This window comes from Microvirga sp. GN3, assembly GCF_055792825.1.
In genome coordinates this window covers 1-57,671 of record NZ_JBVVAK010000012.1, presented here as the reverse complement: position 1 = coordinate 57,671, position 57,671 = coordinate 1, and the positions used below count along the sequence as shown (strand labels likewise).

General features: G+C 59.6%; 47 protein-coding genes and 3 pseudogenes (1 of these 50 running past the window's edge). 21 read left to right on the top strand and 29 right to left on the bottom strand.

Annotated features, from left to right (window positions below; genetic code table 11):
* Both ACS5Q1_RS08585 and ACS5Q1_RS08580 read left to right on the top strand, forming a co-directional pair.
* Window positions 1-518 carry the 3' portion of an ABC transporter ATP-binding protein gene (locus tag ACS5Q1_RS08585; RefSeq protein WP_473097753.1) on the top strand. 253 nt of this gene lie to the left of the window's left edge, so the window shows 518 of its 771 coding nt (coding positions 254-771); the start codon falls outside the window, past its left edge; the stop codon is at window positions 516-518.
* The gene (locus tag ACS5Q1_RS08580; protein ID WP_473097752.1) at window positions 484-1,338 is read left to right on the top strand and encodes an ABC transporter permease; all 855 of its coding nucleotides are present in this window, start codon (window positions 484-486) and stop codon (window positions 1,336-1,338) included. The genes ACS5Q1_RS08585 and ACS5Q1_RS08580 overlap by 35 nt, the downstream gene beginning before the upstream one ends.
* A gap of 181 nt (window positions 1,339-1,519) precedes the next feature.
* On the opposite strand, the gene ACS5Q1_RS08575 is transcribed toward ACS5Q1_RS08580, so the two are convergent.
* Window positions 1,520-3,010: a class I adenylate-forming enzyme family protein gene (locus ACS5Q1_RS08575; RefSeq protein WP_473097751.1), complete on the bottom strand. Its 1,491-nt coding sequence runs from the start codon at window positions 3,008-3,010 to the stop codon at window positions 1,520-1,522.
* 689 nt (window positions 3,011-3,699) lie between these two features.
* Here ACS5Q1_RS08575 and ACS5Q1_RS08570 point away from each other — a divergent pair.
* Window positions 3,700-5,739, top strand: a complete 2,040-nt coding sequence (locus ACS5Q1_RS08570) for an Ig-like domain-containing protein (RefSeq protein WP_473097750.1) — start codon at window positions 3,700-3,702, stop codon at window positions 5,737-5,739.
* A 309-nt stretch (window positions 5,740-6,048) separates the two neighbouring features.
* Here ACS5Q1_RS08570 and arfA read toward each other — a convergent pair whose 3' ends face one another.
* The 6 genes from arfA to ACS5Q1_RS08540 all read right to left on the bottom strand — a co-directional run bounded on the left by arfA (window position 6,049) and on the right by ACS5Q1_RS08540 (window position 13,350).
* Entirely contained in the window at window positions 6,049-7,593 is a 1,545-nt protein-coding gene (gene arfA / locus ACS5Q1_RS08565) for an arabinosylfuranosidase ArfA (protein ID WP_473097749.1), read from the bottom strand.
* Window positions 7,594-7,659: 66 nt separating this feature from the next.
* Window positions 7,660-8,481: an ABC transporter ATP-binding protein gene (locus tag ACS5Q1_RS08560; RefSeq protein WP_473097748.1), complete on the bottom strand. Its 822-nt coding sequence runs from the start codon at window positions 8,479-8,481 to the stop codon at window positions 7,660-7,662.
* Window positions 8,478-9,452, bottom strand: coding sequence for an ABC transporter ATP-binding protein (locus ACS5Q1_RS08555; protein WP_473097808.1), 975 nt, complete (start codon window positions 9,450-9,452; stop codon window positions 8,478-8,480). The genes ACS5Q1_RS08560 and ACS5Q1_RS08555 overlap by 4 nt, the downstream gene beginning before the upstream one ends.
* Before the next feature lie 68 nt (window positions 9,453-9,520).
* The gene (locus ACS5Q1_RS08550; RefSeq protein ID WP_473097747.1) at window positions 9,521-10,387 is read right to left on the bottom strand and encodes an ABC transporter permease; all 867 of its coding nucleotides are present in this window, start codon (window positions 10,385-10,387) and stop codon (window positions 9,521-9,523) included.
* A gap of 5 nt (window positions 10,388-10,392) precedes the next feature.
* Complete coding sequence (locus tag ACS5Q1_RS08545) at window positions 10,393-11,397, bottom strand: ABC transporter permease (protein ID WP_473097746.1); 1,005 nt, start codon at window positions 11,395-11,397, stop codon at window positions 10,393-10,395.
* A gap of 66 nt (window positions 11,398-11,463) precedes the next feature.
* On the bottom strand, window positions 11,464-13,350 hold the full coding sequence (locus ACS5Q1_RS08540; protein WP_473097745.1) for an ABC transporter substrate-binding protein: 1,887 nt from the start codon (window positions 13,348-13,350) through the stop codon (window positions 11,464-11,466).
* A gap of 100 nt (window positions 13,351-13,450) precedes the next feature.
* Here ACS5Q1_RS08540 and ACS5Q1_RS08535 point away from each other — a divergent pair, with 100 nt between their 5' ends.
* Window positions 13,451-14,215, top strand: a complete 765-nt coding sequence (locus ACS5Q1_RS08535; RefSeq protein WP_473097744.1) for a FadR/GntR family transcriptional regulator — start codon at window positions 13,451-13,453, stop codon at window positions 14,213-14,215.
* 517 nt (window positions 14,216-14,732) lie between these two features.
* Here ACS5Q1_RS08535 and ACS5Q1_RS08530 read toward each other — a convergent pair.
* A complete protein-coding gene (locus ACS5Q1_RS08530) occupies window positions 14,733-14,975 on the bottom strand; it encodes a hypothetical protein (protein ID WP_473097743.1) in 243 nt (80 codons plus the stop codon).
* 326 nt (window positions 14,976-15,301) lie between these two features.
* Window positions 15,302-15,787: a L,D-transpeptidase gene (locus ACS5Q1_RS08525; protein ID WP_473097807.1), complete on the bottom strand. Its 486-nt coding sequence runs from the start codon at window positions 15,785-15,787 to the stop codon at window positions 15,302-15,304.
* A 285-nt stretch (window positions 15,788-16,072) separates the two neighbouring features.
* Here ACS5Q1_RS08525 and ACS5Q1_RS08520 point away from each other — a divergent pair, with 285 nt between their 5' ends.
* Entirely contained in the window at window positions 16,073-17,932 is a 1,860-nt protein-coding gene (locus ACS5Q1_RS08520; protein WP_473097742.1) for a S1C family serine protease, read from the top strand.
* 186 nt (window positions 17,933-18,118) lie between these two features.
* On the opposite strand, the gene ACS5Q1_RS08515 is transcribed toward ACS5Q1_RS08520, so the two are convergent.
* The 8 genes from ACS5Q1_RS08515 to ACS5Q1_RS08480 form a co-directional block, all read right to left on the bottom strand.
* Window positions 18,119-18,529, bottom strand: a complete 411-nt coding sequence (locus ACS5Q1_RS08515; RefSeq protein WP_473097741.1) for an IS66 family transposase — start codon at window positions 18,527-18,529, stop codon at window positions 18,119-18,121.
* Window positions 18,530-18,593: 64 nt separating this feature from the next.
* Window positions 18,594-19,922: an IS5 family transposase gene (locus ACS5Q1_RS08510; RefSeq protein ID WP_473097740.1), complete on the bottom strand. Its 1,329-nt coding sequence runs from the start codon at window positions 19,920-19,922 to the stop codon at window positions 18,594-18,596.
* A 187-nt stretch (window positions 19,923-20,109) separates the two neighbouring features.
* Window positions 20,110-20,829: a lysophospholipid acyltransferase family protein gene (locus ACS5Q1_RS08505; RefSeq protein ID WP_203440752.1), complete on the bottom strand. Its 720-nt coding sequence runs from the start codon at window positions 20,827-20,829 to the stop codon at window positions 20,110-20,112.
* A gap of 294 nt (window positions 20,830-21,123) precedes the next feature.
* Window positions 21,124-21,426, bottom strand: coding sequence for a 30S ribosomal protein S21 (rpsU, locus tag ACS5Q1_RS08500; RefSeq protein WP_473097739.1), 303 nt, complete (start codon window positions 21,424-21,426; stop codon window positions 21,124-21,126).
* A gap of 81 nt (window positions 21,427-21,507) precedes the next feature.
* Window positions 21,508-21,702, bottom strand: coding sequence for a hypothetical protein (locus ACS5Q1_RS08495; protein WP_203440754.1), 195 nt, complete (start codon window positions 21,700-21,702; stop codon window positions 21,508-21,510).
* Between the two features lie 33 nt (window positions 21,703-21,735).
* On the bottom strand, window positions 21,736-22,083 hold the full coding sequence (locus ACS5Q1_RS08490; RefSeq protein ID WP_203440755.1) for a DUF6481 family protein: 348 nt from the start codon (window positions 22,081-22,083) through the stop codon (window positions 21,736-21,738).
* Between the two features lie 35 nt (window positions 22,084-22,118).
* Window positions 22,119-22,316, bottom strand: coding sequence for a hypothetical protein (locus tag ACS5Q1_RS08485; RefSeq protein WP_203440756.1), 198 nt, complete (start codon window positions 22,314-22,316; stop codon window positions 22,119-22,121).
* Window positions 22,317-22,424: 108 nt separating this feature from the next.
* Entirely contained in the window at window positions 22,425-22,634 is a 210-nt protein-coding gene (locus tag ACS5Q1_RS08480) for a cold-shock protein (protein WP_473097738.1), read from the bottom strand.
* 1,294 nt (window positions 22,635-23,928) lie between these two features.
* On the opposite strand from ACS5Q1_RS08480, the gene ACS5Q1_RS08475 reads away from it, so the two are divergent.
* Entirely contained in the window at window positions 23,929-24,138 is a 210-nt protein-coding gene (locus ACS5Q1_RS08475; RefSeq protein ID WP_473097737.1) for a hypothetical protein, read from the top strand.
* Between the two features lie 219 nt (window positions 24,139-24,357).
* Here ACS5Q1_RS08475 and ACS5Q1_RS08470 read toward each other — a convergent pair whose 3' ends face one another.
* The gene (locus ACS5Q1_RS08470) at window positions 24,358-25,563 is read right to left on the bottom strand and encodes a M24 family metallopeptidase (protein ID WP_473097736.1); all 1,206 of its coding nucleotides are present in this window, start codon (window positions 25,561-25,563) and stop codon (window positions 24,358-24,360) included.
* 550 nt (window positions 25,564-26,113) lie between these two features.
* Between ACS5Q1_RS08470 and ACS5Q1_RS08465 the strand changes: the two genes are divergently transcribed.
* The 3 genes from ACS5Q1_RS08465 (at window position 26,114) to ACS5Q1_RS08455 (ending at window position 28,760) form a co-directional block, all read left to right on the top strand.
* Window positions 26,114-26,371, top strand: coding sequence for a hypothetical protein (locus ACS5Q1_RS08465; protein WP_473097735.1), 258 nt, complete (start codon window positions 26,114-26,116; stop codon window positions 26,369-26,371).
* Between the two features lie 222 nt (window positions 26,372-26,593).
* A complete protein-coding gene (locus ACS5Q1_RS08460) occupies window positions 26,594-27,673 on the top strand; it encodes a calcium:cation antiporter (RefSeq protein ID WP_473097806.1) in 1,080 nt (359 codons plus the stop codon).
* A 379-nt stretch (window positions 27,674-28,052) separates the two neighbouring features.
* Window positions 28,053-28,760 carry a carbonic anhydrase family protein gene (locus tag ACS5Q1_RS08455; protein WP_473097734.1) on the top strand — a complete coding sequence of 236 codons (708 nt, stop codon included), beginning with the start codon at window positions 28,053-28,055 and terminating at the stop codon, window positions 28,758-28,760.
* Window positions 28,761-28,880: 120 nt separating this feature from the next.
* Here the strand turns inward: ACS5Q1_RS08455 and ACS5Q1_RS08450 are convergent, their stop codons facing one another.
* Window positions 28,881-29,678, bottom strand: a complete 798-nt coding sequence (locus ACS5Q1_RS08450; protein ID WP_473097733.1) for an AraC family transcriptional regulator — start codon at window positions 29,676-29,678, stop codon at window positions 28,881-28,883.
* Between the two features lie 129 nt (window positions 29,679-29,807).
* Here ACS5Q1_RS08450 and ACS5Q1_RS08445 point away from each other — a divergent pair, with 129 nt between their 5' ends.
* Both ACS5Q1_RS08445 and ACS5Q1_RS08440 read left to right on the top strand, forming a co-directional pair.
* Entirely contained in the window at window positions 29,808-31,127 is a 1,320-nt protein-coding gene (locus ACS5Q1_RS08445) for a tetratricopeptide repeat protein (RefSeq protein WP_473097732.1), read from the top strand.
* Between the two features lie 8 nt (window positions 31,128-31,135).
* The gene (locus ACS5Q1_RS08440; RefSeq protein ID WP_473097731.1) at window positions 31,136-32,359 is read left to right on the top strand and encodes an MFS transporter; all 1,224 of its coding nucleotides are present in this window, start codon (window positions 31,136-31,138) and stop codon (window positions 32,357-32,359) included.
* Window positions 32,360-32,576: 217 nt separating this feature from the next.
* Here the strand turns inward: ACS5Q1_RS08440 and ACS5Q1_RS08435 are convergent, their stop codons facing one another.
* Together ACS5Q1_RS08435 and ACS5Q1_RS08430 are read right to left on the bottom strand one after the other, a co-directional pair.
* A complete protein-coding gene (locus ACS5Q1_RS08435; protein ID WP_473097730.1) occupies window positions 32,577-33,020 on the bottom strand; it encodes a response regulator in 444 nt (147 codons plus the stop codon).
* Between the two features lie 126 nt (window positions 33,021-33,146).
* A complete protein-coding gene (locus tag ACS5Q1_RS08430; protein ID WP_473097729.1) occupies window positions 33,147-33,953 on the bottom strand; it encodes a hypothetical protein in 807 nt (268 codons plus the stop codon).
* Window positions 33,954-34,077: 124 nt separating this feature from the next.
* Between ACS5Q1_RS08430 and ACS5Q1_RS08425 the strand changes: the two genes are divergently transcribed.
* From ACS5Q1_RS08425 to ACS5Q1_RS08415, 3 genes are all read left to right on the top strand, one after another.
* A complete protein-coding gene (locus ACS5Q1_RS08425; protein WP_473097805.1) occupies window positions 34,078-34,941 on the top strand; it encodes a DUF6502 family protein in 864 nt (287 codons plus the stop codon).
* A 3-nt stretch (window positions 34,942-34,944) separates the two neighbouring features.
* Window positions 34,945-36,297 (top strand): DUF5666 domain-containing protein, encoded by a 1,353-nt coding sequence (locus ACS5Q1_RS08420; protein WP_473097728.1) that lies wholly within the window; start codon window positions 34,945-34,947, stop codon window positions 36,295-36,297.
* A 132-nt stretch (window positions 36,298-36,429) separates the two neighbouring features.
* Window positions 36,430-37,181 (top strand): IS5 family transposase gene (locus tag ACS5Q1_RS08415; protein ID WP_473097727.1). Its coding sequence is split into 2 segments (ribosomal slippage): window positions 36,430-36,760 and window positions 36,760-37,181, totalling 753 coding nucleotides; the frame shifts between segments, so codons are not numbered across the junction.
* Window positions 37,182-37,471: 290 nt separating this feature from the next.
* Here ACS5Q1_RS08415 and ACS5Q1_RS08410 read toward each other — a convergent pair.
* Window positions 37,472-37,963 (bottom strand): hypothetical protein, encoded by a 492-nt coding sequence (locus ACS5Q1_RS08410; RefSeq protein WP_473097726.1) that lies wholly within the window; start codon window positions 37,961-37,963, stop codon window positions 37,472-37,474.
* Between the two features lie 208 nt (window positions 37,964-38,171).
* Between ACS5Q1_RS08410 and ACS5Q1_RS08405 the strand changes: the two genes are divergently transcribed.
* Complete coding sequence (locus tag ACS5Q1_RS08405) at window positions 38,172-39,092, top strand: phosphatidylglycerol lysyltransferase domain-containing protein (protein ID WP_473097725.1); 921 nt, start codon at window positions 38,172-38,174, stop codon at window positions 39,090-39,092.
* On the opposite strand, the gene ACS5Q1_RS08400 is transcribed toward ACS5Q1_RS08405, so the two are convergent.
* Window positions 39,046-39,273: a hypothetical protein gene (locus tag ACS5Q1_RS08400; protein ID WP_473097724.1), complete on the bottom strand. Its 228-nt coding sequence runs from the start codon at window positions 39,271-39,273 to the stop codon at window positions 39,046-39,048. The two genes, ACS5Q1_RS08405 and ACS5Q1_RS08400, sit on opposite strands and share 47 nt — an antisense overlap.
* Window positions 39,274-39,533: 260 nt before the next feature.
* On the opposite strand from ACS5Q1_RS08400, the pseudogene ACS5Q1_RS08395 reads away from it, so the two are divergent.
* From ACS5Q1_RS08395 to ACS5Q1_RS08375, 5 genes and pseudogenes are all read left to right on the top strand, one after another.
* Window positions 39,534-40,489: pseudogene (locus tag ACS5Q1_RS08395) on the top strand (IS5 family transposase).
* 266 nt (window positions 40,490-40,755) lie between these two features.
* Complete coding sequence (locus ACS5Q1_RS08390; RefSeq protein WP_473097723.1) at window positions 40,756-41,676, top strand: phosphatidylglycerol lysyltransferase domain-containing protein; 921 nt, start codon at window positions 40,756-40,758, stop codon at window positions 41,674-41,676.
* Between the two features lie 82 nt (window positions 41,677-41,758).
* Window positions 41,759-42,778, top strand: coding sequence for a phosphatidylglycerol lysyltransferase domain-containing protein (locus tag ACS5Q1_RS08385; protein ID WP_473097722.1), 1,020 nt, complete (start codon window positions 41,759-41,761; stop codon window positions 42,776-42,778).
* Window positions 42,779-43,204: 426 nt separating this feature from the next.
* Entirely contained in the window at window positions 43,205-44,851 is a 1,647-nt protein-coding gene (locus ACS5Q1_RS08380; RefSeq protein WP_473097721.1) for a type I secretion system permease/ATPase, read from the top strand.
* On the top strand, window positions 44,848-46,215 hold the full coding sequence (locus tag ACS5Q1_RS08375) for an HlyD family type I secretion periplasmic adaptor subunit (protein ID WP_473097720.1): 1,368 nt from the start codon (window positions 44,848-44,850) through the stop codon (window positions 46,213-46,215). Before ACS5Q1_RS08380 ends, ACS5Q1_RS08375 begins: the two co-directional genes overlap by 4 nt.
* Before the next feature lie 196 nt (window positions 46,216-46,411).
* Here the strand turns inward: ACS5Q1_RS08375 and ACS5Q1_RS08370 are convergent, their stop codons facing one another.
* A complete protein-coding gene (locus ACS5Q1_RS08370; protein WP_473097719.1) occupies window positions 46,412-46,714 on the bottom strand; it encodes a hypothetical protein in 303 nt (100 codons plus the stop codon).
* Window positions 46,715-47,880: 1,166 nt separating this feature from the next.
* Here ACS5Q1_RS08370 and ACS5Q1_RS08365 point away from each other — a divergent pair.
* Entirely contained in the window at window positions 47,881-49,209 is a 1,329-nt protein-coding gene (locus ACS5Q1_RS08365; protein WP_473097718.1) for an alpha/beta hydrolase, read from the top strand.
* A gap of 78 nt (window positions 49,210-49,287) precedes the next feature.
* On the opposite strand, the gene ACS5Q1_RS08360 is transcribed toward ACS5Q1_RS08365, so the two are convergent.
* From ACS5Q1_RS08360 to ACS5Q1_RS08340, 5 genes and pseudogenes are all read right to left on the bottom strand, one after another.
* Window positions 49,288-52,407 (bottom strand): CapA family protein, encoded by a 3,120-nt coding sequence (locus ACS5Q1_RS08360; RefSeq protein WP_473097717.1) that lies wholly within the window; start codon window positions 52,405-52,407, stop codon window positions 49,288-49,290.
* 272 nt (window positions 52,408-52,679) lie between these two features.
* Window positions 52,680-53,612, bottom strand: coding sequence for an alpha/beta hydrolase (locus tag ACS5Q1_RS08355; protein WP_473097716.1), 933 nt, complete (start codon window positions 53,610-53,612; stop codon window positions 52,680-52,682).
* Between the two features lie 188 nt (window positions 53,613-53,800).
* Window positions 53,801-55,561, bottom strand: coding sequence for a transposase (locus ACS5Q1_RS08350; protein ID WP_473097715.1), 1,761 nt, complete (start codon window positions 55,559-55,561; stop codon window positions 53,801-53,803).
* A 543-nt stretch (window positions 55,562-56,104) separates the two neighbouring features.
* Window positions 56,105-57,199 (bottom strand): annotated as a pseudogene (locus ACS5Q1_RS08345) (IS701 family transposase); the annotation flags it as partial.
* Window positions 57,200-57,548: 349 nt separating this feature from the next.
* Window positions 57,549-57,671: pseudogene (locus ACS5Q1_RS08340) on the bottom strand (IS481 family transposase); the annotation flags it as partial.

Genomic DNA, 57,671 nt, shown 5'->3' with positions numbered 1-57,671 from the left:
GGCGGTCGGTTGCTAGAAACGTTGAACTCCCGCTCGAGCACCATGCCTTGTCGAAGCAGGAACGGCGGCAACGGGTTTCGTCCGCGCTCCACCGAGTCAAACTGACTGAGTTCGCACAGACCTACCCGAACCGCCTATCGGGTGGAATGCGTCAGCGGACCGGACTTGCCCGTGCGCTTGTCGTAAATCCTGCCGTCCTGCTGCTGGATGAGCCTTTCTCTGCGGTTGATCTCGGAACACGTGAGCTCCTCCAACGCGATCTACTTCGGCTTTGGGAGGAGGTTCATTTTACTGCTATCTACGTGACGCACGACGTCTTCGAGGCGACACAGATGGCTCACAAGGTGATCGTTCTGTCCCGTCGACCCGCCCACGTTCAAAAGATCATCGAGATCGGCCTTCCCCATGCTGACCGTAGCGAGGAGCATCCGACGCTTGTTGCAATGCGGGAAACGATACGGGAGACTATACGAGGGGAGATCGATGCAGCTGACTGGGAGCTTGTCGGTGCACCTTAGAACCAAGACAGATGCGGTCAATCAGATAGCAGCGTTTCCGGATGCGGGGGCGCCGGTCGGTCGTCTTGGCGAGTTCAATGCAAGACCAATACCCCGACTCTCCCTTGCGACCTTCGCTATCGTTTTTGTTCTTTGGTGGACGGCAACGTTGTCCGGCAACAGCTCGATAGGCCTCCCCACCCCGAATGATGTCATGGCTGCGTTAGGGGATCTTGCTCGAAGTGGTGAACTGCTGAAGCATCTGGGCGCTTCCTTGCAGCGGTTGGTCTTGGGATGGGTCCTGGGCGCCTGCTGCGGGGTAGGTGTCGGCTTCGCGATCGGACTCTTCTCATGGGGGCGCTCCATCGCATTGCCATTAGTATCAGCGATTTTCCCCATCCCGAAGGTCGCGCTGCTCCCCCTCTTCATTCTGTGGTTTGGTATCGGAGAAGGCTCGAAGGTGGCGACGATTGCTGCTGGTGTCTTCTCGCCAATGGTTTTTGCAGCCTATTCAGGAGTTGGTAGTGTCGACCGCAACGTGATTCGGATGGCGCAAACCTTTGGGGTTCCGAGGCGCAGCATCGTCTGGAAGATCATGCTGCCGGGAACAGTTCCGGCTCTCCTCTCCGGTTCTCGGATCTCGTGTTCGATCGCCCTCATTCTGCTCACTGCGGCGGAAATGATCGGGGCGCAGCATGGACTAGGCGCCTTGGTCCTTGCGTCAGGGAATCTCATGCGAGCTGACCAGTTGTTTGTCGGCATCCTCGTGCTATCGACATTAGGCGTGTCGGTCTCGGCCCTTCTTTCGTTTCTGGAGCGCGTCCTCGTATATTGGCGTTAGAAGACACGGACGGCATATCGATCCATCATTCGCGCTAATGCGGCCTCTTCACGTCCTCGACTTCGGCTCAAGGATATCGTAGCGGGCCTTACTGCACGAGCACTGAATAGTGCCGTGTGAGGCGCACCGGCTCGGACGGAGCAGGGGAACACTGATAGATCGTGCCTCCTGGCGAACCTCATCAACCCTCGATGATTGAAATCCCTTTTGCTTCTGCCGTCTCCGGATTCTGCAACAATCCGATGATCTCCTGCGCAAACTCCTCCCTGTTGATTTTGCCCATGGAATTGCGGGGGATACCGGAAACTGGCACTAGGCTGAATGGAGGCAAGCCGGGCAGCATCGACCGAAGTCGCGGAGGAAGATCTCGGATCGCCTCTGGATGAGCGGCCACGACGATCGCCAGCCGAGCGCCCCCACCTCTGTCTGGAATAACAATTGCACAGGCATCCTCAATACCTGCCTGAGAGCGGGCGGCATCATCAATTTCGCTGGCCGAAAGCTTTACGCCGCCGACATTCAAAGTTTCCGCCTCTCTTCCGAGCAGGATTAGCAATCCCCCACTTGAAATCTGAGCGATGTCGCCTGGATAGAACCAGCCATCCGAGAAATGCCGAGCAGTCGCAACCGGGTCGTTCAGGTAAGCCGAAACTGAGCTATTTGTCTTGATCCGGATCCGGCCGGGCGCTCCAGCGGGCAGGATCGCGCGATTATCATCGCCAATCTGAACTTGGACGTCGGGGAATATTGAGCCGACGGCTCCAGGATGTTGATCGAGCACCCGCGCGTCGGCTAGCGTGACTCCGCCAGTTTCCGACGATCCGTAGGCGATCAGAACTTCCGAGCAAAGATTGGCCAGCAGAAGGTCCCGCAGTCTGATGGAAAGGCGCCCCCCCGCAACGATGACCGGACCGTTCACACGCGCTTGGGAACCCGCCGGACGACTTTGGAGAACAGCATTCAGGGCAACGGGCGAGGCAATGATCACGTTGACCTTGCTCTGAATCAGATCCTCAAAGGCACGATCAGGTGTCCTTACGAAGGCGACCGATCCACCGGCCAACCAGGCTGCGAGAGTTGCTGTAAATCCATAGGCGGAATCAGGACCTAGGCCACACCAGAGAACAGATTGCGCCTGGAGACGGCTTCGACCGGCCGTTCCAGAGAGGCGACGCTTGAGTGCTGCCGAGTCGAGATGGATCGCCTTCGGCTTCCCCGACGTACCGGAGGTGAAGCAGATTCTGCCAAGGTGGCGTTCCGTTTCTTCAGATGGCGGTAAGGAAACGCTGCAATCCGATGGCGTACTAAGCCAGTCCGCTCTGATCTTAATCAGCTGAACTGCGTCACGGCAAATTGGTGGATTTCCTTCCGCGCAGATAATGATGGAAAGATCGGGCAGAGCTTCGATTTCCGCCTGGAAGCGGCTAGTCAGCGATACCGAGACCGCACCAAGCCTCATAAGCGCCAGGACCACACACCAATGAGCGGCTGATTGCAAAATGTAAATACCAATGCTTTGGCCTGCGATAACCCCAGATGCCGAAAGTCGTCGGGCAACGGTCTCAACGTTACGGTGAAGTCGCTCGTAAGAGATGAGGGCGTCCCCGGAGTGAAGGGCGATCTTCGATCCAGAGGTGGCGGAGCTATAAGCCAACAGATTAGAAATGTGCATGGGTGTCCCCATTCGCCTTCCCCCGGTTTTATGATGTGGTCGGCACTTCGCTTGTGGCTTGAACGGCGATGATCGTTTCTCACCAAGAACTTGTGCTCTAGAATGTAGGCTGCCTTCTCGCAGGTGGAAGGAGCCCCAACTTACTCGCCGGCCCTGGGTATTATCAGTCGGCCTAGCATTTTTAGGGAGGGATGGAGCCTCACAGACGGTATGGTTTAATGAGATCAAAAGCCAACTGTCATATTCTCGTCCTACAGGATAATCATAAGGACGAACCCCGCTCTAAACACTCGCTGCTGCCTTTTCGTCTCGATCAGTTGCCTTCAATGCAGCTGACCGCAATCACGATTTACAAGCAAGAATTTAATTGAACAAGGAATACGGTCTTTACTTGAGATTTTAAACAATCACGAAGTATTCTCTTAGGTAATACCCCTTAAGTATAAGCATATTCCTCCCGGCAACTTCAGGAAATCCGCTTTACATCGGAACGTTTACTCGTCTTCCAAATTATGGGAGTTTGAGAGATCTATCGCCGACGGGCGGCAGCCGTATCTTCGCTGCTCAACCTCCCGCGGCTATTACGGACTTATAATTCTAGAATTCACAACCAGCGGTTCATGGTCGTATTAAAAGCTACTTAAGCGTTATTCCTTGGCAGCCAAGGCCGGCTAGAGGAGGAAAGCACGATGGCCCAGTTTATCGGCGACGAAAACGCAAACGACAAAACAGTCAACATTCCCGCTATGTCACCCCTCCCGCCGTTTATGGGATATCCAGTTGCCGACCATAGTGCCATTGAAACTCTCGGACCGTCGCAGGCCATGGGAAACGACTCCCTGTATGGTGGCGACCCTGCGTTACACGACTTTGTAACCGACCCTACTGGTAACGATAACGATCCTGTGTGGGGCGCAGGAAATGATTTGCTCCAAGGCTATGGTGGTTCGGACGTGTTGTACGGTGGTGCGGAGGACGACATTCTGTTCGGACACGCCAGACCAGGCCAAGAGAGCAATGGCGGCGCCGATGCGTCCGATACGCTCTATGGCGGCGCCGGAAACGATTGGCTCTCCGCCGACTGGACATTGGGAAATGATGGCGATGATACCTTGGACGGCGGCGATGGCGACAACGATACGGCCGTGTTGGTAGGAGCTCAGTTGGACTATACCTTCTCTGGAACAGCAACGGACTTCACCGCCACCAGAATGGGAGCGAGCGAGACGGAGACGCTCCGAAACATTGAGTGGGTTACGTTTAGTAATGCCTTCAGCAATAGCGCGAGGGTTGCGGTTGCGACCCTGCTACCCGACACTGCGGGGCCGGGTGTGATGGTTGTGATTGCGGATACCGCTCTCAACGATCTCGACAACAGCTCGCAGGTAACATTTAACTTCACGGAGGCGATTGCACCGGCGAGCTTCACGCAAGAGGATGTGAGTGTCGCAAACGGTGTGCTGTCCGGGTTCAGCGTCGCTCCCGATGGCTTGACGGCAACAGCGACATTCACGGCGACCGACAACATCAACGCCACCGGTTCGGTCTCGGTGGCGGCCGGCAGTCTCACGGATGTCGCCGGCAACCTGAACACCGCCTCGAATACCGCCACGGTGGCGATTAACACCATAGACGTCGACACTGCGGGGCCGGGTGTGATGGTTGTGATTGCGGATACCGCTCTCAACGATCTCGACAACAGCTCGCAGGTAACATTTAACTTCACGGAGGCGATTGCACCGGCGAGCTTCACGCAAGAGGATGTGAGTGTCGCAAACGGTGTGCTGTCCGGGTTCAGCGTCGCTCCCGATGGCTTGACGGCAACAGCGACATTCACGGCGACCGACAACATCAACGCCACCGGTTCGGTCTCGGTGGCGGCCGGCAGTCTCACGGATGTCGCCGGCAACCTGAACACCGCCTCGAATACCGATACGGTGGCGATTAACACCAGGACCGAGACCAGAATCGAAGGCGACCCAGGCCCTGACACACTGCGCGGCACCTCCGCCAGCGACATTATGGATGGCAAGGGAGGCAACGACACCTTGTTTGGCAGCGCTGGTGCCGATCAGATGATCGGCGGCTCGGGTAGAGATACCGTGCGTTACACGCGCACCGTCACGTTGGACCTCGAGAATGGAGACCGGGGCACCGGTCAGGCGCGTGGCGATGCCTTCGATTCGATTGAGCGCTTCCAGTTTTCAAACGGCAGCGACAAGGGGTTCGGAGACGCTGGGGCGAACCAGTTCTTCGGCGGCCGTGGCAATGATCGCCTCCACGGCGCTGGCGGCAACGATGTGCTGAGAGGCGAGAACGGTAATGATCGGCTGTTTGGGGAGGATGGCAACGACCGGCTGTTTGGCGGGAACGGAAGGGACCTGCTGGTTGGAGGTTTGGGTCGAGACAGAATGAACGGCGATGCCGGCGCGGACCGGTACGACTTTAACTCAGTGCATGAGTCGAGTGTCGGCTCGCGACGGGATGTCGTCTACTTATCCGCAGGGGACAGGATCGATCTCCGGACCATTGATGCAGACGAGGACACACTCGGCAATCAGGCATTCAGATGGGTTAACAGGAATGACCTGGATGCCGGCTTTACGGGCAGGGACGGACAGCTTCGCTTCTCCAACGGAGTTCTTCGCGGTGACACGGATGGTGACAAGGTGGCCGACTTCGAGATCAGGGTTGTTGGCTTTTTCAACTCGGGAGATGTCATCCTGTAGGGCACCAGTGCGTGGAGAGAGGTGCCGCATGCCATCAGAGCGCTCGGCATACTCTCGATCGGGAGATGTCACATTAACGGGGAATACTGCCCTATACTCGCCAAGGAAAAAACGCGCTAAGGGAAATCAACGACTTGGTCTGACCCAAGGCGGACTTACAGCCTGGCAACCCCGGCCTGTTTTCCAGTTCTCCTGCGGACAGCGTAAGCGTTGAGGTAGCGACATCCTCATGCCCGACCTGGCAGGCATCGACTTCGAAGCAGTCGAACCTCATCGAAGTTATTCGCAGCTGCCGGATGATTCCGGCACTTAAGCTAAAGCAAGGTTGATTAGATTCCATGAGGCCGGCTGGACTGTCACGCGTATCTTGCCGCCTTCCAGCCTGACCTCATCGAGTTTCGACGGCCTGACTCGATCCGGATTGTCCTTCGTGTTTACTGCAAAGAGATCAACATCGGCGAGCTGCAGGGCGGCGACAATTGCCATCTCGCCGAAGCTCCGGGTTTCAACGTCCACCGTCATGGCCTCTCTAAGGTGCCGGTTCAGAAGGAACAGTGATAGACCCCCACGATCGTCGTTCACGGCCGCCACCTTAAGATATGGCACATCGGGAATGGGAAAAGTCAGGTCCAGCTCACCGCGCGGATCATAGTAGTTCGCCGAATAGGCCTCACTCTCGATCTGTGTTCGTAGCACCCTGCCACGTCCGTAGCGGCTCATCTGGGCGAACGGGTAGAATATGGTTTGCCTCCATGCGGGTCCGCCGGTCTCAGTCATGATCGGCGCGATAGCGTTGACGAGTTGGGCGAGACAAGCGACCTTGATGCGATCGGCATGGTTCAGCAATGAGATGCACAGCCCGCCAAATGCCAGAGCATCTTTCATGTTGTATTCCTCCTCCAGGATTGGAGGAGCAATCGGCCACCCCTCCTTTACCCGGGCGCGACGGTTGCGGCGCGTGCGATACCAGACATTCCACTCGTCAAAGCACAGCATCATCCGCTTCGGAGAGCGCCGGCGGGCCGCCACGGCATCAGCAACAGCAACAACTTCGTCGATGAAGCTGTCCATCAGATCGGGCGATGCGAGGAAGGCCGCGGTGTCATCGGCGTAATCATTGAGATAGGTGTGCAGCGAGATGTAGTCGACGTGCTCGAACGTATGCTCAAGCACCTCATCCTCCCAGCGACCGAAGCTTGGCATGTTTCGGGACGACGACCCGCACGCTGTTAGTTCGATGCTAGGATCGATCCACCGCATCATCTTAGCCGCTTCCTTGGCGACGAGGCCGTACTGCGTTGCGGTCTTGTACTCCATTTGCCAAGGACCATCCATCTCGTTCCCTAGGCACCAGAACTTGATCCCGTGCGGCTTCTCGTACCCATGCTGGCGGCGCAGGTCGGAGTAGTGTGTTCCACCCGGATGGTTGCAGTACTCGACAAGGTTTCTTGCAGCATCACCGGCGCGGGTGCCAAGATTTACAGCGAACATAGGCTCGACCTCGGCAGCTTTGCACCAATCCACGAATTCGTTTGTTCCGAAGGCATTCGGTTCGGTCGAGAACCACGCCAAGTCAAGTCTTTTCGGTCGAGCCTCGACTGGACCGATGCCATCCTCCCAATCGTATCCGGAGACGAAATTGCCGCCAGGGTAGCGAATGATGGTGGGACCAAGTTCGCGAACGAGGTCGATGACATCGCGACGAAAACCCTTCTCGTTCGCAGTCGGGTGATCGGGCTCGAAGAGACCGCCATAGACGCACCTTCCAAGATGCTCCACGAACGCTCCGAACAGACGGCGATCCGTCTTGCCGATTGCAAAATCTCGGTCCAACAGCACCGTGGCACGTTGCATGAGAATCTCCGTCAGTTTCGTCTATAAGGACCAAGGGCGCAATCTCCACCTCTCATGTGAAGCTGCTCACCCGGTTAAGTCGCTCTTGAGCGCGGCGTCGGGAGAGAGCACCGACGACTTAAGAAGGATGGAGTAGGGATGTTGCGGGTTGTTGAGGACTGTGCGTGCGTCTCCGCTCTCCACCACCTTGCCCTTCCGCATGATGATGATCCGGTCGCTGATGTAGTAAGCAGTCGCAAGGTCATGAGTGATATAAATGATTGAGACGCCGAGATCATCGCGGAGCGTCTTGAACAGATTCACGATGGCCATTCGAAGCGAAGCATCGACCATCGAGACCGGCTCATCTGCAACGATCAACGCTGGGCCAGGAATGAGCGCCCGTGCTATGGCGACCCGCTGTAACTGGCCGCCCGAAAGCTCGTGAGGGAAGCGCTGGTTGATCTCCATGAATGAAAGTCCCACTTGGCGAAGCGCCTCGTCCGCGATCTGCTCGGCGTCCGCGCGCTTCCTTGCTCCGCGGAAGTAACGGGCGGTCGTGACGAGGTATCGGTCGACCCGGTTCAGCGGGTTAAAGGCCTCGAAAGGGTTCTGGAAGATCGGCTGAACATTCGCCATAAAGCGCATGCGCGCGCTTCTTCCGCCAGCACGCGTCAGGTCGGATCCGCGGAACAGAATGGCACCCGCTGTCGGCGGGATAAGGTTCAGAATCATGCGGGAAAGGGTCGTCTTGCCACTTCCCGACTCACCGACAATCGTGAAGATCTCCGCCCGGTCTCCAGGGAGTGAGAAGCTGACTTCGTCAACCGCGCGAAAGATGCCGTCACCGAACAAGCCGCCTCGCGAATAGGTTTTGGTCACAGTCTCGACAGACAGAAGCGCGCTCATCGCGCAGCCTCCGTAGGTTCCTCGATCTTCGCGGGCTCAACGGCGGGACTCACGGCAAAGCAGGCGACGCGGTGGCCCGGCGAGAGAACTGTCAATGCGGGGACCTCTCGGCGGCAGATCTCCATGGCAAGAGGACAACGGGGATGAAACCGGCACCCGGGCGGCGGCGTCGAGAGGTTGGGCGGGCTGCCGCCAAGCGCCTTCTTCACGCCGGAATCGCCAATCCTCGGCAAGCTGCCGATCAGGTGGGCGGTGTAGGGGTGGAGCGGAGTTGCAAAGATAACGCTGGTCGGCGCCTCCTCGACGAGTCGGCCGGCATACATGATGCCGAGCCTGTCCGCCATGTTGGCGTGCACTGCCATGTCGTGGGTGACGAACAGGATCGACGACCGCATTTCGCGCTGCACGTCGCGGATCATCCGGAGCACACCCTTCTGGACCACGACGTCGAGCGCGGTCGTCGGCTCATCCGCGATGATAAACTCGGGGCGGCAGATAGTAGCCAGTGCAATCGTCACGCGCTGACGCATGCCGCCGGAAAGCTCGTGCGGATACGCGTCAAGGATCGATGGATCGAGGTGGAGCCGTTGCAGGTGCTCCGCGACTAATCCCAGGAATTCTACGCGGGGGCGACCAATATGCACGAAGGCGAAGTCAAAAAATGATCGCTTGATCCGGCGAACCGGGTTGAGCACGTTCATCGAACCCTGCATGATGTACGAGAAGCGCTTCCAGCGCACCGCCGCGAGCGCCTCCCGATCGAGCTGATGGATGTCGCGATCGAGAAAGCTGAACTTCACTGAGCCGCCGACGACGTTGAGCGGAGGACGGTTCGCCGCCGCGATCGTCTTGATGAACGAGGTCTTCCCGGAACTCGACTCGCCTGCAAGCCCGTAGATCTCGTCCCGGTCTATGTGGAGCGTTATGTCATCGACCGCGCGCACCTCGCGGTCGATTCCAAAGTACTTCATCTGATAGTAGGCGCGCAGCCGCTCCACGGAGAGAACCGGACCGGGATCGGATGTGGGCAGCGGTACCGTCACGTGGCGCCTCCGCCCATTCGACTGAGACGGCTGCGCGGATCGATATACTCGTTCATCGATACTGCGAGCAGGAAGAGGCCGATGAAGGTGATTGTGACGAACAGGGTCGGGAACGCGATCCACCACCACACGCCCGAGACCATCGCGCTGTGCTGGTTCGCCCAGAAGATCATGGTTCCGACCGTCGGCGTATCGAGATCCGTAAAGCCAAGAACAGAAAGCGTGACTTCGAGGCCGATCGACCAGTTGATGTTATTGAGGGTGGTTGAGAACACAATCGGCAGCACGTACGGAAGATGTTCTCGCAGCACGATCTCACGCACGCTCATGCCGGAAAAGATGCTCGTGCGCGTGAACTCGCGTTCTTTCAGACTCATCATGATGGAGCGGATCAGACGCGCGTCGTAGGCCCATCCGAGGCAAGCCATGACCAGCGCCAACAACGCCCACGACATGTAGTCGCGCATGACGAAGTAGAAGAGGACGAGAAGCGGAAAGAGCGGAACAACGATGAAGGTGTCGTTGATCGACATAAGAACGCGGTCTGTGAAGCCGCCGACGTAGCCGGAGACGAGACCCACGAGAAGCGAGAGAACGCGGCTCAGGAGCGCGACGGCGAAGCCGAACAGGAGGGTGTTCCGCATCGCGAAGGTGAGCGTCCAAAACGTGTCCTGCCCGCGCGAGGTCGTGCCGAACGGATAGGCCCACGACGGCGGCACGTCCGGAGGCAGGACGTAAGTGTCGAGCGGATTGTAGGGAGACAAGACGGAGAGCGCCGCCACAACGACGACGAGGCCGGTCAGAATTGCGCCGAGAGAGAACTCGAGATTATAGCGGAAGAGGTCGCGAATGATCCTGAACATCGCCTTCACGCAAGCTGCACGCGTGGATCGAAGATCGGGTACAGGATGTCGATTAGGAACACCGACGCGGATACCGCTATGATAGAAATTGCGGTCACGCCGAGGACTAGGCTGTAGTCCGCGGAATAGACAGCGCCGATGAGAAGCCGGCCGAGGCCGGGATAGCTGAATACCTGTTCGACGATGATCGCCCCATTGAAGATCGCGCCGAGCGACATGGCGAGGCCGGTGATTTGGGGCATCAGGGCGTTGCGCATGACGTAGAACGACAGGATTCGCTTCCGCGGGACGCCGCCGAGTTCGGCGTAAACGACATAGTCCTCCGTGACGATGTTGGAGACGAGCGCCCGCATGCCCATGAACCAGCCACCGATGCTGACCAGGATGATTGAGAGCGCTGGCAGGATCGCGTGGCGGAGAACGCTGCCTATATACTCGACGGAAATGGCCTGGGGAACGTTCTGTGCGGCGCCGCCGCTGATGGGGAGCACCGGCCAGATATAGCCGAAGACGATGAGCAGAACGAAAGCCATGATGTAGTAGGGGATCGGGTGAAAGCCCATGGCCACAACGCCCAAAAGCTTGAGCGTTCGGCTCTTGCGGTAATAGCCGGCGAGACCACCGAGGACATTGCCCAGGAGCCAGGCCAGCATCGTGCAGGTGAAGAGGAGCCCAATCGTCCACGGAAGGGCGCGGGCAATGAGCGTCGCTACCGGCGTGGGAAAGGCGGAGAGGGACGGGCCGAAATCGAGCGTGAGGATCCGACCCCAATAGGTGAAGTACTGATCGATGAGGCTGCCCTCCACCCCGTAGAGAGCGCGCAGGGCCTCACGCATCCTCAGTACGGCCTCCGGGCTCGTGTCGCCGAAAGCGGTCATCGAAGCGATCATCTGCTCGACAGGATCGATGGGAGTGAGATGCGTGATGAAGAACGTCAGCGATATGCCGATGAAGACGACAAGCGCGAATTGCAACAGCCGCTTGGCAATGTACAGCGCATAGGTTCGCATGTTTCGGACCAGCGTTCTTGGATATGGCGGGGCCGCGGCGGCCCCGCCGGTTGCGCCGCTCTTCGGCTACTTCGCAGCGGGCTTCAGCCTGACCATCATGTAGCGCGAGTTGCTCCAGTTTGGGACTGGGTTCGTGTAGGGATCTTCCGCCGTCGGATAGCCCGTCCAGTACTTCTTATCCATCATTGTGAACACGTTGTACGACATGAGTGGGATGATGGGCATTTCCCGGACCGTGAGTTTGACGTACTCCTTGCCGAGCTCAATGCCCTTCGGGTCATCGAAGGCGATCGCGCGGATCTGCTCGATGATCTTGTCGAGTTCCTGGTTCGACCAGCGTGACCAGTTGCGCGGCGTCTGCACTTTGCCGGCCGGCTGCACGAACTGGGAATGCCAGCTGTCCAGGAAGAAGCTGAGATCGGGATGGCCGCCCCAGGTCTCGACACTCCAGGAGATTATCGCCTCGTAGTCACCCCCGTTGCGCCTCGTCAGGAACGCCGCTTGCGCAGACTCGGTGGTGGCATCGATTCCGAAGCGCCGCCACTGTTCAGCGATCATCGACCCGCCACGGGTCATCACGGGCCTTGCCTCGCCCTCCACGACGAGCTTGATGGAGAAGCGCTCGCCGTTCGGCATGTACCAATTGTTGCCGCGCCGGGTGAAGCCGGCCCGCTCGAGGAGCTGAGCAGCGGCCTCGAGGTCCTGTTTCCACCAGCCTTGACCAAAGGCGGCGGAGATCTTCTCGGGATCGGTCGGGATCTGGTTGCCCATTGAGGGCCGCAGCATGTCGGCGATCTCCCGGCCCTTCGTCGGATCGTAAGGCTTGATCACTTTCTTGCCCGTATCGATCTCGAACTTGGAGAGCCACTCCTCCATTGGCTTGTGATAGAAGTCCGGGTGAGTGCCGGTCGGCGGAATCGCGATCGCGGAGATCGTCGCGGCGCCACGATAGGAAGCCATGACGATCGCTTTAATATCGAGCGCTAAGGCTAGCGCCCATCGGACGTCTCGGTTCTGGAACTTCGGATTCTGGTGGTTGAAGATCACTTGCGGAAGCGTCGGATCGGGGTGTCCATACGGGAACCCCTCGAACCAGCCAATAGAGGTCGGCGACTCCTTGACCAGGGTGAACACGCCTTCGGGCGAGGTGTCGTGAATGATGTCGAGCTCGTGGTTGCGCTGCGCGATGACGCGTTTGTCGGGTGGACCGGGATCGACATAGGTCACATAGCGTGGGCCCGGCTCGCCAAATCGGGCAAGTGAGGTACGTTGCCAGTCGTCGCGCTTCTTCCAGGTGAACCACTGGCCGTTCGGATCGTAGCCGTGCAGCACATATGGCCCGATCGAGACCGGCGGGTTGTTGTCGAACTTGAGGGGATCCTTACCTTCGAAGACGTGCTTCGGCATGATCCACATTGCATTCCAGCGAACTGTGAATAACGAGTGAAATCGCGAGTTCGGCTTCTTTAGCTTGAAGATCACCGTCGATTTGTCGGGAGCAGAGATGCTTTCGACATTCAACTGAACCTGGGCGCTCCGTATGAGCTCGTTAGTCTTCAGGTGGGTGTTGATGGTGAAGATCACATCGTCGGCGGTGAACTCGACACCGTCGCTCCAGTAGATGCCAGGCCGCAGCTTAACCGTCATCTCACTAAAATCGGAGTTGTAGATCGGGGGCTCGGAGGCGAGCGAATTGTCCCAAACGCCGTTCAGGCCATGATCTGGGTCGATGAACCAGAACGTGTCCATTGCGAGCTGGTGGAGGCCAGTCGACTGGCCGCCCGCGTTCACCGCCCAGATGTTGAACCAGCCCGCGTTCTTAATCGTCCCTTCCGGATTCTCGACGATCAGCGTCTCGTTGCGGGGAACGGCGGATGTGGAACCTTGTGCAAGTGCAGAGACACTGAGCAGGAGCGCGCCGGTGGCGAGCGCTATTGATCGCAACAGCCGCATATCTTCCCTCCCTGAGTCGTTCTCGAGGTGGATGCCCAAGAGCCATTCTTTGCGAAGGGTAGCTTGCAGCTTTCTAGATCATATGTAAAGGGATATCGCTATGGCCTATCCCGATGCGCGAACACCGATGGCTTTCACGACCTCCCTTCCGACCGGTGTTGCCCGCCGCACGGTCGACTTGATCGGCCGTTGGATCGCGGACGACACGTTCTCGCCGGACCGCCCCATCCCGACCGAGCCGGAACTCGCGGCATCTCTCGGGGTGAGCCGTGCGACGGTGCGGGACGCGATCAAGGTGCTATCGGGAAAGGGGCTGGTGAGGACCGCACGCCGCTACGGCACACGAGTGCTTCCGGTCGAGGATTGGAACCTCCTCGACGGAGACGTGGTCCGCTGGCACCGCCGCGACCACCCCAGGATGCGCCGGATCTTCGCCGAGACGACGGAATTCCGTTGCATCATGGAACCTGCCGCGGCCGCACTCGCGGCAGAGCGGGCGACCGAGGCACAGGTCGGAACTATCCTTGATGCCGCCTACGCCATTCATCCTGAAGCGGACGATGTGCAGACACTCTTCGAAGCCGACTGCCGCTTCCACGTCACCATTCTCGACGCGACCCAGAATCAGGTGATGCGGCAGCTCCGCCAAATTATCGTAACAATGCTACACGTATCCTACGACTTCGGTGTGAGGCGCCAGTATAACGACCCAGTGACTCGCCAGGGGCACATTCTTGTCGCCGAGGCGATCGCATGTCGCGATGGTGAAGCGGCTCGCAAGAGCATGGCGACGATGCTCGAGAGGAACAGAAGTCTCGCCAGAGTCGAATGCTGTGCGAGACGAGGTCGTTCAAATCAGGACTAGTGAACAGGAAAGCCGGCCCAAGGCTCGATTTCAGAGCGCTGCTTTTGATGAAGCTTGAACCTGACGCGGCTCGGCGACAAGGTCGGCTTGTGGCACGTTCCGGAAGTACGCCGAACTTCTGCATTGGTGGCGTGAGCGGACTCTGCTTTCGCGTGCTCTACCTCCTTATTCTCCTACGGGCCGACATCCAGGGGAGCTAGGCTCACCCTTGCCTTGCTGCCTCGCCCTGCCAGTTTCATGCAGGGAATGGACGAACCGCACGAGGAGGGCCTCACCGTGATCTCCGGAAAAGCTGTGGCGGCCGTTTCCTGTACGCTCTTTCTGGCCGCCTGTGCCACTACGACACCAGCGGAGCGTCGCCTTGGAGATGGCGCGCCGGCCGCAGGGACTCCAGGAGCCTGTCGGCGATTGCCGGAGTCATGAGACGCCTGGACTTTCTCGAATGACCGTGTCGCATAGGCTCGCCTCGAGGTTTCTCATTTGCTTCAGCCGATGGCGGTACCAAGCCACGCGATCATCATGATCCGGTGATTCCACGATGGCTGGAGCGACCCCGGATCGGCGTCACCCCGGTCCGCCCACGGACGTACCCGAACGACAGGGCTGCGGCGAGACGTTCGATACGTTGCTCTTGGATGTGCTGCTCGACGAGAAGGGCCTTGATGGCTGTTCGTGGATCCCCACCGCAGGCTTCGATTACGGCTGTGACATCAGCTTCCATCTGATCCGTGTCCCACGCGGTCTCAACCTGATCGGTCATCGTCACCTCCTTCGGAGATCCCGAAACTACTGATTCCGAGTTCTGGCCGCCATCGGAAAGTTCACTGTTTGTTCTAATCTGTGGAATGCGGGGAAATCCCGCCCTCCTGACACTCACACCCTTCGGATCAGCTTGCAGAGAATTTTGCTGGAGACGGCCACCTCTGGAGTGGGCATGCGCGGTGACATTCAGGAGCCGCGGCCGCATGCCTTTTCACCAAGTGACTTGAGCTCGCCATGGACATTGCAACGGCTGAGCCTTCCATCAATGTCAATGATCTCGGGGCAGTCTTGGGCTTCGGCCTCACAACCGGGCCGACGATACAGTCATGGCTGCCTAGGGATCTCAGGCCGCCGGGCCGAGCCGTCCCCAGCTATGATCCCCTGGGTGAGCGGATTAAAGTTGGTCAGCCGGCGGTAGTCGATCCGAGTTCCGTCCTCGCTGACGATGGCCGTTCCGATTGGGTCGAAGCCAGTGACTTCGATCTTGGTATTGGCGGATCCTTCGGCCTGTACGAGATTGAAAAGAATGCGGGCATTCGCCGGCGACAGCCGAATGCAGCCGTGTGAGGCTGGCGATCCCAGACGGCCCGTCGCGCGGCTGCCATGGATGGCGTGCCCGGCATCCGTGAAAAAGATCGAGTGCGGCATGGGCGCGTTGTCCCACTCTCGGGAATAGTGTTCTCGGGCCAGGCGCGAGGGCGCGAATGCTCCTGTGGGCGTGGAGTAGTCGCTCGCTCCCGTCGAGACAGACCACGAGTAGCGTTCGACACCATCGACGGAAACAGTCATGCGCTGGGTTGTCTTGTTCACCAAGATGGATACCTCCGCGCTCGCAGCGCGAACGGGCAGGATAAGGGCTCCGAGGAGGCAAGCGCAGGTGATCCATTCTCGCATTGGCGGTCTCCCCGGGCCGGCCGCGTCCCTTATCAAGCACATCCCTAAGATGACGGCCGGAAACGGCTAAGGTTCCCAATGCTGCTCATTTCTGGCGGGACAGCAACTCGTCGTACTAGAGCAGGCAAGGTCGTCTCCGTAGTTGTTCTGAGTTGACACGTTGGCAGTGGGTTGGCTGAGTGGCGGCTGTCGGGGGGTGTCATGCGTCTTGTTTCCATTGCCGCTAGCGTTGCAATTTGTGCGTTCGGTTCATCAGCTTTGGCGAATTCCTTCACGCTCTCGGGTGATGCTCGCTGGGTTGCTTTGGCGAGCCGGCAGAGCCTTGATGAAGCCATCGGTGTCGCCCACGCCTACCGCTGGCGCTTTCCGACCGTGAGGGTCATGCAGGCGACGAACGGGTGGTACGCCATCGTCGCTGGACCTGAGCGGATCCCGAACCCGCGGGCTTACAAGGAGGCTTTGGTCCGGGCGGGCGAGATCCCAGGCGATACGGTCATCACCAAGGGCCAGGGATACGTTGCCGAGGTCTGGAAGCCCTCGACCTTCAAGCCTCTTATCCAGGCAAAGTACGATGGCTCGAAACAGGTCAGTCTGCGCTCCGGCGAACTGGTTCTCAACGTCTCGAGCCTTGCAAGCGGGAAGGAGAGCGGGCGCTTCCCGGTCCTCTCCGGCTACGCGAACGGCCGTCTTGCCTTCACGGCGCGCCTTGAGGAAAGCTCGAACGAGGTGCCGAACGCCGAGGTCGCCGTCGTACGCCTCGACCCCGCCAGCCCAGAGCCGCAGGTGGTCTTCTCGTCCTTCTGGGGCGGCGCGCATTGCTGCACCGTGACCATGATCGCCACGAAGATTGGCACCGAGTGGCGCGTTGTCCAAGGCAAGACCATCGACGGGGATGGTGGCTACACCTTCGATGACATCGATGGCGATGGGGCAGCCGAACTGCTCAGCGTCGACCAGAGCTTCCTCTACAATTTCGCTCCGTATGCCGGATCCTGGGCGCCGGAGAGCATCTCAAAGCTCACGGGCGATCGTCTCGTCGACGTGACGGCGCATCCAAGCTTCCGGACCTACATGCGCCAGGAGCTCTACCGGATCGAGTATCTCGCCAGCCGGGAGCCGAGCCTGTGGCGATCCAACGGGTTTCTCGCTGCCTGGGTGGCGACAAAAGCCGTCGTGGGCGAGTTCGACGATGCCTGGAACCGCATGCTGCCCCTATACGACCGAGGCACCGATTGGCCCCTGACCGAATGCACGGTGGCGAAGGTGGGCGGGTCCTGTCCGGACGGGATGGAGCGCACCATCGAGTTTCCGGTGGCCTTGCGCAAGCACCTCGAGGAGGAGGGATATATCCCGAGGAGTGCCCCGGCCCCTCGGCCGGAAAGTGTCGCGGTCGCGCGGCCCACGCCTGTCGCGCCAAGCCCGGCTCCCAAAGAGGAAAAACGTGCGTCCTCGGGGACAGGCTTTTTCGTCACCCGGGAGGGACATGTCGTCACGAACAACCACGTGATTGAAGGTTGCGCTTCTGTCCAGATCAAGCCTTCCAACGGCTCGCCCCTTCCGGCAAGGATCCTGGCCCGTGACACGACCAACGACTTGGCACTGCTGAAGGCCGACCAATCGACGGACAAGTTCGCGACTGTCCGAGCAGGCGTTCGTCTCGGGGAAGCAGTCGCTGCCTTTGGTTTCCCGCTCAACAGCGTCCTGGCGAGTTCCGGCAACTTTACCCTCGGCAACGTGACCGCACTGGCAGGTATCGGGGACGATACCCGCTTTCTCCAGATCTCGACGCCCGTTCAGCCGGGGAACAGCGGTGGGCCGCTGCTGGATGAGAATGGCAATGTCGTCGGCGTGGTGACATCCAAGCTCAACGCCCTCAAGACGGTGGTTGCCATTGGAGATGTGCCCCAGAATGTGAACTTCGCCATCAAGGCAGGGGCGCTGACCACGTTCCTGGAGAGCACCCGGGTCGAGCTTCCGGCTGCCTCTAATGCGTCACGCCTCTCGCCGCCCGATCTGGCTGATGTAGCCAGCAGCATCAGCGTGTTCGTCCGATGTGACTGAGATGCTAGCCCCACGATCGTTGGTAGTTATCGGGAGTGAGAGATCATTGTTATCGTGATCATCAGTAGCAGAAGTGATGAGCAAAATGACTTCTCTTTCCCAACATGAAGACAGATTTCTCAGATAGTTAACCACAGTTAACTCTTTCGGTCTGGGGGTAAGCGGGGCAAATTAGGGGGCCAAGCCTCAAGCTGACCGGATGACAAGGTCAGAGAGCGGCGTGATCTTCGGCTGACCTATGTTCAGTCCGAGACGATCCCCGAGATAGGTGAAGAACGACAGGCCGAGCTTGCGGCAGGTCTTCGAAAGCCCCAGCATCACATCCCGTGCCAGGCGCCCATAGGCGCTCATCGTGCCGCCGGAGATCTTGCGCTTGATCACGCACGCCCGCAGGTAGTTCTCGGACGCATTGGTATGCAGCGGGATCTCGGGATGCTCGAGCACCTGCAGCAGTTCGCCCTTGCGCCGCGCCAGGCGTGCCAGCACCTCATCGAGTTCCTTGTCGCCCATGCGCTGGCCAAAGATCCGGTTGAACTGCCGCCGGAAGGCCCTCTCCCCGCCCGGGGCAGGGCTTTCTGACTTAGCCGAGCACGCCACCAACCCTGCCGCTGCAATCTAGTCGCCCCTGAATAATGCGGCTGCACGAGGCTGGCGCTGGATTTCAGGCGACCTGAGAAGTATCCGATTGCGCAGATGAACTGATCAGGGCTGCCAGGAGCCAGGCGACAAAAAGCCTGAGCCAGTTCAGGATCAGTCTGAGATTGTGCCCGGCCGCCACGAGCAGTGCATTCATGGCGTCGCCCGCAACTCCGAGCAGGTGATTGCGTCCCAGTCGCCCGTCAGCCTTCATGTGCCCGATCATCGGCTCGATCGCCGATCGGCGTCGCAGTTCGCGCTTGATCGTCGGCGTCAGCCCCCGCCGCTGTCGCGTGATAAAGACCCGATCCGTCTTGGCGTAGTCATGCCCGCGATAGCCCTGGTCGACATAAGTCCGCTCCGGCTCGATGCCGGTCATGGCGATCACTTGGTTGATGGTGGCATCCAACGTATGGCCGTCATACGGATTGCCCTCGAGCGATTTGGAGGCGAGCACGAAGCCTTCGCGGTTGGTCACCGCCAGTGCGACCTTCGAGCCGAACTCGTACGGCCGATGTGCCTTGCCTTTGGCGATGCACACCACCTCGGGCGCATGCAGGCTGTAGAGCTTGTTCTTGCTCGTGCGCTCCTGCACCAGCAGGCGCTCTATGAGGCCGAGCAGAGGAGCAAACCGGCGTGAGAGAACCTCATCCCCGGCGACTTTCCTGGCGACATCGCGGTAGACACGGCCCAAATAGGTCTTCAGCCGCTTCAGTTCGCGGCGCATGCGCCGCATCTGACGGGCATGGGCATAGCGACCGACCTGTACGGCGGCGCGTTTGGCCAGGCGCGTGTGGGCCTGCCGCAGCTCGAGGCCGTGCCGCTTGGCCTGTCGTACCAAAGCCTGCAACGCCTTGAGATAGAGCTTGGCGTCGGTCGGATGAGTGATCGCCTTGGGCTGTACCGTGGTGTCGACGCTGATCCGCTCCAGGCTCGACGACCGCACCGCGCCGCTCTCCAGCCCGGCCTGGATGGTGGCCGCCAGCAGCTTCTCCAGTCCGTCGGGTCCGAGCCGCTTGCGCCAGCGGGTGAGCGAGCTGGGATCACAGGGCAGCTCATGCTGAAAATACTCGCAGCCACAGAACCACTGGTAATACGGGTTCTCGATCCAGCGCTGCACCACCGCCTCATCGGAGAGGTTGAAGGTGTGCTGGAGATACGACAGCCCGACCATCAGGCGCGTCGGCTTCGCGGGTCGTCCGAGCGGACGATAGAAGCGGCCGAACTCCTCATCGAAGCGGTGCCAGTCGATGAGAGCGGCGAGCCGATACAGCTCGTGACGGTGGTCGAGGATCTGATCGAGGCGGCTGCGGTAGAGATCGCCGGAACTCGGCAGCGTCGGCTTGGGTCCCATAGCAAAACACCGGCTTTGAGCGGGTCAGCACCCAGGAGCCGGCATTTTACAATGCTTCGCGAAGACGAAGAATCCTTCTGTCCCAATAAGTTGTGGGTTATTCAGGGCCGACGAAGTAGAGTAGATCAACGGTTTTAAGCGAGAGCCCCAGCGTACCTTTTCGAGGCATCAATTCACCGCTGTTTACTCAGGCTGCCAGTGACCACGACTGCTTCCTCTCGATCTCGAGGAGGTGTTCCGCCTTGCGGATGAACTCGCGTCCGGAAAGCCCTGGCTCGATTGGATCGAGATAAGAGATCGAGATCGTACCAGCACGCTTGTAGTCACGGTCAGGCCCCCAGAACAGGCCTGAGTTCAAAGCCACCGGAAGGACCTTTCGGTCGAGCCTCGTGTAAAGCAACTCCACGCCGCGCTTGAATTCGACCGGCTGGCTCACCGACTTTCGGGTTCCCTCCGGAAAGATCAGCACGGAGCGGCCCTCGGCGAGAGCGGCCCGGCTTTCGTCGATCATCTTCCGGATCGCTTTCGAACCGCCTTCCCGGTCGATCAGGATCATCGGCGACTTGCGCAGGAACCACGACACGACGGGGATCGTCAGCAGCTCCTGCTTCGCGACGATGGCCACGTTCGGAACCAGGATCAGGAACGCCAGCGTCTCCCATGTGGACTGGTGATTGGCGATGATCAGGCATGGCTCGTCGGGAATATTGCTCCGCCCGCGTTCGGCATAGGTCAGGCCGACAAGCCATTTCAGGCTGACGAGAATGCCGCGCGCCCATAACCGGGACGTCATCCGGACCCCGCGTTCAGGAGAGCCGAGCAGCCACAGGACCGCCAAAGCGGGGGCGAAAAGCCCGGTCCAGACGGTCAGAAGAATATCGAACAGAATTGAGCGGGCGCGCTGCACGGCAAATGGCTTCTTTAAAATTGCGTGTGGTGTAATCGAGAAATGAAAAGGCTCGGTGCTCTTAGCGCATCGTGCGGAAAAGTGGCCCCGGTTTTCCGCGTAGACGATGCGCCACTTAAGGGATTGAGCATCGGATCAATCCCAAAAGTGGAGTCCACTTTTGGGTCCGATGCTCTAGGCCGCTGCTGCCGGACATCGATGAGCGCGGGCAAGGACCATGCAGCGCCGCCACAGGAAAGCGGCGGCGCTTGCCGAGTTGGAAAAAGAATCGTCGGCTTTGCTACTTTGGCCTCGTCAGACCTTCGCGTCCGTCGTCTCTGTGGGCGGGGCAACACTCGGAACCGCCGCCGGCCTGCGCGCTCCGGCAAAGCGCGGCTTGGGCTTGGGAGCTGCAATCAGCCCTTCCCGAATGGCCTGCTTGCGGGCGAGCTTGCGATTGCGGCGCACAGCTTCCGCCTTCTCGCGCGTCTTGCGCTCGGACGGCTTCTCGTAAGCCTTCCGCGCTTTCATTTCGCGAAAGATTCCTTCGCGCTGCATCTTCTTCTTGAGAACTCTGAGAGCCTGATCGACATTGTTGTCGCGTACGAGAACCTGCAAGGGATGTCCTTTCTCTAATCGTTGGCTTTACTCCACCACGGCACATGCGGGTGGATCGGCAAAGGATGTGCTCAGAAGGGCTTACGTGCTTCGAATTTCGCTCTCGCGCACAGCCCGCTCGACCGCTCCGGACTTGATCCGGTACGAGACCTCTCCGCTCGGATCGGCCGGCATGAGCCGCACGACCTCGTAGATGCCGGCAGCGCTCAGTCGGGCGTCGGAGAATCCCGGATGCGCCAGGCGGACCATCTGCCGGAGTTTGAATTTATGAGACATCAGTCACTCTCCCTGCTGCTGAAGAGGCGCAGCTTACTTTCGTGCCTTGCGGGCGGCATAGCGAGCATCGCGGGCAGCCTTGCGCTCCGCTTCGAGTCTGGCATCGTTTGCCTCCTGCTCCGCCTTTGCGCGCTGCTCCTGCACCGCTTGATCCGCCGCGTGGGCTTCCCGCATGGCGGCGAGGCGCGCTTCTTCTTCAACGCGCTTTGCTGCGCGTTCAGCGAGACGAACATCGCGCGCTGCGCTCAAAGCGGCTCGGGCCAGACGCCGTTCGGCCACAGCCGGATCGTCTGCGTCGGGCCGCTGACGGAACTTTGCCAACATGGCCTGCTTCGCACTCTGAGACGCCTGAATTCGCTCGCCGAAATCTTTTTGCTTCATGTCACCTGTCAATCTTATGGAACTTGGAGTGCCGGTTATCGGACACGCCGGATGCTGGTGATATTGCCTTCAGGAAGAGTGCCCTGCTCCTGCTGTGCCCGGGCCGTCATTTCGACAGCGCGCGCATCGGAGGCCTTTTCCGGATTGTCGATCCAGAGATAGGCGCGGCGAGCGTCGTCGTAATCGACCACGAACATCACCGATTTGGCGGGGTTCTTCCGAAACGTATACATGGTTCTCTCACCAGTCTGGCCAGTGGGACATTGGCCTGTCGAAAAGAAAAAAGCCGCTCCACCCGGGAGCGGCTCGCAGTGGCACTTAATTGAAGTGCCCTGGCATTCTTATTCCGCCTGAAGGTTATTGACGGCAACCTTGCCGGAGCGGCGATCCTCAGCGGTGTCGAAGGAAACCTTCTGGCCTTCACGCAGACCGCGGATGCCGGCGCGCTCAAGAGCGGTGGCGTGAACGAACACGTCCTTGCTGCCATCGTCCGGCTGGATGAAGCCGAAGCCTTTTTGATCGTTATAGAACTTAACGGTGCCCGTAATCATGGGAATATCCTTGGTTAGGCTTGGTGTGCACGTGAGCAAAGGGCGTGCTGTCGCACGACCTCACACTCGGGTTCGTCGATGTTTGGGAAGAGTGTCTGAACGTGCGCCTGGTAGGCCAAGGCGTAGCAGCCCGATTGTCCGGCCAAATGTCGATAGCCTTTATCTAGTGCCGGCTTAGGGCAAATACAAGTGTAATCGAGCAGTAATTTGGCAGCTCAATCATGTTTGAGTTTCGGCTTTTCCAGAATTTTCGATCGCTTAACTTGCAATCCGCTGGAAAGTCATTCATATTATATCGATCCAACCGACATGTTCGGCCTGCTCTCTGAAGCTCATGATCGAGCGCCGAGCCTGCTTTCCGCACCTTTGAAGTTTGGTCGCTGCGTGAAATCCCGCAGCGGATCCGTCGCTTTGCACTGCATGCGACCTCAGCAACAATCAATGACAGCGACACGGCCCAAAGCCAAAGCCGCTCAAGGATACCATGTACACAACCCCTCATACGAAACCGGCAAAGGCCCTCCCCCAGCCCACACCGAAGAAACAGCCAAGCAAGGCGCGCACGCCCTGGCAACCCCAACAGACCAGTCTCACGCGCGAAGAAATTCGAGCGATCATTCTTGAGCAGATTGGGTAAACGATCGAGACCGAACAGGTGAACAGCTAAGGTGTGCATTCGCATTCCGGCTTTTCTGTTCTACATCGTGAGCGAGAGTGAGCGGCATCGGCGGTGGGACGGAACGGCCCCGCCCCATCCTCGCGTTCGACGGACGGGCCGAGTTTTGCACGTGCCCCGAGAAACCTCGGACATTGATGGAGACGGCATAGCCGTCAACGCGCAAGCTCAGATTTCGGCGTGCCCTTCGAGATAGAAGACGCAAGCCCCTCGAGCACGACACGGGCGCCGATCAGGCGGCAGCCGATTTCGCCGCGGCGCGACGCCTGAAAGGCGCGGAAGGGGGGTCTTCTTCAACCGCTTCGCCCAATAGGGTGCGAGCGCACAATGGGCACCGCCGCTGAGCGGCAGATGAAACTGGAGGAACAGCTCGCCGAGACAGACCTCAAGGACATGCAGCAAGCCATGGACACAGCACCGCAGAAGGAGCGTTTCGCGCCTACACGTATCGAAGCGATATCCGCGAAGCCTGGCTCAAGGCCAAGATCGATGCCATGTGGGCAGCGGATTTCGCGGCCAACGCAAAGGCATGGGAATGCCGGGCGGCCCATGACGCCAAATACGGTCGCAACGCCCTAGCCAAGGCGAGGCAAGGCTGAGAGGCAGGTGGGCTACCGAGTGGACGTCGCACCCGCGTCCTTGGGCAATCGACAAGCACAACGCGCCATCATCCCGGAGGATCATCATCCAGCCGCCAAGACGTCTCGTGGCCGCTCTCTCCACGGGCGGCACGACGAATGCGTCTTCCCTCTCAACCACATCCAGCGCGAGGAACGCTATGGCTGGGACGTGCGGGAATGGTGGTTTGAGGGCGGTGGAGAGATTTGAGGAGAAGGACCGCAAGGGTTTCGAAAACAAGCCATCGACGGACCTTGACGCATCCCCGGCCGTCTTCCGCCTTTGATCCGTTTTAGATCTTCGCGCTGATATGCAAGCTGGCTTGGTCTTATCCAGCCCTAGCGCATCGTGCGGAAAAGTGGACCCGGTTTTCCGCACTCAACGATGCGCTCTTCAAAGAGTGGAGCATCGGGGTGACAGGGCGGGCCCTTACGTCGGCCGGCCCGACTCCGCACGGTTCCAGCCGCGGCCACCGTCTCCATAAGGCTCATGTCCGTTGACCGTGACGGCGACCGTGTCCTCCAGCTTGATGAAACCTCGCTGCGGGTGCTGGAGCGTTGTCTCGATCGAGATGACCATGCCCGCTGGGAGAGGACGGTCCCGGTCGAAGGCCGAACAAGGCCACGGGCTATTTGCAGTCAGCCGAGGCGCCTCATGGCTGATCAGGCCCATGCCGTGCGCGACAAAGCTCGCCTTTCCGGCAGTCAGCCGCGGCATCAACGGCTCGACCGCTGCATAGATCTCTGCACCGAGCACCCCATCCCGAAGAGGTTTGCGCGCTGCGTGCTGGACCTCATCGATCTGCTCCAGCAGTTCACGGAGCTCGGCATCAGGCTCACCCAAGATGCCCATGCGGCAGAGATCGCCGATATAGCCCCGGTAGTTGCCGCCGGAGTCCAGCGACATGATATCGCCCTCTTCGAGAACCTGATCCGACGGGGCACGGTTGAGGCTCTTCCCAGCAGTGACCAAGCAGTATTCGAAGAGCAGTCCCCGGACGGTCTCCTCGCGCCGAAGGGCTTCAACGACTTCGCGTTTGGTCTGGCCTGGACGCACGGTCGAAAAGACTGCGAGCATGGCGTCGACGACGCCTTCGGATGCCTGCCGCAGCAACTGCAATTCCGCCTCCGTCTTCACAGCCCGCAGGCGCTCGAGCGTGAAGACCGCATCCACGATCTCGCTTCCTGGCGTCGCATCCTTCAGGACGAGATAGGCATCGGCAGGCAGAAAACCTGCCTCGATCCCAATCCGGTTCAGGGAACATCCGAGCCGACGAAGATGGTCGACGCATAGCTGCATGGCATCGGTTGTTGTCCGCGCCGCTGCCTGAACGTTGGGAACCCAGAAACGCCCCAGCTCTTGCTCGAATATTTCGTGCGGGTTGGCGATGTAGGCACTCGCCTCGGGGCGCCCGCGGCAGTAGATGAAGATGGGAAGATAGCGGCTCAATCCGATCGCATCCATGTAGTCGAACATGAAGAAGCGATAGCCGCCCAACATGTATTGAACGTTGTGCTTTGACGTGACGATCAGCACGTCGAGGCCTGCCGCCTCCATCAACGTATCAAGCTGCTGATGATTGAAGGGAGGAACGCCCCGGTCAGAAGGCGTGTTGGAGGCGTTCTCGGAGGTCATCGACTTCTCCCGATGCTGCCACGGCACCTTGGCGCGAGCGTATCACAACTGCCACGATTGGAATACTCCGCACCTCGTCCAGATGCGATCGCCGACTCTTTGCTGAGCCATCCATAAGGTTGATGCCGTCGAGCAGGAGGCCCAACCCGGAAAAGCAGCTGGAGACCAGCTCACGCCACGACAGGAAGCAGCATCGTGATCGCAGAGCGAAGGTCTGGAGCTGGCACGGAACCGAAGTCCACGAACCGTAGGAACCTTCCGCTGACCCAAACTGTCAACGTCATGTCCTGATCGATCAAGCATCATGGAATGGGAAGGCTAAATTTCACTTCGATCATGCGCGCGAGCGGCGCGCCATCCGGTAACGCGCTGCAGTTTGCAAGACTTGCCGATTGCGGCTGGCGCGGACGCGGGCGGCAATCGCATTGACGGTGCATCGCAGGCGGATGTGGACCGACGTTTGCCAGGATGGAGGTCGGCCTGACGCCGTCGAGGACCAGATCCGCACTCTCATAGTGAGAGAACGAAGACGGAGTGAAAGGTGGCAGAGATGAAGCTTCTTCCGATCGCATTATCGGCACTCATGGGCGGGTTCCTGGTCGCAAGCACCGAAGAGGCCCGTGCCGTGGTTTACTGCCAATACGTCAATTATCCGGTCGGCTGCGTCGCACGGCCTGGCGTCGTGTTGCGGCCGCGACCGATCGCACGGGCCGTGGCGACGCCGGGCGTCGGCGCCCCGGGTGTAGGGGTGCGGCCCGGAACACCGATGAATCGTGGCGGCCCGGTCAATCGGGTGGGCCGGCGCTGAGCTGCCATTTTGACGTGTCCGGCAGAATCGAGCCTCTCCACTCGACAGCAACGGGGTCTTGGACGGATCGGACCTGCCATGTGCAGGCCCGCGCACGAATACGAGATCGACGCGCCCAAACCCCAAGGGGACGTTCGATATCGATCGGTATCCTTGCCTCACTTCCGACTGCCGCCGCCCCATGATGGCCTCCTTGGCAGGACGAGCGAGGCTGGTTTCGGCATGGCAGCGGAACGGATGCCGTGGTGGGCGTGGACATGGCCCGGCGTGGCCTGGGCCATCCTCCTGACGGCGCTCTTCGTGGGGTCGGGCGGCCCTATGGCAGCAGTGGCAGGAGCCGTCCTCATCGCCACCGTGTTCGCGGCCGTGTACCACGCCGAGGTCGTCGCCCACCGGACGGGCGAGCCGTTCGGCACGCTGGTTCTGGCCGTCGCCGTGACGGTGATCGAGGTGGCCCTCATCGTGTCCGTCATGGTTGCGGCGCCCGGCGAAAAGGCCGGGCTGGCCCGGGACACGGTCTTCTCCGGCGTCATGATCGTGATGAACGGCATCGTCGGCCTGTGCCTGCTCTGGGGCGGTGCCCGCCATCACGAACAGGGCTTTCAGGTCCACGGCGCCAGCGCCGCGTTGGCCGTCCTGGCGGCGCTCACCACCCTCTCGTTGGTTCTGCCGAACCTCGTGTCGAGCATGCCCGGTCCGGCGTTCAGCACCCCGCAGCTCGTGTTCGAAGGGGTAGTGTCCCTGGTGCTGTACGGCGCGTTCGTCTTCATCCAGACCGTGCGGCACCGCGACTACTTTCTCCCGCCCGAGGCCGGCGACGAGGAGGCGCACGCCCCACCGCCCTCGAACCAGACAGCCGCGATCAGCACCGGCCTGCTGATCGTTTCTCTGGTGGCCGTCGTGGCGCTCGCCAAGTCCCTGACGCCGACGCTGGAGGTGGGAATCGCCTGGCTCGGCGTGCCCGAGGCCGTGATGGGGATCATCATCGCGGCCGTGGTGTTGCTGCCCGAATGCCTGGCGGCGCTCAGGGCGGCCCGGGCCAACCGCTTGCAGACCAGTCTCAACCTGGCGCTCGGATCGGCCCTGGCGGCCATCGGCCTGACGATCCCCGCGGTCGCCGCCGTCTCGATCATGCTGGACCAGCCCCTGGAGCTTGGATTGGACGAAAAGGACAGCCTCCTGCTGGCGCTGACGCTCTTCATTGGCGTGATCACGCTGGGGACCGGCCGGACCACGGTGCTCCAGGGCGCCGTCCACCTGGTCATCTTCGCGGCATTCCTGTTCCTCGCCGTCGTGCCGTAACAACGCTTGGGTGGGTGGCGAATCTCCGGCGGGGCGATCCCGTCCAATCGTTCCGCTGACAGGCGAAGCCCAAAGGATTATGCTGACGCCACAAGCAAGGATCCCGCGTTCGACTTCGGCTCGCGACGGGCCATTTTTGATCGACATCATCGACATCCCTGTCGACGTCGCTGCGTACCGCGTGGTTGCGCAAGATCCGAGGCAGGGAGGCAACGCAGCCTTGGGCGCCCCTCCCGCCATAAGACCATCCACGACATCCCGGGGATCGGATCCCGATCAGGGCGGCACCCCGGCGTTGCCGGTGACGTGCCGGGGAGGACGTCATGGGAAGGGCTGCCGGTGGCAATGCAACGGCAGGGATTGGCAGAGGGAGGTTGAGATGTTGTCACGACGACACTTTTGCTGCGCGGGAGTCCTGGTCGGCACGACCGCGGCCTTCGACGGGTCTCTTGCCGCCGACGCATGCGCGGTGCAGACGCGCGAACGACAAGCGGCCCTGAACCCCGATGACGCGCTGGCGGAACTCAAGGCCGGCAACGAGCGCTTCCTGTCGCGGAACATGCGCAATTGCGACCTCCTGGATCAAGTCAGAGCGACGGCCGGCGGGCAGTATCCCTTCGCAGCGGTCATCGGCTGCATCGACTCCCGCGTGCCGCCCGAGCTGGTGTTCGACCAGCGCATCGGTGACATCTTCAGTGCCCGCATCGCCGGCAATGTCGCCGAGGATGACGTCGTCGGCAGCGCAGAGTTCGCGACCAAGCTGGCCGGGGCGAAGCTGATCGTCGTACTGGGGCACAGCGAGTGCGGCGCGGTCAAGGGCGCCATCGATGGCGCGGAGCTCGGAAAGCTCACCCATCTGCTCCAGCGCATCAAGCCGGCAATCGCGGCCAGCGGGAACGTCCCGGGGGAGCATACCTCGAAGAACAAGGAGTTCGTGCAGCAGGTCGCGACAACCAACGCCAGATTGGCCGCCCAAGGGCTTCAGGGGGACAGCCAGGTCCTTCGTGACTTGGTCGCCCAGGGTGAACTCAAGATCGTCGCGGCAATGCATGACGTCGCCACCGGGCGCATCACGTTCATGGAATAAGTGTCCTCGGAATAAACGTCCGACCCTGGCACGTCTGCGCCTTCAGCCGGATTTCCGTGGTGCGAAGGTAAGTGGACCTTGAGGCATCCTCGGCTGTCTTCTGCCTTTGACCCGCGATGATCATTCGAACCGATCCGCTCCACGACCGCGCATGTAGGCCTGGGGGCTGCATCCCATCTCGGTCCGGAACGCGTACACGAATGCCGATGTCGAGCCGTAGCCGAGTTCCATCGCCGTGCGCGTCACGTCCAGGCCGCCGCCCATGAACTCGATTGACTTGAACAGCCGCAGGCGCCGGCGCCAGGAGCGCAGGCTCATGCCCACCTCCGCCTCGAAGCGGCGGGCTAGGGTCCGCTCCGACATCCCCAGTTCCGCGCCCCATGTCCTTGGCCCGCGTCGGTCGGCCGGATCCGCGTAGAGCGCCTCGCACAGCGCCATCAGGTGCGATCCGCCGCGCGGCCACGGGAGCGCGCCCGGCAGGGGCTGTGCGCGTCGGAGTTGGTCAAGGATCAGGTTCGTCACACGGCCAGCGTAACCGTCACGATCCTCCTCTCTCTCGATCGCGGTGGCCTCGACGATGAGCTCCTTCAGGAGCGGAGAAACACCGAAGACGGTTGGAGCCGTTGGAAGGCCACGCCCGGCCTCGTCGGCAATCCAAAGGCTGCGGAACTCCGCCCCGAGCAGGGACCCGACCCGGTGCCGCAGGCCCGTCGGCAGCCAGACGGCCTGCTCCGGCGAGATCACGAAGGAGTGCCTCTCCACGGCCACCGTCAGCACGCCGGAGATTGCGTAGACCATCTGGTTCCAGCGATGGGCATGTTCCGGGAAGGAATGACGCGCCGGGATAGACTGCGCCCGTACGGTCATTGGCTGGGGCGGTGCCATCCCAGGCGGTGCGTCGATTGTTTCCCAAGCCATATCGCCCTCCAGAATGGCAGTTGTTCTACACCATCTGGCAGTCTGTCAAAAGACGGCCGAGCAGCGGTCGAATATATAGAATCCAAGCACGCGCCTATGCGCACCCGATATCAGACCGAGGACCCTGCCATGACCCGCCTCGACAGCCGTGGCCTGCCACTCTCGACGACGTCCGACCGCGCGGCCGACCGCTACCGGGAGGGCGTCGACCTGCTCCTCTCCGCTTGGCCCGGCGCTGCCGAGGCCCTGGACGAAGCCATTGCGGCCGATCCGGATTTCGCTCTCGCCCACGCGGCCCGCGCCCGCATGCACACCATCCGGGCCGAGCTGGCCAAGGCCAAGGCGCGGATCGCGACAGCGGAGGAGATCGTTGCTCGGCGCGGGACCGAGCGGGAGCGCAGCCATGTGGCGATCCTGTCGCTGGCCATCAATGGCAACTCCGCCAAGGCCTTGGAGCGGGCGCTCGCCCATGCCGAGACTTGGCCGCGGGATGTGCTGATCCTCTCGCTGCCCCTTGGCGCCTTCGGGCTCTTCGCCTTCTCCGACATGGCGGACCACGACCAGGCGCGGGTCGATCTCTGCGAACGCCATGCCCGCCACTACGATGCCGACGACTGGTGGTTCCTCACCTACCGGGGCTGGTCACACGCGGAGAACGGCAATGTCGCGCATGGCCGGGCGCTTACGCAGCGCGGCTACGACCTGCGCAGGAACAATGCCAACGCGGCGCATGCCCTCTCGCATGCCATGTACGAGGGGGGCGCGCACGACGAGGCGGAGCGGCTGATCGCGGACTGGCTGCCGGGCTACGACCGCTCGGGAATCCTGCATGGCCACATCGCCTGGCACTCGGCGCTCGGCGCGCTGGAGCGTGGCGATCCCGAGAGCGCACTGGCTATCTACGCGGACTACATCCAGCCGTCGGTGACGGCGGGGATGCCGGTCAACGTGGTCAGCGACACCGCCTCGTTCCTGTGGCGGCTCAAGGCCTATGGCCACACCGTGCCGGCGGGGCTGTGGCAGGACGCGGCGTCTTACTCCAGCGGATACTTCCAGAAGGCCGGCTTCGCGTTTGCCGACGTCCACATGGCCCTCATCGCCGCGGCGACCGGTGACAAGGCTGCGCTCGAAGAGCGTGTGAAGGCCCTGATGGAGATGATTGAGACCGGAGCCTTGCCCGCGGGGCCGGTGGTGCCGGCGATCTGCCGTGCCGCCTTGGCGTTCGCGGAGGAAGATTACGCAGGCTGCGCCCGCATCCTCGAGCCTGTCGCAGTTGATGTGGTGCGTATCGGTGGCAGCGGCACACAGCGTGAGATGATGGAGGACATGCTGCTGCTGGCCCTGATGCGAAGCGGCGAACCCGTGAAAGCTACTCAGCTTCTCGACCGCCGCCTGCACCGCCGCCCGTCGCCGCGCGACGCGCGCTGGCATGGCCTGCTCGCAGCCTGAGGATCCCCATGTCACATGCTGATGCCAATGCCGCGACCGGACTCGTGCCCGCGCTCTGCTCCGGGGATGCCGATGTCCTGAGGCTCGCGGTCGCGCAGGCGCTCGCCGGGGCGAACTCGGCGGTCGTCTACGCCACCGGCGCCATCGTCGGCAACATGCTCGCCCCCAGCAAGGCGCTCGCCACGCTGCCGATCTCGATCTTTGTGGTCGGGATGGCGGCCTGCACCCTGCCGGCCGGGGCCATCGCCCGGCGCCATGGCCGCCGCGCCGCATTCCTGACGGGGACGGGATGTGGCGTGCTCACCGGACTGCTCGCCGGCCTCGCGGTCGTGCTGGGCTCGTTCTGGCTGTTCTGCTTAGGCACGTTCTTCGGCGGGGCCTATGCCGCTGTGGTCCTGTCGTTTCGCTTCGCCGCCGCCGATTGCGTTTCGCCGGAGCGACGCCCGCGGGCATTGTCCGCCGTCATGGCCGGCGGAGTGTTTGCCGGAATCATCGGTCCCCAGCTCGTCACCTACACCATGGACCTGTGGCAGCCATATCTGTTCGCGGCGACGTTCCTGGCGCAGGCCGCCATCGCGGCCGTGTCCGCCCTCGTCCTGCTCGGGGTGCGGGTGCCGATGCCGACAGCGGCAGAGGTGGCCGGCGGCCGTCCGCTGGGCGAAATCGTGCGCCAGCCCCGTTTCATCACCGCGGTCATCTGCGGGGTCGTCTCCTACACGCTCATGAACTTCATCATGACAGCTGCTCCCTTGGCGATGCGCCTGTGCGGCCTGTCGCAGGAATCGTCGAACCTCGGCCTGCAATGGCACATCATCGCAATGTACGGCCCGGGCTTCTTCACCGGGCGGCTGATCACGCGCTTCGGCGCACCCGGCGTGGTAGCCGGCGGATTGGCCTTGACCGCTGCCTCCGCCGCCATCGGGCTGACGGGGGTGGACATGGCGCATTTCTGGCTCACCCTGATCCTGCTCGGCGTCGGCTGGAACTTCGGCTTCGTCGGCGCGTCGGCCCTCGTGCTGGAGTGCCACCGCCCCGAGGAACGGACGCGGGTGCAGTCACTCAACGACTTCCTGGTGTTTGGGACAATGGCCCTTGGCTCCTTCTCGTCCGGCAGCCTGCTGACGGCCTATGGCTGGGACACGGTCCTCTGGGTGTCGTTCCTGCCCCTCATGGTAGCGATTATGACTCTTGTCGCCACGGCATCGTCCCGCACCGGTCGAAGGGTCGGGTGAGACGCGCAATGCGCAAGGGCCTTCAGCTGTCCCATGACAATGTCGGCTCCGAATACCGTGATTGCCGGATGGAGTCTGAAAATGGGCACGTCTGCGACCATAACCGAATTTCCATAGTGCAAAGGTAAGCAGACCTTTGCGCATCGTCTGGCAACTGCTTTTGCTCGGGTCAATTCCTCGGCCCAGTCAGGTCATGATGACGAAGAAGCCTTTCCTCCTACCTCATGCGAAGTTGCGCTGTCGGCTCGGCCAACGATCCGGGTAAGAGTTCGGACAAGGTGTCACTGAAGGCCTGATGCGAGAACGGCTTCAACAGCACGCAATTGTGCTGATAGCGCTGAGGAATGACGCTGGAATCGTAGCCTGTCATGAAGATGAACGGGATGTTGCGATAACGCAGGACATCCGCAATGGGATAGACCACGTGGCCATCCACATTGATGTCGAGGATGGCGAGATCGAAATCCGCCTCGAGCGCCAATGTCATGGCCTGTTCGAAATTGGCAGCTGAGCCGACGACGTGTCCTCCGAGATCGCACACCATGTCTTCGATCAGCATCGACACCATGGTCTCGTCTTCGACGATGAGCACGCGGGGCTGCCGCTGATCAGGCATCGGAATCCTCGCGATGGTCCCGACCGGGTGAATGGATCCCTGCATGTGAGCCTCGCTGTTTCGAATGGACGACGTGTGCCTCGCTTGACCCGAGGAATCGTCCATGCGGGTCAGGGTCGTCGGTTTCAACAAGGGTCCTGCCGCTCGTGAGCGGCAGGACGTTCAGCTCGCTTACCGCCGCCGTGCGGCCTGGATGTCCCGGGCCTCATCGATGACCTGATCGAACACGTCAGGATCGATCTCGAGTCCGAGCTTCTCGTTGAGGATCTCGACGGGCTCCTCCGGCACACCGGCCTTCGACAATGCGGCCAGAGCCTTGGCGGCCTCGGTGATCTCGGCATCGGTGATCTCATCCTCGGTGCCCTTGCCCAGCGCCAGGGCCTTCTCGTAGGTCGCGATGAGGCCGACCGTCGAATGAGCCGCCGCGTGCTGCCGGGCTGTCGCCGAAGCATTGACCGCATTCATGCGGCCGAGCTTGGCGGTGTCGAGACCGATGGTCCTGGCGTTCGAGGCTGCCTGCTTCGCTTCGGTGGAGACTTTCGTGTCCTTGGCCTCGCGCGTGGAGCTGCGCGCCTGCTCGGCCCGCGCCTGACCCTTTTCCTGGCCCTTTGCGGATGCATCGCCGGGGCCGGAGCTGCGGCCGCTGCGCTCGCTGCCGCCTCCGCGGGAGCTCTCACCGCCGCCGCCGCGCGAACCGCCGTCGGAACCGCCTCCATGGCCACCGCCATTGCCCCCGCCGCCGGAATTTCCGCCGCCAGAGTTGCCACCGCCATTGCCGCCGCCGTTCCCTCCTCCGTTGCCGCCACCGCCGCCGTTTCCGCCGCCATTTCCTCCACCGTTGCCGCCGCCATCGCCACCCTTGGCCTGGGCCTGGGACTTCTCAAGCTTGAGCGCGGTCATATCGAGCGACAGAGGCTGCAGGCTGACAGCGAGACCCAGGGCGAGAGCCGAAGCCGTGAGAGCAAGACGTTGTGTCATGAAGCTTCCTTCCGAGAGATTATTGGGCCTTTGAGCCCCTTACCCGAGAGTTACGTGAGAAAATTTCCCACGTCAACTTTCGCGTGGGATTGCTTCCCACATGCAATCCGCTTACCTAGTCGGTATGTCCGGCGATGCCCCCCGCTCTCTCGAACCAGCCAAACTGCACGCCCCCCTGGCGAGGCTGCTGCGCCCGCTCGTGCGCCTCCTGATCCGGAGCGGGATCACGTTTCCCATGCTGGCGGAACTGCTGCGTGAGCTCTACGTGAACGTCGCCGAGTACGACTTCGCCCTCCAGGGCAAGGAACAGACGGACAGCCGCGTCAGCCTCCTCACCGGCATCCATCGCAAGGAGGTTCGCCGGCTGCGGGGGGCGGGAGCGCCCGTCAACACGGTGCCGGCGACCGTCTCCCAGACGAGCCGGATTCTGGCCCGCTGGCTGGCGGATCCGGAATTCACCGGCAGCGATGGCCGCCCCCTGCCCCTCCCACGCATGGCCGAGTCGCCGCAGCCATCCTTCGAGCGCCTCGTCGCCTCGGTGACCCGCGACGTGCGGCCTCGCGCCGTGCTGGACGAGTGGCTCGATCGCAAGCTGATCGTGCTCGACGCCGACGATCGCGCCGTTCTGGTCGAGGCGGCCTACGTGCCGCGCGGCGGGGACGATCAGCAGCTCTACTATCTCGGGCGCAACCTGCACGATCACATCGCCGCTGCGGTCGCGAATGTGGAAGCCTCATCGCCGCAATTCCTCGAACGGGCCGTCCACTATGACGGGCTGACGAAGGAACTGGCGGAGCAGCTTCAGCAACGCTCGCGCGAGGTTGCGATGGAAGCCCTTCAGCAGCTCAATCGTGAAGCCCACGCTGCCAGCGACAAGGCACCGCCCGGTCAGTGGCGATGGAACTTCGGCGTTTATGTTTATTCCGAAGAGGTTGCGCCCCCTGCGGCGGCAGAGACGTCCACCAAGAGCAACGATAAAGGAAGCTAGGACGTGACGGATCACGCCGTTTCAATCGCACGAAAAGCGGCCTGCTGGCTGGCCGCGCTGCCGCTGCTCGCCGTTCCGCTGGAGACGGCACGGAGCCAGAGTGCGCAGGACCGCGGCATCGGCGGCACTGGGGTGATCTCAGATGGTCAGGATGGCGACCGAGGCATCGGCGGCACGGGCATGATGGGTCGGATCCGCGGCTTCGGCAGCATCATCGTCAATGGCTTGCACGTGAACTATGCGCCGGACGTGCCGGTGCGGATCGACGGGCAGCCTCGGGCCGTTGCCGACCTCAAGATCGGTCAGGTGGTGCGGGTGGTTGCCGAGACCCGCAACGGCGGGCTGGCAACACGGCAGATCGATGTCGCCAGTGAAGTTGTCGGCCCGATCGAGACGACCGGCAGAACGACGCTGAAAGTGCTCGGCCAGACCGTCTCTCTCGAAGCACTCGGCGTTGCAGGTCAGTGGCAGCGCGGCGAGCGCGTGGCGGTATTCGGCCTGCGGCGACCGGATGGAACCGTCGTTGCGAGCTTGATCGAGCGCAGGGATTGGGGCCCTGACAGGGTTGCCGGCCGTTTGACCAAATCGCGCGACGGCAGCTTCAGGATCGAGCAATTGAGACTGACCGGAGTCGATCCTGCGCTCGTCGGTGCCAGGGCTGTGCTCGAGGGATCGATTGACAACGGCGCTCTCAAGGTCGCCGGCGCGGCACGGGAACGGGATCTCCTCGGTGGGAATGTCCGGCGATTCTCGATCGAGGCCTATGTCGAGCGGACGCGCAGCGGGCTGCGCCTCGGTTCGGGGCTCGAAGTGGCTGGAAGCGCCTCCTCGGCTCTGCCCGTCGGATCATACGCTCCTGCGGTGGTAACCGTCGTGTCCGATCAGCGCGGGCGCCTCGGCATCGAGGGTGTCTCGCTCGAAGGAAAGCCGACACCCTCGAGCGGACCGCGCCAAGGGCTGGATACCGGCAATTCCCGCAACACGCCGGCCGATGCGCAGGGACGTGGAGCCTCGCCGCAACGCGATCTGCAACCTGGATCTGGTCGCTCCCTCCGCAACGACTCCTCGCCTGGTGCGGCACGCGGGCGCGACGATCAGAGCGGCTCTTCCGGCAACCGTTCCGGTGGAGGCGGCAACGGCAATAGCGCCAATGGTGGAGGCAATCACGGCGGCGGTCGGGGTGGCGATCACGGCGGTGGCGGTGGCAAAGGGGGCGCAGACAGCGGTGGCGGCGGTAGCGGCAATGGAAATGGCGGCGGCAACGGCCGCGGCGGTGGAGACAACGGAAATAGTGGCGGCAATGGCGGTGGGAACGGCGGCGGCAACGGCAGAGGCGGAGGCGAAGGAAGACGCTAAAGATTCTTCCATTTGCTTGGAATCGTCTCTTTTCTTTGCCGCATTTTTCGGCGAACCGAATCCGCTTCGCCGAAAAACGTTCTAAGGTCTGTGGGGATTCACGAGAGTTTGGGCTTATGATTCAAGCTCTTGATGGATCGCTATGTATTGACGGATGCCCAGTGGGCGAAGATGGAGCCGCATTGTCTGGGTAAGCCAACCGACCCCGGACGCAGCGGCAGCGACAACCGCCGCTTCGTGGAGGCCGTGCTGTGGATCGTGCGCACCGGCTCGCCATGGCGCGATCTGCCCGCGCATTTCGGGCACTGGAGCACGGCGTTTCGCCGCTTCAGCGACCGGCGCAAGGCCGATATCTTTGTGAAGCTCTTCCAAGCCTGCTCGGACGAACCCGACAGGGAATACACAATGGTCGACGCCACCATCGTCAAGGTTCACCGCCACGGACAAGGCGCAAAAGGGGGACTGAGAGCCAGGCCATAGGCCGCTCCAAGGGCGGCATGACCACCAAGATCCTTGCGTTGACCGACGCGCTCGGCAATCTCGTGCGCTTCGAACTCCTGCCCGGCCATCGCTTCGACACGGTCGGCGTCGAGCCGCTGATCGACGGGATCGATTTCGGTGGTCTCATCGCCGACAAGGCCTTTGACAGCGATACCATCATCGCCGATCTCGATGCGCGCGGTGCCAAGATCGTCATCTCTCAGCACCCAAGACGCGCAAGACCCCTGCCGCTCGATCGCGAACTCTACAAATGGCGGCATCTCATCGAAAACTTCTTCTGCAAGCTCAAAGAGTTCAAGCGCATTGCCATGAGAGCCGACAAAACCGACCAAAGCTTCTCCGCCATGATCTATCTCGCAGCCGCCGTCATCAATTCACGATAAATCCCCACAAGCCTTAGCCGACCAGATGGAAGCTGTTCTTGCCCAGATCGATGCCGAGGGTGGCGATCGCCGCAGAGAAAGAAGACCGTGACATGGGACATGCTCCTTGCGTGACTCGAAGCCCCACAGCTTACGAACAAGCGGGGCAGGAGCACGGCCGGATCATCCCATTAGCGGTGATCCTCGACGTCGGATCAGGCCGATCCGCCGCCTTCGAGGGCCTGGATCACCGACATGGAATGGATCATCTCGGACGTCGAATGCCCGGTCTCGGGGGCATAGACCAGCTCCTAGCCGAACCGGCAGCCTAGGCGGGAGGCTTGGCGCCGGCCGAGGGCAAAGGTCCGCTCGCCGCGATCCTTGCGCCGCGCCCCTTGGCGCTGGGCCTCCACGGTCATGGTCAACTGGGAATCCTCTGGGTCGTCGTCCTCGGTGCCGAGATAGATCGTCGCCGGCGCCCCCAGGTAGGCTCTCAGCTTCGCACGCTCCTCGGTGGCGTTGTAGACGCCTCCCATGCCGTAAGGCACGGCCTCGCCCTCAGGATAGCGGCCGAGCAGCGGCAGTACGTAGGTGGATGCGTTTGCCACCACGATCGGCGGGCCGGATCCGGACGGGTTCTGCGCTTGCTGATCCACGCTCGACGCTGCCTCCGGTGGCCACTCACGCTCGCGGACCAAGGCTCGCGGGCGCGCCTCATGATAAACCCGTGACGGATCCTGTCCATGGCCGCCCCGTCGTGCGGCGAGGAGCGAACCGGTCCGGGGGCCCTCGCGGTTGCGCATGATGGCGTCGTCTCGGCAGGCGGGCTCGTGTCCTGCCGCCCTCGCCCGAAAAGGCAGGCATGGGTCAATCCAAAGGAGTACGCCGGATGCCATCTCACGAAGGAGCGACGATTCTTGTAGCTTGATGTCGTGGCTGACCGGCCGCCCTCCGGCGCCGTCGACGATCGCGACGGCGCAATGTCTCGCCGCGGATCGAGGAGAGCAGCGCATGCTCAGGATTCCAGAGGAATTGGCGGATTTGCACAAGATCGAGCTGAGCCATTACGCGGATTTCTCGAACGCCGCCGCTCTGCACGAAGCCGTTTCCTGGTGCTATTTCTTCCCGTATCTCTATTTCCTGGGAGTGAGCGAACCTCGCCAGGCCCTGTTGTTCGAGCGGATCGAAGGATCGATCCTCCTCTACAGGCTGCAGGAGCGCAACGAGAAGCTCAGGCTGGGCCTCCTTCTCCCGCCGTTTCCCTTCGCTCGTCTCCCGTTGCGGCGGGCCCTCGAGCGCATGCGAGACTTCAACCACAACCGGGCCGGCCGGATCATCCGGATCCAGGAAAGCGACGCCCTGCCGCTCGCGCGGGAAGGTCTCGAGATACGCTTCCACAGCGACGAGTACATCTACGACTGCGCCGCCGTTCTCGCGATGAGGGGCGGCTCCTATGAGGCGCTCCGCAGGAAGATCTCGCACTACGCCAACAACGCGAGTGTCGTCGTGCGGGATTTCTGGAAGGAGGACGCGCAGGGCTGCATGAAGCTCAGGAAGAAATGGTACAAGGGCCTACTCAACGCCGGCGTGAAGGTCGGTCCCTATTACCGGTACAGCCAGGAATGCCTGGCGAACGCGGAAGTCTTCTCGAGCGATGTGCTGAGCGGCCAGGTCATCGAGGTGAACGGCGCCGTCCGGGCCTTCACATTCGGGGGAGCGATCAACCAGAGATACGGCAGCATCTTCATCACCATCTCCGACCACGACCTGCCGGGCCTCGCGTATCTGCAACGCTACCATCTGATGAAGAAGCATCCCCACATCGCCTACTTCAACGACTTTTCGGACAGCGGTCGGGCCGGGCTGGCCCAGATGAAGCGGACGTTCAGGCCGGTACGGATGCACAGCCTGTATTCGGCACGGGAGCATTGACGCGTTCGACGTCACAGCAGAGGCTCGCGCGGCGCGGCGGGATGGTCTCGGCCGGCCACCGGCCGACGGGCGTGCCGCCTCCGAGGAGGGCTTCGCTCTCGTTCACGGCGAGGCTCGATAGGCGATAGAGGATGAAGCCGTCCTTGTCCGATGTCACCGTGGCGAGGACTGCACCGAACACGTCCCTGATCTCTCCGAGAACCTCGCCGGCGGCCTCTGGTATCCGGCTCCGACAGGTCCTTCGCCGGATACCAGAGGCCGCCGCAGGGGGTTGACGGGACCCACATGGTGACGAAGTCCGGCTCGGACTGCGGCTGAGGCTCGACCGGCCCCTCGATTATGCCGAGATGGTGCATCACCCGCAGGAAGCGTTGGTGCACGGATCGTTTAGCGGTCAGGATGTAGTCGAGCGGCGATCGAAATAGCTAGTCTGTCCCAGTCATGCCTTTCAAACACAATGCCGTCCACCGCCCTCGCATCGGCAAGATGAAGTTCAAGGTGACGAACTGGCAGGAGTATGAGGCGGGCCTTCGCCAACGAGGCAGCCTGACGGTGTGGATCACGCCCGAAGCGCTGTCGCTGTGCAAGCGCCGAAGCGGACGACGCGCGGCGGCGAGCCGCGCTATTCCGATCTGGCGATCGAAACGGCCCTGACCGTTGGCTTGGTGTTTGGCCTGCGGCTGCGTCAGACAGAGGGCTTGCTGGCATCGGTGCTGCAGCTGATGGGATTGGATCTCGCCGTGCCTGATCACACCACCCTCAGCCGACGGGCACGGACCTGGCGATTGTCTGAACGGCAAATTCCTCGCATTCCCTCATCAGGACCTGTCCACGTTGTCATCGACAGCACCGGGCTTGAAGTCTACGGCGCTGGCCCATGGTGGGAGGAAAAGCACGGCGCCAGGTCACGGCGGAGCTGGCGCAAACTGCATCTGGCGCTGGATGCTGATACCGGCGAGATCGTAGCCCATGTCATGACCGACCAGGACACTGGCGACGCCTCGCAGGTGGAGCCGTTGCTCGACCAGATCGGCATCCCGATCCGCCAATTCACCGCCGATGGCGCCTATGATGGCAAACCGACCTATGACGCCGTCATGAAGCACAGCGCCAACGTGGTGGAAAGGCCGGACACTGAGCCCTCCACGCAACGAGACCGGCATATTGAGGTGGTCAAAGCAGGCGGGCGGATGAAATGGCAAGCTGCGACCGGCTACGGCAAGCGATCTCTGATCGAGACTGCAATCGGCCGATACAAGGCCATCATCGGGAGACGGTTGAGGGCGCGGTCGTTCAGCGCAAAACAGACGGAGGTCGCCATCGGCTGCACCGTTCTCAATCGCATGCTGGCATGCGCACGCCCGAAATCCGTCCGTTGCAAGTCAGCCGCAGTGTAGGAAGCGGCATCGAAGACCATGATTACAGATCTCTCGATCCATGCACCAACACCCTAACGAGATACCCTTTTGTCTGTAGTCCACTTTGAACTTAGTTTAATTCCATTGATCCCATTGCCGGTTCAAAAGTCGAGGCAGAACCTGATCCGACCTGCTTCCGAGGAAGGATTGCGATGACCGGCCTTCTTTCGACCGAAAACAAATTGAACAAATCAGGTCTCGTCACTCAGCCGTTCGCCGTACCTGGGCCCCTCAGGTTGGTGAACATGGTGGAACGAACCATTGATTTGGTAGATCTTGCACCCATTAAGGTCGAGGATGCTGACACCTTCCTTGCCGCGGCGGAGGCTGCCGGAGTCAAGGCATGGTCTTACTACTTCCCCCGTCTGTATTTCTCTGGGCAGTCTTCTAAGGCGCGTAAGCTGCGCTGGGAGCGCCACGCCGGGTCGATCCTGCTCTACCAAGTCAGCCAACAAGGGGCCGGCTCGCAGATGAACCTGTACTTCCCGCCGCTTCCCTTCGACGCAGCGGCGCTGCGGCACGCGGTGCAGCGGATGCGGGACTTCAATGGCGCCCGCTCGGGCCGGATCATGTACGTGCCGGAGAGTGATGCCTTACCGGTCGCACGGGGAGGCTTCGTAATCTCCCTTAGATGGAAAGAGTTCATTTTCGACCGCGCGACCGTCATGGCGTTGGAGGGGTCTGGCTTCCGGAGCCTGCGGCAAGAACTGTCACGGGCTCTCAAGGCAGACGTGGTCGAGACGCGGCCCTACACGATAGCAGATCAGTCTGCCTGCCTTGCGCTCACCGAGGCGTGGCGGGAGCGGCTGATCGCCAGCGGCATCAAGGTCGGCTCCTCATATAGCGATACGATCGCGTGCCTGACGGCAGCGGATCGTTTCCCGCCTTCCCTGCTCAAGGGGCTGGTGGTCGAGGTTGACGGAGAGGTGCGTGGCTTTGCCTTCTCAGGTCCGATCACCTCTATCTCAGGGTGCAATTATATTTGCATCACCGACCCCGGCTTCCGAGGATTGCCGCATCTCCTTCGTTACCGTCTTATGGCCGAGTTCCCCAATCTCATCCAGTTCAACGACTCAACAGACTGCGACCGACCTGGGCTGCGCGAGCTGAAGCAGCGGTTCAGGCCGGTGGAGATACTCGGGCTCTTCAGCGCCAAGGCTCAATGATGCGCTACGATGGAGCTACCTCAGTTGGCGATCGGCTCGATGGAGAAGAGCGGCAGACCCCAGCAAGTGATTGAGGATCGCGATGGCTCACGTTCTTCGACCGGATGCGGAACCCGCTAGCCCACGTCGCCACCAGTCTCAGAGGGCTGATAGAGCTGTGGACCTGGCCGATCTCGCATCCATCGAGGTCGAGCATGCCGACACCTTCCTGGCCGCGGCGGAGGACGCCCGGGTCAAGGCAGCGTCCTACTACTTCCCCCGTCTGTATTTCTACGGGCAATCCAAGTCGCATGTGCTGCGCTGGGAGCGTCATAGTGGGTCAATCCTGCTCTACCAGATCCGCCGGCGGAAGATCGGCTCGCAGATGAACTCGCGGATGAACCTTTTCCTTGCGCCGTTTCCCTTCGACCCGGCGGCGCTGCGGCACGCGATGCAGCGGATGCGGGACTTCAACGCCGATCGCTTGGGCCGCGTCGTCTTCGTGCAGGAGAACGATGCTCTGCCGATGGCATGGGAAGGCTTCGCGGTCGCCTTCAGGAAGGACGAGTTCATCTACGACCGTGCGGCCGTGATGGTGCTAGAAGGGTCGGGCTTTGGGAAACTGCGGCAGGAGCTGTCACGCGCCCTCAGAGTAGGGCAGGTCGAGACGCGGCCCTACACCGCCTCGGATCAGGGGGCCTGCCTTGCGCTCACCAACGTCTGGCGGGAGCGACTGATCGCCAGCGGCATGGAGCCGGAGGGGTACCGCAGCACGGTCACCTGCCTGACGGCCGCCCATCAGTTCCCGCCCTCCCTACTCAAGGGCTTGGTGGTGGAGGTTGACGGAGAGGTGCGCGGCTTCGCCTTCTCGGGTCCGATCACCTCCACCCTGGGGTGCAACTATCTTGGCATCACCGACCTTCGCTTCCCGGGGCTTGCGTACGTCCTAAGCTACCGCCTCATGGCCGAGTTCCCCGACCTCAGCCATTTCAACGACTCAGACGATTCTGGGCGGCCCGGCCTGCGCGCGATGAAGCAGCGGTTCAGGCCAGTGGAGATGCACGGCATCTTCAGTGCCAGGGAGCGCCGAAAAGATGAAAAGGCGGTCTCCTTCGCGTTATAAATGGCAATTGCAACTGGATCCGTTGCTGGTGATACTATGATCAAGGTTCGAGGGATTGAAGGAAGAGCGTATATCTTTGGAGTTATCTCCATCTCAAAAGGTATAGAACTGAATAGGCGTGTTAAGTTGATGCTTGCCTCGTAAACTATCTGCTGCAAGGCTGAGTTCATGACGAATGCAGCTTATCCGAGAACCATAAGATATCTCCTGTTCAGCGGAAGCCTGAGGTCGTACAAACGACGAATCTGATTGCACCGCGGGAGTGCGGTCGACGAAGGTATGGTGGGCATGAATAACCGGGGATCTCTTATCAGCGCTTATATTTGGCGTTGATTTAGGAAGCCTATGTCGAGGTCGAAAACCAGAAATTCCAGGGGCAGAAACCAAGCCATTCGCCTCGCTTGGCGCGCCTCCCGGGTTGGTATTGTGGCTGTCGTGATCTTTAGCGCGTTCATCAACGTGCTAAAGTTTGCCATACCCCTCTATATGCTGCACGTTTTTGATCGCGTTCCGGCAAGCCGGAGCATCGAGACACTCGTCATGCTCACGTTGATTGTTATTGTCGGAGTTCTGGCAGGACTAGCATTAGAGGTGGTGCGGCGGCGGATGCTCGCTCGGTGGGGTATATGGATCGAGCAACAGTTCGGGGTGAAAATTCTGCACCTTAGTCTGGTCAATCGATCAATCAATGAGACACCCGCAGCGCAAGAAGCTCTCGGAGAGCTTTCCAATCTCCGCTCGTTCGTTACGCGATCGCTTGCCTCATGGCTCGATGTCGTCTGGGCCCCGCTGTTCTTTTTGGGGATTTATCTCATCCATCCTCTCCTTGGGGCGCTCGGCGTAGGCACGATATGTATCCTGCTGCTGCTGGGCCCTCTCCAAGATTTTTTTACGCGAGACACGCGGCGTGCTTCATGGAGAGCCGGAAGCGCAGCAGATCAGATTGTATTAGGAGCTGAGCGGAACATCGAGACGGTCGGCGCCCTCACCATGTCGACGAGTCTCACTGAACGATGGCGGCGCAGCGTTACGACTCACCTTGAGGAACGCGAGAGGTCGGAGGCAAGTAATGCACTTTTCCGGACGTTGATTAAGGGATTGGGCCAGTGCTTTCGAATTGCCTTGATTGCTGTCGGCATTTGGCTGTTTCTTCAGAATGTCGTGACGCTTGGCGGCCTCTTTGCCGCGCGAGTGATGGGGGGGTTTGGCTACGGCTTAGCGGAGAGGGCGGTAAGAAACTGGCGGGCGCTAAAGGAGGCTCGCGCCTCATATCAGCAAGTCAAGCTGCTTCTTTCAGAAGAGGGGAACAGAGAGGCTTCAGTGGCCGAGACAACGCACGAGGCTGCGCTGACCGTCGATAATATCAGTTTCCGTTACAGCAGCCGCAGTGAATATATTGCGAGGCGCTTGAGCATCGAGGTCGCTCCAGGGGAGTTGCTTCTCATCATTGGTGATGCCGCAACGGGAAAGACCACGTTGTCCCGCCTATTGGTCGGGCTTTTGGAACCTCAACACGGCCAAATACGCTTGGGAGACATTGAGATTGGGCGGCTCCCGCCTGATATGCGGGCGCAGCTCGTAGGATATCTGCCTCAGCATACAGAACTATTCCAAGGAACAGTGCGCGAGAATATCGCTCGCATGGGGGAGAGCAGGTTCTCGGACGTTGTCTCTGCAGCTAAGTTAGCCAATATCCACGATGTCATCGTGCGCCTCCCGCAAGGGTATGATACTGAAATCAGTGAGCAGACAACGGGCCTATCCGGAAGCGAGCGCAAGCGAATTGCTCTAGCTCGAGCGATTTACGGGATGCCGCGGGTACTCGTTTTAGACGAGCCGGCGGCAAATCTGGACCGTCCGTCTCGACGAGCGATGGAAGCTGCGATTGTTGAGTTAAAGCAGTCTGGCTCTTCGATCATCATGACACAGACAGCGCAATCCGTTCGTTCCGCCAGAATTGCTGATAAGTTCATCACCCTTGGTGGGAAAAATCCTGAGATCACGATCGCTGACGCTGATTCTAGCGGCAAGGTCGAAAGGATGAGGACTGCAGACTTGAGGGCTGTGAAATGAGTACGGCTGGAATTGCTCAAGAGGTGCCTGCAAATCCTCAACTGGATCCTCGTGATCCATCGAGTGATCAAACCTCATCAAGGTCACCTTTTGGAGCCGGCTCAATCTTTACCGGCACTGCAATTATTACCACATTAGCAGGTCTGTTATCCGTTTGGCTATACCTTGCTCCTATTGACAGTGCTGTTATCGCAACGGGAGTAGTTGCGGTTGATACGAATACCAAGACGATACAGCACCTGGAAGGTGGAATTATCGAAAGCATCTATGTGCGTGAAGGCCAGAGTGTGCATGCCGGAGAGATGTTGATCAAACTGCAGAGCACACTACCGACCTCGACTTTGAATGAAGTGAAAGCTCAGTACTATGAATTCCGAGCGGCTCAAGCTCGACTGACCGCCGAACGTGACGGTCTCCCGGAAATTCCGCTTCCTGATGATCTCAGTTCAAGGATGGTTGATCACTCCGTTCGGGACGCTGTAATGGGACAAAGAAGCATATTTGAAAACCGTCGAACACTCCTCGGGCAGCGACTTTCCATTTTAGATCGTACGGTTTCAGGACTGGTGATCGAGATATCTGGATTGGAGGGACAGATCGCTTCGTCAAAAAGAAAGCTCTCGTTGATTGATGAGGAGTTGAGTGCCGCTCAAAGCCTGTTGGAGAAGGGGCTGACGAATAAGCCGCGTGTTCTCGCCCTACAGCGTGAGAAAGCAGAGATTGAAGGTGCAATCGGGAGCTACCGAGCTTCGATCGGGGTGGCTCGGCAACGCATTGAAGAGGCGCTGCTACGAAGCGCAGAATTGAAGGCGGCCTCTGCCACCGAGATAGTCAAGAGCCTCGAGGAAGCGACATCGAATGCTTACGAGCTATCTCAAAAACTGGCAGCCGCTGAAGATGTCTTGCGACGAACGGAAATTCGTTCTCCCATCGACGGGACTGTAGTTGGAATAAAGGTTCACACCCTCGGCGGAGTTGTCACTGCAGGGCAACAACTTCTTGACGTGGTGCCAAGCAATGAAAAGCTTGTGATTCAAGCATCAATTGATGCCTTGGATATCGATCAGGTAAAACCTGGCCTTCCAGCTAACATTGAATTATGGGCTATCAATCGCCGAAGCCGCACCGCCATCGAGGGGTATCTTCATACGGTGTCAGCAGACCGTTTCGTTGATCCCAAAACGGGCTTCTCATACTATCAAGCGCGCGTTGAGCTGAGTTCTGACTCGCCTGGGCTCAAGGCAGTGACGCTACAGCCTGGAATGAGTGCTGATGTGGCAATTCGTACGGGAACTCGAACGCCGTGGGAGTATTTTGTCGCTCCGATCACCCGCAGTATCAACAGAGCCTTCGTCCAAGAATAGTTTCAAAGTCCCATCCAAGCGCTGTGTTCGCGAAAGTACGCTTGGGCTGTCTTTGCACGTCTCGGGGCGGGTTGAGCGTGAAAGGGATAACGCCGAGGAAGCCCATGTTCCCAGCCGTGCAAAGCCGTAAGCAGCCTAGGAGGCTTGGGCTGAAATAGGCGTATCGGCTATACCCTAATCGGGAATCAAGCGCGGTTTAATATTTCCCGCTGGACCGACCTTCTGCCTTGTCGGCAAGTTCTGCCAGTTCGGTGAGATTGTGCTCTCTCAGCTGTGAAAGACCCGCCTCAAGGAGTTTGATGGCTCCTGCGCGTGCGGCGTCCTGTGTCTGCTGAATCGTGACATCTGGGCCGTAGGGGACTCTGACTCGTGCCTCGATGACGAACAGACCGCCAAGTGCTTCGTCATTCTCATATGCGATTTGAACGACGACCTGAGCACGTCTTTGCCTCGGATTGAATCGGCTGATCTGCGAGATTTCAAAACCAGTAAGTCGCAAGGCTCGCTCCCTTTCCACAGCCGGCCCTGTTGTGAAGGGGCCAGGGCCAACGCGCGAGGCTGCCCGGCTTCTTCTCGCGTAGATGCTACGCTGCCGATGAAGTTTTAGCGGGCTTAGTCCACGAGTTAATGCAGCTACTCTACACGACCCATGCTTGGTGGCGACTAGGCTAGAAGGGGTACCTTTCAATCGCGGTTCGCGTTGGCTCTAACATATGGTGCGGAACCGAAGGTCCGCGTCGGCGAATAGCGGGTTCGGCTTTCTCGCATCAAACGATGCATCAGCTTACGCCCATGTTGTAGGCGAGCCATGCGCATGGTCGAAGATCCCGGTAAGCAAGTGTTTACTCATATCTAAGGCTGAGTCGTTGCTTTGGCTCCCCTCGTATCTAAAAGCCTCCGCTGCCATGCTTTTGCCTTATGATGCAGGGAAAAGCTTCTTCAATTGTCGAGCTATAACCTTCGACGGGCGAAATGCTATTGGGCGATGCAAACAGTAACTAGTTTCCGGAATGCGTTTTGCGCAATCGTGCGCTTTAAAGCATACATAACGTAATTATCAAGCATCACTTCAAAACTCGCAAAGAGGCTGGTGATGATTGGGGCAATAATCATGGATTTAATTTTAGATGCTGCACCCAGCGGTACCTTCGATCTATCAAACTGGAAGCAGCCATTCCCAGTCGGTCCCTCCAACAGTACCTGCGCGACAGCGTCCGAGGCTAAAGGCCTTCCGAGAACCATCTCCGCCCTCACCCGCAGCCATAATGCTTTAGCCGGCTTTGCGATTCTGGGAACCTCGTGGGCTCCGGCCACGAGCAAGGTGACCTCATCCTCTTAGTAATTAAATTCGGTTCCTAAGCCGATCTCATGGGCCAGTTTAGAAATTTGGTCCACGATCCAGCATGGAGAGCTATTGGCACCCTTACTCTTTGGGAGTACCAAAAAATTTCCATCGTCACGAAATTGCCTCATTCAGCTTGAAAAAGATTTCCAGGTTAACGAGGCTATAGTCTCGGCGACGAAAATGTGGAAGTTAAGTTGCGTTGTATAAAATTGGTATTGTTGCGTAAGATCCAATTTTGAATATCAGAATCTACTTGTTAAATATCAAACATCGTTCGAAAGCCTGACATAAAGGCTTGGCGATACTTTGGGGCAAAAATCATGGCACTAAACACAGGCAAGCAAACTCTCACCGCGAACATCGACGGTAAGTCGTACACCATGTACACCTACCGTCCGACTGGCGAGATCAAAGGCCTTCTGGTTGTGCATCACGGCACTAGCGGCACTGGCGAATCCACGCGGGATCAGGCCATTCAGATTGCCCAAGAAAAGGGATACGCGATTATCTCTCCGCGGCTCGATTATCTAGCCAATGCGGACTACCAGATGGGAGGCGTTACCAGCGGCAGCTCTCCTGATGGCTGGACTGTTTCCCTTGAGAAGGAATTTGTGGAGTGGGGCGTTGCTCAAGCTGGACTTGATGCCAATGATCCGGTCGTCCTGTTTGGCCACTCGGCTGGCGGTCAGTATGTAAGCCGCGTGGCAGCATTTGCTCAGGACGATAGCCTCTTTGACGCGATGATTGTTTCCAATCCTTCGACGCATGTTCTGCCGAGCATGACCGAAAAGGCGCCTTACGGTTTCGGCGGGTTCTCGACGGCTCAAGCCGAAGCGATGCTCAAGGACTACCTGGCCGATCCGGTGACGATCTACCTTGGGTCTGAGGACGACGACCCGAACTCGCCCGACCTTTCAACGGGCTCGGCGGCCATGCGCCAGGGCGATGACCGTCTGGAACGCGGCCTTTACACCTTTAATGAAGCCAAGAAGATGGCCGCCTCTAAGGGCTGGGAATTCAACTGGGAACTCGTGATCGCCGACGGCGTCGGCCACACGTCCGGCGGTATGCTCCGTGCTCCTGAAATGCGCGACGCTATCGACAACCTGGGCGATAACTCGAGCTCGACGCCCGCTCCCACTCCTACCCCCACTCCGACGCCTACCCCTGAGCCCACGCCGACTCCCTCCCCCAGCAACCCCTACACCAAGGTGGGCACGTCGAGCTCGGAGAGCCTGACCGGCACCTCTGGGGTAGATGCCATCAACGGCCTGGGCGGCTCCGATAAGCTCTGGGGCAAGGGCGGCAACGACATCCTGACCGGCGGTACTGGGAAGGATTACTTTACCTTCGACACCAGCCTGTCATCGACCGGCAACGTGGATCGGATCACCGACTTCAACGTCACCGATGATACGATCCGGCTCAATGACAACATCTTCACGCGAGTCTGGGATGAAGGACAGCTGCGCTCGTCGTGGTTCCGGGTTGGCGAGAAGGCTTTGGATAGCAACGACTACATCGTTTATAACAGGAACACCGGCGACTTGTATTACGACAGGGATGGTTCGGGCTCCGGTTCTGCGGTGAAGTTCGCCGTTGTCGAGAACAAGGCGCTCCTCACCGCCGCCGATTTCATCGTAATCTAACCTAACTTCGCTTAATAAGAGCGACCTCAGTCCGCCGATCGAGGTCGCTCCTTTTATGTTCGATACTCTCGCTGCGCATTATGACAAATTAAGCAAACTTGCTGAAACAGTATCCCGACTGCGCATGTCTTCTGTGACTCTGCCGCTGATCCTCTCTATGGCCGGAGTGTATGCGGGGAGCGATTGCGATGGAGTTCCGGGAACTGGAATTTCCAGGTAAGCGCCGTATCGATCGGATGCCAATACGGCATTGTTGCCGACCAAATCGAAGTTGCGAGTCAGCGCTGCTAGTGCGTCGGGAAGCTCTACAAAGCTTATGGTCCGACTCTGGAACTTGGTCGCACCATTATCCGTCAGTAATGGATACAGGCGCAAGGACACCGAAGCCACTCCGTTTGCTCGACGGAAGCATACAGCCGTAGCGAGGCTGTAAGATATGGCGTTGAGCTTATTATAGCGCCCAGGGGTATTCCACACAAAGTTGCCGATCCCATATACAACCAAACGTCCGGCGACATTCTCAATACCCTGCAGAACATGAGCGCCATGACCAATGATCAGATCCGCACCAGCAGCTATTAGTTCGTGAGCACAATCACGCTGGTTCTGCTGTATATCGAGATAGTCGGTTCCCCAGTGCGGATACACAATGAAAAATGGATTTGGGACCGTATTGCGTAAGGCATTGATTTCTTTAGCGATTTCTTCTGACTGAATTGGATTGACCCCTGATCGCTGCCGCCCAGCATACCATCTGAACTGATGCTCATATTTCTTGCGATGCTCAAAGCATCCGAACACTACTATTGTGCGTTCGGACGATCCACTTTTAAAGGTCTTGATGAACGGCCGTCCAGCAGCGGTTAAATTCGCGCCTGCACCGAAGCATGCTATCCGGGCATCCTTCAGTCTCCGAAGCGTGCTCTTTAGGCCCTTCTTGCCACAGTCAAGGGAGTGGTTGTTGGAGATCGACAGCGCATCGAAGCCAGCCTCAAGGAGTGTTTGAGTCGTTTCTTCGGCATCCGACCACCCGAGCCATTTCTTCTTTCCTAGCAAAGTCGGATCAGGCGAAGATGCAAGCGGCACCTCAAGATTGCCGATGCGCAGATCTGCCCCGGAGAGAAGATCTTTGACGCGAAGCAGCGAGTGTCGATGTCCCCTTATAGCATAAAGCCGTCGTAATTCAGAAGCACGGGGATGATCCCAATATGATTCGCCAAAACCGACATCTCCGAGTAGAAGGGCAGTAAAGTCGGTGTTGTCGCCATGCTTCTGTGCCGTTGCAGCTGCAGCAGTGGCAGAGTTTTTTGGCTGCTGAGACCGCACACTTCTCGTGACCCCCCATCTCTCAATCGGAATTTTGAGTGCTGCAAGTACCCGCTCGATAGCCTTGGGATTCTTGTCTGTTACCGTGCCGCCGCCGGCAAGCCTTTCGAGAAGCACGCACGCAGGCTGGCTGAAAGCTGAAGAATGTCTTTCCGGTAGAACCGCGAGATCGACTCTTTCGAATCCTAATCCGAAGTTGACGATATCGTGGGCCGAGGCCACGACGACGGCAGCATCAAGCATGCAATCTGCTTTTATCCTCTCAATTTGGTCCAGATGGTGAGAGGAGGGATCCTGATAATCGTGAAATCGGCTGGCAGTTTGCTTGGGTGCAACCAATCCAATGCGACAGCCAGCTTTCTCCGCGACTTCAAAAATTCTGTCCAGAATGGCGTCCTCTCCGCAACCTTCAAGAATGGCAATAATGGGAATGCGGCATGGGGCGCCATCCGGATAGAGCATCTGGATAAAAGGGGTAGCCACATCGCGAGCTGTGCCTTCAGAAACCAGCATATGGACGCTAAGGCCGGGACGAGTATTCACTTCACATATTGCTCCACCTACATCCCGTTGCGGACGCGTTATATCAGTCGTGATGAAATCGACGCCACAAACGTCAATCCCAAGCACAGATGCTGCGCGTTCGGCGATCTCTCGAACCGATGGATGAACTGAATCAGTTACATCTATCGTATCACCGCCTTGTGAAACGTTAGATACCCTCCGGAGGAAAACTATTTGGCCGGACTCCGGTATCGCATCTAGCGTTAGCTCTTGCTCTGCAAGGCAAGACTCTGCTTCCTCGTCAATTAATAGGGGATACCGGCTCGTATGTCCTCCAGTTTGGCGCTCTGGATTTCGGTTCTCCCTGTCTACTAATAGACGCACGGTGTTGATACCATCGCCTCTAACTTGAGCTGGGCGGCGCATGGCTGCGGCGCAGAACTTGCCATCGATTACGAGAAGACGGTATTCGCTCCCACGTATGAATGACTCAACAACGACATCTCTCGATACCGTGCGAGCTTTTTGAAATGCGCGGCGAACTTGATCCGTATCAGCAATCCCTACTGAAACTCCTTTCCCCATATTACCCTTCGCAGGCTTTAGTACGACGGGAAAGCCGATCCATTGTGCCGAGGCCAGTGCCTCGTTTAACCTACGCGCAGTTCGTTGTACCGCTACGGGCAGTCCTGCGGCAGCAAGCATAGAGTTTGCGACGGGCTTTTTTCTGGAGAGATTGACGGCCATTGCCGATGTGTGTGTCGACTCGGACTGCATGAGAAACTTAGTGTAACGTCCTTGTCCCAAGCGAATCCACTTGCAGTTGGGAAGGGTTGACCATGGAATGTCCCTACGCTGAGCTCGTTTCACGATCTCGAACGTTTCAACGTTAGGCATGTTCCCGGACGTCTTTTTATGGTACGCTGCCATCTCTGTGCTAAACATCTTTCGCAAGCTATCAATGTTCCTTTCGGAAAGACGATTAAACAGATCGACGGCAAGCCCGCTGGCATGAAGCCCCGCATCGGCATCTGCAATCTCGAAAACTGCCATCGAATCAACGGACGCTTCAGTGTCCGCAAATGCGGAGAAGCTTACCGGCCAGCTTACAGAACGTTGAACTAGTAATCCGAGCGCCTCGATGACAAGTGTCGCCGGAACCGGCGTTTGTGCACTTTGCAACAATTTCCAGGCAGGGAAGTCTAAAACACCTTCACGCAAGTATGGAAATACATCTTTGATCAACGATCCGATCGACGGAGGCACGTAATCGGAGTTCGCTGCATCATTGGAAACCATCAATCGAGCTACTGATGGGCTGCCGAAGATGTTTCCTGCCGCAAGTATTCTTGTACTCACAATCTTCATTGCTTTTCACCCGCTTGCTGCGAAATCGAGGTATGCAGTACTATATTAGTATTTACGATGCAGAGATTGACAACAATCGGAAAATAAGAAGTAGTTCACTAAGCAAATGACGCAACTTAGCTTCTTGCAAGGAACTACAATCTTTGCGGTTATGCGTATGTTGACCTTCGAGTTTGAAAGAGGGGGCCAAGGGTGAACCCTCATGTTGAATTGCAGAAACTATATCTCTATCCTCAAGAATAGCGCAAAAGCCGAATATCTCTTCTAAAAACCTAATGCGCCATCTCAGTCGCCATGGGAGCAAAAATTTCTTTTGCCTCATCGGTCCCAAGCATGCCCCGCGCGGTATGCCCGACACCCGGCGCAGTTACCAGGCGCCAGCGGAGGTCCCAGCCCTTCGCCTGCGCAACCGACTTCGCTAAATCAAACGTGAACTGACCACGTTCCAGCCGGTTATCTCCCTGCCTCATCGCTGAGGAGGTTTGCGCCAAGTCCTCGTCGCCGGTATCGTCCTCGCCTAAATAAATTGTGATGGGAAGTTCAAGATAGGTTCTCAATTGCCTCTCGCCCTCTGCCGGGTCGAGAAGTCCACCTAACCCGTAAGGAACTGGCTCTTGAGTTGATGGGAGAACATAGGTGGATGGGTTGGCGATCACGATCTGCGAAGCATCGAGTGGAGGATTGAAGGCGGCAACACGTGAAAGGTACTGGGCGCCAGCCGAATGGCCGAACAAATAGTAGGGCGCCTTGGGCTTCCCTTCCTGTAGTCTTGCCCAAGCGACGAGATCGGAAACTATTGAGACTGCCCATTGCTCCCGGGGCAGTAACTTTTGACCATGAACAAGGCCGCCTCTTTGGTAACGCCAGGAAGGGAAGCGCTCCTTGTCGAAAAGCGGGGCGAAGACGATCATGCACCTCTGATCGGCCAGTTTACGCGCCGAGTTGCGGTATGAGGGGGCATTCCGTCCAAGGCCGTGAAAAACGAAGAGCAGTGCAGGATCTGCGCAACTTTTTGGATGATAGGTATAAACAGTGATTGGAAGCCCGCGAAGGTTAGCAACGACCTTGTCACCGTCACGGTCACGTGCATATCCGGCCGTCGCCCCAAAACCAACGACAAGTATGAGCAACAGAACGGCGGAGAGCGAAACGATATGTCGGCGGGCGGTCTCAAGCGCTCTCACTATGTTGTCTCGTGCAAACATTTAACAACTCTCTTGCTGGTTTGTCACTCAGCTCGCCAATGTCGTTCTAATGTGATTGCAACTGATCCAGCGCCACGGCCCAAAATTAGTGCTGTGTGCCTCTAACCGTTGGGCCTGCACGGGTTACAGGTTCTTGAGCCGCGTAATCTTCCAATGTCCGCGTGATACTTCGGATCTCTCAGCTTTACCTAGCCCACGCCTGAGGTGCCTTGAGCACGCCGCATCGGCATTGTCTCGACCCGGACAAATGGATCCATTTCATCATTGTTCTCGCCGTAACCTCCAAACACGCCATATTCTTCTTTGATGGAGCGTCTATGAGACAGCGAATGCTGCAACACCTTGCTGGAAAAGAGAGTAGAATTGCTGCGAGGGGTGTGCAGGCCAATTTGGCTTGCCTTTTGTTTCACTTCGAGGCTCAAGTCAGAAACCACTTCGAACGGGATTCGATCAACTCCAATGCGTTCGAGCAGTCTCTGGAGGTCAAGAGGCGTGGCATCCGATTCTGCGGCTTGGGTGACGAGCAGCATCAATTCTTCGGCAGATACATTGTTCTGGCGCAGGAAGACGGGATGATAACCGCCTTTGCGGACTCGTGGCACACTGAGTTCAATCCGACCAACACCCGTTTCCCACCGCTGCCGCCTATATCCACTTCGATGATTAACCCGACTCGGCCGACGCTCCCTTATGCCGGCTCCACAAATAGCCGACATTTCTATTGTCATTACCTTCTCGACCAAAGTTCTAAGCACCTCGCACGCGGGACTTTCAGTGCCGTCCTTCAAGGCGGATGGCGCGCGCGCCTCCTCATCAACAAGCCCTTGTATCTTGGCTTTACTGGAGAGCTGCATATCGTTGTCCGTTGAGATCTCCACGCGGTGGCGATCTTCTGGAGATCCATGATCAACTCCAGCTGTGCCCATAATCAGCGGAGTGAGGACGCCATCCTGTATTTCCCATGGAGTATATACGGGAAGACCCGTTGACCGTTCAGTCTCCCGCACCATCAAGGGCGATTGGGTCAATCGACCACTGACAGCAAGCACATTATGGCCAGCAGCCCTCAATGTGTCGACGCCACACTTCGCTCCCATTGAATCGTACGCGGCAAATACAATACCGACACAATTGGCCCAGAGCCCCTCTGCTTGGACCACCTCGGCGGTTTCCAGGTGCTGCAGGCCATCGGCGACTTCTACAACCGCGACATCACAGCTTTGCTGTGCGGCGCTGTAGATCAAGCGCTTGGTTGCCGCGACAATCTCATCCAGTGGAATCAGGTAAGTGCTCGCAAGGCCCCCGTCTGTGAAATCGAGGACAACGTCGGCGCCTGCGTCACGTACGATCCAAAGGTCGTTCCCGGCACCCGTCCCGGTAGCTTTGATGGCAGCGACCCGGAAGCCTGCTCCCTTGAGCCCCCTTACCAACGACGTTGATGTAAAGGTTTTTCCGGCATTCATCGATGTTCCGAGGGAAAGAACGACCTTGATAGGTGCCGTCGGGCCTGATGCATTGACAGCAAACTCTCGGAGATTCAAGCGTTTTCCCTTGGCATCGCCAATGAAGCCGAGAGGCGAGATCCGAGTTGATGGTATCATTCTCTCGTTTCGAGTTATCTCGCATGCCGCGATCCCACCGGCAGCGACTAGATCGCAACTGCTCAGATCCTCTCCAATCACCCCTTCGAATTGGTCGGGTGCATACCGATTGCCGTAGCAAACTATAATTTCATCTCCGGGGAACAGGTGAGCGCGTCTTCCATCGGTCAACTCAATGCGTCTTTGCTTGCCGATTTCATCGACACGAGCCAACACCAAATCGCCAGATGCAGGAGCAGTTGTAGGATCGGTTATTAAGCTTGACATTACTTGAGGGCTAACACGGCGGGTTGTATAAGCGCGCTTCGCACATGCGATACGCCTCGAGTCGAGTATCTCTAAGCCCATACCTAGCCTCCAAAGCTGCTTTCCACCCAATTTGCACTTTGGTACTTGCCGCACCTGCTTGTTCTTCTGCCAACGTGGATCTCAGGCCACATTCTGTCAATGTGAAACAGTTCCGCTGAAGTAGTAGTGTAGGAGATGCTCGTTTCGGACTACCTACTCGGTAGAAGATGGGTGATTATTGGAGTGAGTACCGTTTCGCAGGGGCGACGAGGGGACGCAACAAACCAACCTACTTGCTTCGTACGCAGTATTTTCGATGCCGAAGCTACGATTTCGAGTGTAGGCGATTTCAGAGAAAACACGATAGCACCGAGGACGAGTAAGAGGCTGCTGGGAAATTTTATTTCTCCACGTAAGTAACTGATTGGGAGTAGGTTTGTCGCTTGGCCGCTGATGCGGAGGCAGGCTGCTTCGACAGCTTGGAGGGTTAGCTATGGATGCTTGCCTTTATGCCAGTGACCTGACCGACGTCGAGGATCACCGCTAATGGGATGATCCGGCCGTGCTCCTGCCCCGCTTGTTCGTAAGCTGTGGGGCTTCGAGTCACGCAAGGAGCATGTCCCATGTCACGGTCTTCTTTCTCTGCGGCGATCGCCACCCTCGGCATCGATCTGGGCAAGAACAGCCCGAACAAGCAGGGTGTGGTGCGGGCGATGGCGCGATCCGACCATTGCCGTTGGGTCTCGACACCCAGATGCGCCCGGGCTTCCTCGAAGGTGACCTCGACCTGCGCAGGAAGAACCAGCGGATGATTTGCAAGGGATCTCGCATGGGATCGGTGCACAGAAGGGCCTGCGGCGAGAAGCGGCCGAGCGGATCGCGTAGCAGCACCCAGCGGATTGGAACGATGGGTCTTCCGCTATGGCGCCACACGGCCGTTGCCGAGCAGAACTCGATCGTCCGCTCCCCTTCACCATACCAGCCCGGCACCGTGACGCGCCGCCAGCGTGTGCTCGTCCGCTTCAGCACGTCAGACAGGTTCGGCAGGCGAGCGCCTTTGGTGCGAGGACGGCCGTTTGTTCCGGGACGGCGTGGCGGGGCCGGCTCGTAGAGAGCAGCATCCAGCCGGAGACGCGTGATGCAGATCACGCCCCGGCGGGACAATGCAGCCAGCAACTCCAGAGCCGCAAAGCCCATGTCGGCCACCAGCACCAGCTCGCGTGTCGGCAGCCAGCGGCGCACCTGCAGCACCATCTGGCGCGCCCAGTCGGTCAGCTTCTTGTGCCGCCGTCCATGCTCACGGCAATACCGCTCGGAGGGCGCCAAAGCCGTGAGGAACGGCAGAGCCCAGGTACGGGCGGCCCATGGGATCGGGGCCAGGAGCACAAGGCTGATCCAACGCAGACCCGAAGCCTTGACGAAGTGGGTGTCGGACGAGCGCACCGGCTCACGATAGATGCCTTTGGCGCTGATGCGCTTGCCGCGCCGACGCTCAATGGTATCGTCAAGACCGAGAATGACCGGACCAGCTGGGACAAAGGTCGGGATCAGCAGACAGAGGAGCCGTCGAGCGGCCTCGCGTGTGCTCCAGCGCGCGCGATTGAGCACACGATGGTAGTTGACGAAGTAAGGCTCGCGACTGTGGCCGGAAATGCGCAGGAGGCTGGTCACGGTGCGTTTGCCGGGCGCCAGAATAGCCGCGACGAGAAGGACCTCGGCATGGCTCCAGGTTCGGTGGCGAAAGAGCGGGGCAAGGCTACAATAATCGCGGCGAAGCGGGCGGGCAGGTCCGGCATGGCGGCGTCTCTTGGCGGAAACTCCGCTGCCCTACTGCATTGTTCGCTTCGCCGCCTCCTATGCCCAAATCACCGCCTGAAATGGCCAAACTCGAGCTTAGGGGCTGGATACGAAGTATTGCCCCGAACGAGCCTTCACATCCCTACGTGGAGGCAATGCAAGGTGAGGATGCTATGTGCCGGGAAAGCTCGGAGATTAGAGGATGCGGATCGCGACCGGCTACTAACAACCGTTTCCTATGTAATGTCACCTAGATGTTTAGTCCCGGCATTTGGTGGAGCGGGTCGAGCCTGAAGCGTTGCGGCTCGCTTGTAAAGATCTTGCAGATGTACTCGTAGGGGGTGAGGCCGCGCAGGGTCTTGAGCCGGCGGGC

Excerpts from the sequence above, each read along its gene's own strand:
- ACS5Q1_RS08580 (WP_473097752.1), top strand. The coding sequence starts at position 484 with ATGCAGCTGACTGGGAGCTTGTCGGTGCACCTTAGAACCAAGACAGAT.
- ACS5Q1_RS08575 (WP_473097751.1), bottom strand. The coding sequence starts at position 3,010 with ATGCACATTTCTAATCTGTTGGCTTATAGCTCCGCCACCTCTGGATCG.
- ACS5Q1_RS08570 (WP_473097750.1), top strand. The coding sequence starts at position 3,700 with ATGGCCCAGTTTATCGGCGACGAAAACGCAAACGACAAAACAGTCAAC.
- arfA (WP_473097749.1), bottom strand. The coding sequence starts at position 7,593 with ATGCAACGTGCCACGGTGCTGTTGGACCGAGATTTTGCAATCGGCAAG.
- ACS5Q1_RS08560 (WP_473097748.1), bottom strand. The coding sequence starts at position 8,481 with ATGAGCGCGCTTCTGTCTGTCGAGACTGTGACCAAAACCTATTCGCGA.
- ACS5Q1_RS08555 (WP_473097808.1), bottom strand. The coding sequence starts at position 9,452 with ATGAAGTACTTTGGAATCGACCGCGAGGTGCGCGCGGTCGATGACATA.
- ACS5Q1_RS08550 (WP_473097747.1), bottom strand. The coding sequence starts at position 10,387 with ATGTTCAGGATCATTCGCGACCTCTTCCGCTATAATCTCGAGTTCTCT.
- ACS5Q1_RS08545 (WP_473097746.1), bottom strand. The coding sequence starts at position 11,397 with ATGCGAACCTATGCGCTGTACATTGCCAAGCGGCTGTTGCAATTCGCG.
- ACS5Q1_RS08540 (WP_473097745.1), bottom strand. The coding sequence starts at position 13,350 with ATGCGGCTGTTGCGATCAATAGCGCTCGCCACCGGCGCGCTCCTGCTC.
- ACS5Q1_RS08535 (WP_473097744.1), top strand. The coding sequence starts at position 13,451 with ATGGCCTATCCCGATGCGCGAACACCGATGGCTTTCACGACCTCCCTT.
- ACS5Q1_RS08530 (WP_473097743.1), bottom strand. The coding sequence starts at position 14,975 with ATGACCGATCAGGTTGAGACCGCGTGGGACACGGATCAGATGGAAGCT.
- ACS5Q1_RS08520 (WP_473097742.1), top strand. The coding sequence starts at position 16,073 with ATGCGTCTTGTTTCCATTGCCGCTAGCGTTGCAATTTGTGCGTTCGGT.
- ACS5Q1_RS08510 (WP_473097740.1), bottom strand. The coding sequence starts at position 19,922 with ATGGGACCCAAGCCGACGCTGCCGAGTTCCGGCGATCTCTACCGCAGC.
- ACS5Q1_RS08495 (WP_203440754.1), bottom strand. The coding sequence starts at position 21,702 with ATGTCTCATAAATTCAAACTCCGGCAGATGGTCCGCCTGGCGCATCCG.
- ACS5Q1_RS08490 (WP_203440755.1), bottom strand. The coding sequence starts at position 22,083 with ATGAAGCAAAAAGATTTCGGCGAGCGAATTCAGGCGTCTCAGAGTGCG.
- ACS5Q1_RS08485 (WP_203440756.1), bottom strand. The coding sequence starts at position 22,316 with ATGTATACGTTTCGGAAGAACCCCGCCAAATCGGTGATGTTCGTGGTC.
- ACS5Q1_RS08480 (WP_473097738.1), bottom strand. The coding sequence starts at position 22,634 with ATGATTACGGGCACCGTTAAGTTCTATAACGATCAAAAAGGCTTCGGC.
- ACS5Q1_RS08470 (WP_473097736.1), bottom strand. The coding sequence starts at position 25,563 with ATGACCTCCGAGAACGCCTCCAACACGCCTTCTGACCGGGGCGTTCCT.
- ACS5Q1_RS08465 (WP_473097735.1), top strand. The coding sequence starts at position 26,114 with ATGAAGCTTCTTCCGATCGCATTATCGGCACTCATGGGCGGGTTCCTG.
- ACS5Q1_RS08460 (WP_473097806.1), top strand. The coding sequence starts at position 26,594 with ATGGCAGCGGAACGGATGCCGTGGTGGGCGTGGACATGGCCCGGCGTG.
- ACS5Q1_RS08455 (WP_473097734.1), top strand. The coding sequence starts at position 28,053 with ATGTTGTCACGACGACACTTTTGCTGCGCGGGAGTCCTGGTCGGCACG.
- ACS5Q1_RS08450 (WP_473097733.1), bottom strand. The coding sequence starts at position 29,678 with ATGGCTTGGGAAACAATCGACGCACCGCCTGGGATGGCACCGCCCCAG.
- ACS5Q1_RS08445 (WP_473097732.1), top strand. The coding sequence starts at position 29,808 with ATGACCCGCCTCGACAGCCGTGGCCTGCCACTCTCGACGACGTCCGAC.
- ACS5Q1_RS08440 (WP_473097731.1), top strand. The coding sequence starts at position 31,136 with ATGTCACATGCTGATGCCAATGCCGCGACCGGACTCGTGCCCGCGCTC.
- ACS5Q1_RS08435 (WP_473097730.1), bottom strand. The coding sequence starts at position 33,020 with ATGCAGGGATCCATTCACCCGGTCGGGACCATCGCGAGGATTCCGATG.
- ACS5Q1_RS08430 (WP_473097729.1), bottom strand. The coding sequence starts at position 33,953 with ATGACACAACGTCTTGCTCTCACGGCTTCGGCTCTCGCCCTGGGTCTC.
- ACS5Q1_RS08425 (WP_473097805.1), top strand. The coding sequence starts at position 34,078 with ATGTCCGGCGATGCCCCCCGCTCTCTCGAACCAGCCAAACTGCACGCC.
- ACS5Q1_RS08410 (WP_473097726.1), bottom strand. The coding sequence starts at position 37,963 with ATGCGCAACCGCGAGGGCCCCCGGACCGGTTCGCTCCTCGCCGCACGA.
- ACS5Q1_RS08405 (WP_473097725.1), top strand. The coding sequence starts at position 38,172 with ATGCTCAGGATTCCAGAGGAATTGGCGGATTTGCACAAGATCGAGCTG.
- ACS5Q1_RS08390 (WP_473097723.1), top strand. The coding sequence starts at position 40,756 with ATGGTGGAACGAACCATTGATTTGGTAGATCTTGCACCCATTAAGGTC.
- ACS5Q1_RS08385 (WP_473097722.1), top strand. The coding sequence starts at position 41,759 with ATGGCTCACGTTCTTCGACCGGATGCGGAACCCGCTAGCCCACGTCGC.
- ACS5Q1_RS08375 (WP_473097720.1), top strand. The coding sequence starts at position 44,848 with ATGAGTACGGCTGGAATTGCTCAAGAGGTGCCTGCAAATCCTCAACTG.
- ACS5Q1_RS08365 (WP_473097718.1), top strand. The coding sequence starts at position 47,881 with ATGGCACTAAACACAGGCAAGCAAACTCTCACCGCGAACATCGACGGT.
- ACS5Q1_RS08360 (WP_473097717.1), bottom strand. The coding sequence starts at position 52,407 with ATGAAGATTGTGAGTACAAGAATACTTGCGGCAGGAAACATCTTCGGC.
- ACS5Q1_RS08355 (WP_473097716.1), bottom strand. The coding sequence starts at position 53,612 with ATGTTTGCACGAGACAACATAGTGAGAGCGCTTGAGACCGCCCGCCGA.
- ACS5Q1_RS08350 (WP_473097715.1), bottom strand. The coding sequence starts at position 55,561 with ATGGGCTTAGAGATACTCGACTCGAGGCGTATCGCATGTGCGAAGCGC.